Source organism: Coleofasciculus sp. D1-CHI-01 (assembly GCF_040218875.1).
Lineage (GTDB): Bacteria > Cyanobacteriota > Cyanobacteriia > Cyanobacteriales > Coleofasciculaceae > Coleofasciculus.
Map to the genome: position 1 here is coordinate 1 of NZ_JAVJQP010000155.1, position 57,671 is coordinate 57,671.

Below are 57,671 nucleotides of genomic sequence, written 5' to 3' on the forward strand. Positions count from 1 at the left end.
TATCTCACCGATAACGGAACAACAAAACCCGCCCTATCTCACCGATAACGGAACAACAAAACCCACCCTATCTCACCGATAACGGAACAACAAAACCCGCCCTATCTCACCGATAACGGAACAACAAAACCCGCCCTATCTCACCGATAATGGAACAACAAAACCCGCCCTCCTCACCGATAATGGAACAACAAAACCCGCCCTATCTCACCGATAATGGAACAACAAAACCCACCCTATCTCACCGATAATGGAACAACAAAACCCACCCTTACTAACGTTAAAACCATGCCCAACTAGCGAAGTGAAAGGTCAAACCTCTATCAATTGATCGGGGCGGGTTTAGTTACATCTGGGTCAAAAAGAGATGATAGTAGTGAAACCCGCCCCTACACACTCAAAACGTTTCCAATCACCCAATTAAAACCATGCAAACTTATTACTACCTAGTCGCCAGTCAACGCTTCTTACTTGAAGAAGAACCCTTTGAAGAAGTTCTCAGAGAACGAACCAAAGACTACCAAGATAAGGGAAAAGAGATTGACTTTTGGCTGGTCAAACAACCCGCATTTTTAGAAGCTCCAGAAATGACGCAAGTTAAACAGGAATGTCCTCAACCTGCTGCCGCTATTATTTCAACCAACCCCAACTTTATCACTTGGTTAAAGCTACGCTTAGAATTCGTCAAAACTGGAGAATTTCAAGCACCATCAGATACAATTCCTGACCCAATTGCGTCATTAGCCTCTGTGTCTTAAACCAGGCTCCCAGTCAAATCCCAACCCTAAAAACAATAAGCTGGGGCAGCTAACCAAGAAATAAGTACCCCTAAGATTGAACCCACAATCACTTGAAAGGGGGTATGCCCCAGCAATTCCTTTAGACGATCCTCATTAAACTGTTTACCTTCTTGAAATAACTCATCAATAATTTGATTAAGGATACGAGCTTGCTTACCTGCGGCTTGTCGAACCCCTGCGGCATCGTACATAACAATAACAGCAAAAATCGTCGCGATCGCAAAATCAGGAGACGCCCATCCCATCGTTTGTCCCACACCCGCAGCCAGGGCAGTAACCAGCGCTGAATGAGCGCTAGGCATCCCGCCCGTTGTCACTAAGGTACGGAGATTAAATTTTCGATCTTTTGTTAACTCGACCAGTAGCTTAAGGAGTTGAGCCACTAAACAAGCAATTAGCGCAACCAGTAATACCTGGTTGTTTAGGATGTTGTCAAAATCCTGCATCGTGTTATCGTGTTTCAGTTCAAATTGGTTGTTGATCAACGAATGTTTGAGCAGTCAAATAAGACCAATGACCAATGACCAATGACCAATGACCAATGACCAATGACTAATACGTCCGTGCGGTAATGAAATCAGCCAGAGCAATTAAAGGTTGAGAGCGCTCACCAAACGGTTCTAGTTGACCTTTGGCATCTTCAATCAGCTCTTGAGCTTTAGCTTTAGAAGCCTCTAGTCCCCAGAGGCTAGGATAGGTGGCTTTCTGGGCTTGCAGGTCTTTCCCCGCTGTTTTGCCTAATTCCTCCTGAGTTGCGGTGATGTCCAGAATATCATCAATAATTTGGAACGCTAAACCAATATTTTGTGCATAGCGAGACAGACGTTCTATCTCTGCATCGGTTGCACCCGCTAAAATTCCACCACAAACGACGCAGGTTTCCAGTAACGCTCCGGTTTTATGGGTGTGAATGTAATTGAGAGTTTCCGCTTGAATATCCGATTTTCCCTCGCATTCCAAATCAACCACTTGACCCCCAACCAATCCAGCCGCGCTCAGAGTCCGACCTAAACGAGCAATCACCCGCAACACCCGCTCGGCTGGAACTCCCTGGGTTTGGGTGGCAACATATTCAAAGGAATAAGCCAGCAAACCATCGCCCGCTAGAATCGCCATATCCTCACCATAAACCTTATGATTGGTGAGTTTACCCCGACGGTAGTCGTCATTATCCATGGCGGGCAGATCATCATGAATTAACGACATCGTGTGGAGCATTTCCAACGCGCAGGCGGTTGGCATTGCCATCTCAATCGTGCCACCCATCAGTTCACAGGTTGCCAGACAAAGAATCGGACGCAACCGTTTCCCCCCAGCTAAGAGAGAATAGCGCATTGCCTCATAAATCTTTTCCGGATAACCTAGGGGCAAAGAACGATCTAAAGCCGCCTCCACTTGAACTTGCCGCTCTTTTAGATAGGTCGATAAATCAAAGGCTAGGGATTCCCCATTGGGGGCAGGTCGCCCATCTGTTGCTACCATGCCATCATTCCTTAAATCGTCTGTTCACTGTCTTAACAATTCTACGAGCCTAGGGGCGTTATGAGTTAACCCTGCTATAGCTCAAAACAGTATTTTGCAATAACATTGTCACCGTCATCGGTCCAACACCACCAGGAACCGGGGTGATAAATTGAGTCATGTCCCGAACGGCGTCAAAATCCACATCACCCACGAGACGGGATTTTCCTTGAGTATCGGTGACGCGATTTATACCCACATCAATCACAATGGCATTCGGTTTAACCTGATCCGCCGTAATTAGATTAGGACGTCCGGCAGCAGTAATCAAGATATCCGCCTGACGAGTCAGTTCAGCCAAATTTTGGGTACGCAAATGGGCAATCGTAACGGTAGCATCAGCTTCGAGTAACATTATCGCCATTGGCTTGCCGACCAAAATACTGCGTCCGACGACTAGCGCATGTTTTCCTTTCACATCAATCTGGTACTCTCGCAACAGGCGCATTACTCCCGCTGGCGTGCAGCTTTGCAGTCCCGTTTCACCTCGCAGCAGACGCCCTAAATTTAGCGGATGCAGTCCATCGACATCTTTATCAGGATCAATTTGATGCAGTAAATAGACGCCATTGAGATGTTCGGGTAAAGGAAGTTGCAGGAGGATACCATCAACGTTTGGGTCTTGATTAAGGCGATGAATGGTTTGCTCAACCTCAGCTTGAGAGACATCAGCCGGAAAATGTTGCCCAAAGGAGGCAATCCCAACTTTGGCACAGGCACGTTCTTTATTCCGCACGTAGGCGGCGCTAGCTGGGTTATCGCCCACCATTAGCACCGCTAATCCAGGTGGGCGTCCATAAGTGGATTTGAGCCGTTCTACTTCCGCTTTGAGCTGATCTTGAATGCGTTGAGCCAGAGCTTTGCCATCCAGTAACTGAGGGTAAACAGATTTCATTAATATTTCGCGGCTGGATACCTCGGCCATACCAATAAGCATGGACGAAGACGAAAGCCACGCCTCCTAAGTAAGTGAACTGATTCAAAAGTGGTGGGTAGAAAGAGGTGCAGTTTCTACCCAATTGCCCAATGGTTTTTGGGCGTCTTCCCCGCACGGAGTAACGTTAGCTTCGCCAAAGTTATGTCTCGGTACTTTCTCCACCACACTGGCTTTTCCCTATGACCTGTTTAATGGTGGGGTTCTAGAGCAGGGAACTAGCTACGCATTCCCTGGTAGGAACTTTAACACTTGGACATAACGTAGTTCTCTGAGAACCTAGGCTGGTCAACATAAACTTTTTCAAGCTTCGTCTATAGCTAGGTCTATAGCTAGACTATAGGCGGGGTAGTTGACGGGCAGGTTAAAGATTAACAGACATCAAAGGACTTTGATTATTGTACGGGCAGTGGTGTCACTCACCCGCTATTCAATTCTCAAGCATCTAAGCTATAACCGGGATGTACACTATTTAGCGTGGGGAACAGTCATGGCAATGTCTGCTCAAAACGACCATCGCTCACGCCTTTGCTCGTCAATTCCAACCCGCCAAAGGTCAACTATGTTTTATCTACTGCCAATGTGCGCTTTGCTGTTTGGGGGAGGACTGGTAAGTTGTAGCAATGTTCCTTTGCTAGGTAGTCCGAATGGTATGGGTAGCGCTAACACTGTAGATGTTACGGCGATTCGTGAACTCCCATCTGATCAGAATGCCCAGGAAGTGGTTTACCTTCAAGGTCAAGTCATCACCCAAGCCCCCTTTTTGAACTCAGGGGCTTATCAACTTGAGGATACCACGGGCAAAATTTGGGTCGTGAGCAATCAAGAACTTCCCAATGTGGGTGATCAGGTGGTAATTGGGGGACAGCTACAATTCCAAAGTATTCCCATCGGTGGGCAAGAAATGGGTGAAGTTTACCTTCAGGAAACTGAACAGCTTGAACGGAAAGCTGAATAATTTTATGAAGAGTCAATCCATCGAAGTCGCGATCGCGATTCTCTACCGTTCGGGACTGTTCCTGATGCAGCTTAGGAACGATATCCCTGGTATTCTTTATCCAGGGTGCTGGGGGTTCTTTGGCGGTCATCTTGAACCCGGAGAAACGCCAGAGGTGGGGATGCGGCGAGAATTACTCGAAGAGATTTCCTATTCTCCCCCCCAATTGGCAACGTTTGATTGCTATAATGATGCCCAGGTTATTCGTCATATATTCCACGCCCCTTTAACGGTGGAATTGAATCAATTGGTATTACAAGAAGGTTGGGATCTGGGTTTATTGACACCTGAAGACATTAAGGCGGGTCAGGCTTATTCAGAAGTAGCGGGTCAGGTGCGTCCCCTAGGGCAACCTCATCAGACTATTTTATTAGATTTCTTGGCGAGGAAACCTTACTTATGACCCTGACGCGACTGCGATTGTCTCATCTTTTACGGTTTAGCCGATATGCCAGTCTTTCGATGAAACTGATGGCGGTGGGGGTAATTATCACCTTGGTGTTCATCCTCATCGCTATTTTTGCCCCTGTTTTTCAAACATGGGGATGGCTGCAAGATCCCACCGCATCCCTGATTAACCCGATTCATGAACCTCCCGGTGGTGAACACTGGTTCGGTACGACACGCCAAGGGTATGATGTTTTCTCCCGCACCTTATTTGGTACTCAAGCGGCGTTAAAGGTGGTGATTCTAGCAACCAGCTTGAGTTTAATTATTGGTGTTCCCTTGGGGTTAGTTAGTGGATATCTCGGCGGCAAATTAGATCGGGTGTTGTTGTTTTTGATGGATACGATCTATACCTTGCCCGGATTGCTGCTATCGATTACCTTAGCTTTTGTGGTGGGGCGAGGTGTCTTCAATGCCGCGATCGCACTGAGTATTTCTTACGTTCCCCAATATTATCGCGTTGTCCGTAACCATACCGCCAGCGTCAAAACTGAACTATTTATCGAAGCCGCGCAAGCGATGGGGGCAACTCCTGGGCGGGTTCTTTCCCGTTATTTGTTTCTCAATGTGATTCAAAGTGTCCCGGTTTTATTTACTCTCAATGCCGCCGACGCTATTTTAATTTTAGGTGGATTGGGATTCTTGGGACTAGGACTACCCGAAGAAACGCCAGAATGGGGACATGATTTGCGTCAAGCCCTGGATGCGTTGCCTACAGGGATTTGGTGGACAGCGTTATTTCCTGGTTTAGCGATGACATCTATGGTGGTTGGCTTATCGCTATTGGGAGAAGGGTTAACGGAGATTATCAATCCCCGTGGGCGATAGGGGAGATGAGTAGAGCAGGGGGAGCTGGGGAAGCTGGGGGAGCTGGGGGAGCTGGGGGAGCTGGGGAAGCTGGGGGAGATATTAGCTGTTCAGTTATTTCTGCCTTCTTGCACTAGAAGACAGAGGACATCTTATCTTTTCCCGTTCCATGTCTACTGTTTACTGGAGCAGGGAATTAAAAAGTGCTAATGAAGCCCGTTTTGCTGTGAGTAAAATAGACCCGACAATGAGCAGTTTTATCGCGAGTGGCGCTAAAATCAGATTCACCACCAGACAAAGTAACGCGATGATAGTTGCCCCTACTTGCACTAATTCCTCTGCGACATGGGTATGAATGTAAACCGCGACAAGAGCGATCGCCAGAATCAGCAGGGACGGTATAATCATCGAACAGTGCCTCAATACAGCTTGTGATGGTTATTTTGATTATCGACTACATTCCCCAGTCAAGACTTCCGTAAAACTTCTTAATATAACTACGCCGATTGGCTGAGTGGCTAGATTAGTGGTTAATTACCCCCAGTTAACAGTCATTTAGAGACGTGCCATGGAACGTCTGTACTGTAGGGGCGGGTTTAGCCACTAAATTCAGATATCCACCAATAAATGAACAACAAAACCCGCCCTTCTGTGGATAATGCAACTGGGTCAGTCTTTCAACCCGTTTTAACGGGTTTAAGCTTTTAGCCAGAACTTTAGTTCTAGGCTCAAATCTTCGTCAACTTATAATTCATCGCCTCTTGCTTGACTCGTTGATACTCGGATTCAATTTGGGCAACGAGTTCACATAAGCCTGTTGTAACTTGAGACTTGCTTAAATTTTCCAAGTCTTGACAAAGTTGGGAGAACTTAATCGCCCCTAATGCGGCACTCGATGATTTTAATGTATGAGCCGTGTGTTGCAAAGCGGCTAAATTATTCTCTTGCAGGGCAATTTTAAGCGTTTCCAACATGGCGGGGGTATCTTCTAAATAAATATCAATTAATTGACGCAGCATTTCAGTCGCACTCTCGCCCATCATGTCGTGAAAGGTTTGTAAGACTTGGGGGTCAAGGGCTGACTCGACTTGGGGTGTGGGTTCTGGGGGTTCCTCTGTCGGTTGACTTTGAGACAGAGCCCGAACTAATTCATTGACGCGGATCGGTTTGCTGATATAGTCATCCATTCCTACCTCCAAACATTTTTCGCGATCGCCTTGCATGGCGTTGGCTGTCATGGCGATAATTCGCGGGCGGTTTGCGGGTAACCATTGCTGGCAAATATGGCGGGTGGCGTCTAAACCATCCATTTCTGGCATTTGCACATCCATGAATATGACATCATAAGGCTGACGGCGCAGGGCTTCGATCACTTCTAATCCATTCCCAGCAACATCGGCGCGATATCCCATGCGCTGCAATAACTGCAAAGCTAATTGTTGATTCACTTTATTGTCTTCCGCCACTAAAATTCGCAGGGGTATCCGTTGCGCCAAAGTGGGATCAAGGGAGGGTGAACCCGCAGGCGATCGCTTAATTTTTGTCGGTTGTCCACTGAGGATTTGCGTTAACAGGTTGTAGAGTTGCGACTGCTTAATCGGTTTACTTAAAAAGGCAGCAAAATTCGCTTCGACGACTCCAGAAGCAATCTCGGGTTTACCCATGGACGATAAGATTAATAAGGGAAACTCTTTATCCTTAAACTGGTGACGGATTTGTTCCCCCAAGGTAATCCCATCCATTCCTGGCATTTGCATATCTAGAATGGCAATATCATACTGTTCACCTTGAGACAGCCATGCTAACGCCTCTTGACCGGATTCCGTAGCTTGTGACAGCATCCCCCAAGACTGGGCTTGTCGGATTAAAATTTGGCAGTTTGTCGTATTATCATCGACAATTAATAGCCGTTTTCCTGCTAGGTGAGTGTCACAGATGGGTTGTTCTACCACGGCTGAATCGGGGATGGATTCAGACAAAATTGTGAAGTAAAAGGTTGAACCACCAAAACTCTTATCAGTGGCTATCCATCCAGCAGGCGGATTTCCGGCGACTGATCCGCCACTTTCTACCCACATTTGACCTCCCATCATTTCGCACAGGCGTTTACAAATGGCTAATCCTAATCCTGTTCCCCCATATTGACGAGAGGTGGATGAATCCACCTGGCTAAAGGATTTAAACAGGCGATTAATTCGATCAGTGGGAATGCCAATTCCTGTGTCTTTGACCGCAAATTGTAACTGATAGCGAGTGCCAAACCCGCCCGGATGTAGAGACGTTGCATGCAACGTCTCTACATCCTCATCCGGCAAAATATGGGCGGTTACGGAAACCAAAACCTCTCCGGTTGGCGTAAATTTAACCGCATTACTAATTAAATTCACTAAAATTTGACGCAACCGCGTCACATCTCCGGCAATCCAGTTGGGGGTTTGGGAGTCAATTAAATAGGCTAATTCTAGATTTTTCTCGGCGGCTTTGGTGGTAAGCAGATCCAGGGCTTCTTCAATGCAGGTGCGGAGTTCAAAGGGTTGTTCCTCTAACTCCATTTTCCCGGATTCAATTTTCGAGAAATCTAGAATATCGTTAATAATCGTCAGCAGGGCATCTCCACTATTGCGAATGGTTTCGGCAAAGTAGCGCTGATCTGAGGTCAAGTCAGTATCCAGAAGTAACCCCGTCATGCCAATCACGGCATTCATTGGTGTGCGAATTTCATGACTCATGGTTGCCAAGAATTCACTTTTGGCTTGGGTGGCGGCTTCGGCGGTTTGTCGGGCTTTTTCCAATGCCACATTTTGTTCGGTTAACTGTTGACGTTGGCGAGTTTCCTGTTCCCACAAATGCGCCTGGGCGATCGCAATCCCCACTTGATCGGCAACCGCTTCGAGTAACTCAATTTCATGACTTGACCAATGGCGATAGGAATCACACTGATGCAAGCCAATAATTCCATTCGGTTCCCCTTGATAGGAGGTGCGAATTGCCAGCATCGATTTTAATCCAATCTGACAACAAATTTGGGTACAGCCTAACAACAATGGATCGGCATAGACATCTGGTGAGGAGATTGCCTTGTCTTGTTTTAGTAGCTGTTGAACATGGGAATTTCTCTGAATGGGAACTTCTAACTGGAGAATGGATTCATATCCTGTTTCTAAAAATTCTGCCACAAAAGGAATGGCTGGTGTCGGTTCCGTCAGGTAAGTATGAATCACACAGCGATTGACGCCAAAAGCTTGACCGATTTGGGTAGCGGTGGTTTGAAAGATTTCTTTGGTGTTTAAACTGCGGCGAATTTCTTGGGTAATTTGCTTCAGCAGAACCGTTCGCATTAATTGTTGCTGAAGCGCGATCTCGGCTTGCTTGCGATCGGTAATATCAATGGATACGCCTAAGACGGCGGGAACATCGGAATCAGCGACAAAGAAGGGAATTTTGGTTGTTTGTAGAATTCGAGTTTCGCCTTTAGCATTTGTAATCGTTTCTTCGGGAATATAAAGAGTTTCTCCACTGGTAATAACGTGCAAGTCTGCTTCTCGATATTGATGGGCATCGTCTACTGATGGGGCAACCTCTGTTTCAGGTTGATCCAGTAAGGCTTCAACGGTAGTTCCGTAAGTATCAGCGACGGATTGATTGACTAAAATAAACTGACCTTTTTTATTTTTAGCAAAGATGAAATGGGGAACTAAATCAATCACCTGGCGAAGCTTTTGTTCGCTAGCTTTGAGTTGAATATCTGCCCATTTGTAGTGAGTAATATCCCGGAGTGTACCAGAGGTTCCGGTGATTGTATTATCGGAGGCAACGGTTAATTGGGCATGAACTTCAATCCAGCGATATCCGCCATCTTTGGTCAGATATCTGACTTCATGCTGGCAATAGTCTTTTTTTCGTTCCAGTAAGGGTTGAAATAAATCTACGTTGCGTTGGCGATCATCGGGATGAATATACTCTAGGAAATTTGTGCCAATGCTTTCCCCTAAGGTAAAGCCAGTAATCTCTGTCCACGCGGGATTTAAGAATGTCCATACCCCCGTTGCATCGGTTTGGAAAATGACTTCTTTAACGCTTTCAATCACTGAACGATAATTCTCTTCACTCTCCCGCAGTCGTTCTTCGACTTGTTTGCGATCAGTAATATCAATACAAGAACCGGTATAGCCAGCAAAGTAATCATTGGATGTAAATCGAGGCACTCCTGTATCTAAAATCCAGCGATAGTTGCCATCATGTCGGCGTAAACGGTATTCCCTGCGAAACCGTTTTTGGGCTTTAAAGGCGTTGGAATAGGTTTCTATACAATAGTGATAATCATCAGGATGAACCCCGTCTGTCCAGCCATCTCCTATTTCTTGGTCTAAGGTGCGTCCAGTAAATTCTAACCAGGTTTGATTGAAAAAGTAACAATTACTATCAGTTCCGGCTAACCAGATTAAGACGGGGGCGGTGTCGGCTAAGAGGCGAAAGCGTTCTTCACTTTCTCGCAGTCGTTCTTCGGCGAGTTTACTTTCGGTAATGTCTTCAATTGAGCCTTCATAATAGAGAATGGTTCCTGATATGTCGGTGACGGCACGGGCATTTTTGCGAATCCAAATCTTCCGTCCATCTTGGCAATAAACCTGGGTTTCAAATTTAGAGACAGCTTTATTTTGTTGAATTAATTGGGTTAAACGTCGATGATCATCCGGATTAACATAAAATTGTTGTTCAATATTTTTTAGAGACTGTAAAAAATGGCTTGGTGAAGCATAGCCGAGTATCTGGGCAAAGGCAGGATTAACACTGATATAGATGCCATCTGGTGTACGTTGAAATATGCCCTCAACCGCATTTTCAAAGATACTACGATAATTGGCTTGACTGACACTTAATTGTTCATTAGCTGTCTGGAGTGCAGCGGTTCGTTCTTCAACCAGTTCTTCTAAATGGTTACGATAGTCTGCTAATTCTTCTTCGGTGCGTTGGCGTTCTTGAATTTCCGCGATCGCCCGATCTTTCATCGTGCGATAGTTATGAACTTGTTGGGTGAGTTCAGTAACATCTTGAATCGATAATAAAGCATAATACTCGCCATCTTTTTCACTAGGAACGGCGGTAACGGTGGTATGCTGAATCCGTAATCCTCCATCGGCTAAAGGTGCAGGAATCAGGTGGATATGAAGTTGGGAGGAAAAGACGGTGGGTGGTCCTCCAGTAAAAACTTGTTGGAGGCGGGTGGTATATTTGGGATGATTCAGGTGGGGAAAATGATCGGTAATTTTTTCACCTAAGATTTGGTGTTTGGAGAGATGCGTCCAGTTTTCCAAGCAGCGATTCCAATATAAAACCACTAAATCTGATCGCAGGACACAGTTACCCATAGGGACTTGATCCAGAACATTAAATTGATGCGCCGCTGTTTCGATTTCAGTCGCGATCGCAGTTTTATTTCCAGGGTAATTTACGTGAGATGATAACACCATGTTTATTAGAAAATGCAATAGAGTAGGCAATTAATTAACCAATTGTAGGGGCGGGTTTAGGGACTAAATTAACCTGTTTGCCGATAACTGAACAGCAAAACCCGCCCTTCCCCACCGATAACTTTCCCCACCGATAACTCTGTAGGGGCGGGTTTAGGGACTCAATTCGGCTATTTACCGATAACTGAATAGCAAAACCCGCCCTTCCTAATTCATTATTTTATAAATAAATTATTCAATCTACACCGATAAAGGCAATGTAACCGTAAACATAGTTCCTTCTCCCACTTGACTGTTTACCGTAATCTCACCCCCTTGTAAATCAACCGCCCGTTTAACAATCGCCAACCCCAATCCCGTTCCCGAAATATTCCCCACATTTTGCGCCCGATGAAACGCCTCAAAGAGTTTTTCTTGATCCGCCAAGGGAATCCCAATCCCTTGGTCTTTAATTTGGAAAATAGCGGATGAATCCTGACAGACGAGGTTCAAGGTAACGATTCCACAATTGGGAGAATACTTAATCGCATTCGAGATTAAATTCGTCAGAATATGCCGCAACAGCTTCTCATCCATGCAGACATTAAGGTTTGGGCATTGATGGGTAAAGACCAGAGAATGATGCTGTCCTAAACTTAACTGTAACTCCTCAATCAAGCCGTGGCAAAATTCAACCAAATCCAGAGGAACAGGCTGCAACTGAAGTTTTCCGGCTTCGGCTTTGCCAATCAGAGTGACATCTTCTAAAACTTGGACTAAATGTTTAACCGTTCCTTGAATACGATGGATATGGGTGAGTTTTTTATCCGGTGTCCATTTATGACCATAATGTTCCAGTAATTCCGCCGAACTTAAAATAGTAGTTAGGGGGGTGCGAAACTCATGAGAGGTCATGGTAACAAAACGAGATTTTAGTTCGCTGAGTTCTTTTTCTTTCGCTAAAGCTTTGCGAACCTCTTCTTCCGCTTGCTTGCGATCGGTAATATCAATTCCCACCGAAACCGCTGCATGTCCTTGTTGGTATTTTTGGGCAACAATTAAGTAACTCCGGGTGGTATCCTTGACGTAAGCTTCAATCACTTGGCTAGCGGCTGGTTCGGGACTAGCAATAAATTGACGCATAAAGTCAGCAAAGCTGGGACTCGCTTTCATAAAGCCGACATCTTGACCAATAAAATGATCGACAGTCAAGTGAAACGTATCAGCTAGATGGCGATTAACCCCTAGATATCGCAAATCCGAATTCACCCAAGATACAAAGCCAGGAACCGCATCAAAAACTGCTTGTAATTGTTCTTCTTGAGATCGTAAAGCGGCTTCGGCGCGTTGTCGTTCTTGGACTTCTGCTAAAGCGCGATCGCGCATTTTGCGATAGTCTTGAACTTGTTGGCTGAGTTCAGTAACATCTTGAATGGATAAAAGGGCGTAGTAGTCTCCTTCTATTAAGCCGGGTATGGCGGTGACAGTGGTACGCTGAATTCGCTGTTGTCCATCGGGTAAATAGGCGGGAATAAAATGAGGATGAAGTTGGGCGGAAAAAATGGTCGGAGGTCCCCCGGAAAAGATGGACTCCAGCCGCTTTTCATAGCGGGGATGGTTTAAATCAGCGAAATAGTCACTGATTTTTCGACCTAAAATTTGACCTCTGGATAGGTGTGTCCAATCCTCCAAACCGCGATTCCAAAATAAGACCACGAAATCGGATCGGAGAATACAGACACCCAAAGGCATTTGGTCAAGAATGCAAAATTTTTCGGCAGCGATTTCTATCTCTTGCATGGACAGATTAAGGGGTCATTGGTCAAAACACTGATTTCACAGATTTATTGTCCAGATGCGGGTAGAGGATAAAAGCTTAGTTACACTGATTACACAGAAAGCCTCGTTCTCTATCATTGGTCATTGCTCAAAAAAATGAATCAGATTACACAGTGGTTAGCATGGCGATCGCGTCGAGTAACACATCGAAGGAACCGACTTCAAAGACGAGAATAATATCGCCGCGAATCTGAAGTTGTTCGATAAAAAATTGGGTTTGGGCTAACAGGATAGTATTATCCTGCTGATTGTCGCCGACGTTGATTAAGTTTTCGACAGTATCCTCGATGTAGCTGGGAATGGCATAATCGAGGCGTTGATTGAGGACGTTACTAATTGACCCAATCACGCTGTTAATTAAGATATTGCCAATCTCACTTAACGTACCAATGCGAACGGCGTCTAAATCCGGTGTTCCTAATTCTTCCCCCGTGAGAACAGCGGCGAGAATTGAAGCACTATCGGTGGGAAAAACTAACTCCGCTAAACCCGCAAAAGATCCAGAGAAGTCTTGGCGAACCGCTGCAACTTGTTCCCCACCAAGGCGAGTTTCCATTTCAGATTGAAAATCCAGGGGCGACCCAATTTTAATATAGGGGACTTGCAGGCGAATCGGGGCTTCCAGCATTTCATTCAGGACGCTAGCCGCCCGACCGACACCAATATTAACGATTTCTTGGATCGCATCAATTTGATCGGGAGTTAAGTTCATACAGTCTCCTGGGGACAAGCTAAGATTTCACCAATAACGCGACGTAATTCGGCTTCTTTGGGGGGTTTATTAATAAAGCCTGATCCGCCTAACTCACGACACCGCTGGCGCACGTTTTCTTGAATGTCTGCGGTGATCACAATAACTGGCGTATTAATTTGGCGATCGCGCAAGGCGGTGAGGAGTTGAAAGCCATCCATAACGGGCATGAGCATATCAGTTAAGATACAGTCAGGTTGATGTGCGATCGCCATGTCTAGTCCTTCTTGTCCATTAGTGGCTTCTAGGGTTTCATGTCCATCCGCAACAAGGGTTTTCCGGATCATCCGTCGGGTAAACGCGGCGTCATCAACGATTAGAATTAATGCCATAATTTTCCTCCATTTTTCAGTTAAACGGTTGGTTGAATGAAGTTAGCAAGTAGGTTGGGTTGAGGTACGAAACCCAACTCTCAACGAATCTGCACCGTTGATCAGGGCGGGTTTAGTAACATCAGGATGAAAAAACACGATAATAGTGAAACCCGCCCCTACTGATCAAAACTGTTTCATCCTTGTCTTTTATTGTCTAGCCCATGTCCGAGAATGTCATTCGGTGAAATCACGGATCTTTCTAATCCAGCCGTCTCAAGTTGGGTGGTATCACCGATAGCAGCGTTCCCTGCGCCAAGATAGACTCGGTTTAGTGGCGAAACTCAGTGAAATTGAATCCCACTGACTTCCGCCGTATTTTTCTTGAAATAATTCCTGTCAGCTTTAACCATTAACGTCCCATACATGCAAGCGATTACTTAACTATCATGGATGAAGATATCAAAGCCTTTTTGGTAGAAAGCTACGAGAATATTAGCCAGATTGAGACGGATCTGGTCACATTAGAAAAAAATCCGACTAATCAAGATTTACTCGAAGGAATTTATCGTTCCTTACATACAATTAAAGGAAACTGCGGCTTCATGGCGTTTCCCACTCTAGAAGCCCTTACCCACAGTGGTGAAAATTTACTCAGTTGTCTGCGAGATGGACAATTGCAGCTAAATGCAGAGATTACCAGTGGCTTACTGGAACTCCTAGACGCCATGCAGCAAATTTGCGCCCAGATAGAAGCGATCGGACAAGAAGGTGATGTTGACTATTCTGGCTTAATTCAGACCTTAAATCAACTGCAATCTAGAGATACCGGAGATGAGGGCGGGTTTTGTACAAACGTTACCATTAATAGCCAAAAGCAAATCCCTAAACCCGCCCCGACAAATCCTGAAGGGTCAAAACTTCCCTGCGATCGCGAGGAGTTGATGTCGGCGTTGACAACCCCAAATACAGTACAGTCAATCCGAGTCGATATCAATCTTTTGGATAAGTTGATGAATTTGGTGGGAGAATTGGTATTAGTTCGCAATCAGATTCAACAATTCTCCACGCTGCAAGATGAAACCGCCTTTGTTACCACCTCCCAGCAATTAAACCGACTGACAACAGAGTTACAAGAAGGGGTAATGAAAACCCGAATGCAGCCGATTAGTACAATTACGCGCAAGTTTCCCAGGGTAGTTCGGGATGTTGCGATCGCGACAGAAAAACAGGTGCAATTGGAGATAGAGGGAGAAGAGACGGAACTGGATAAAACGATTATTGAGGCGATTAAAGATCCCTTAACGCATCTACTCCGCAATTGTGTGGATCATGGGATTGAATCCCCAGATATACGTCAAACTCAGGGAAAACCCGCCACAGGGCGATTACGTCTGCAAGCATTCCATGAAAGTGGATATGTAACCATTGAAATTTCGGATGATGGGGCGGGAATTGATTCAGAACGCTTGAAACAAAAAGCGTTAAGTTTAGGCTTAATTACGCCGAATCAAGCCAATTGCTTAAGTGAGACTGACGCCCTAAATTTAATCTTCCTTCCCGGTTTTTCTACCGCCAACTGCGTGACGCGCTTATCTGGGCGGGGAGTGGGAATGGATGTAGTGAAAACGGATGTAGAAAAAGTTGGCGGTACAGTAGATGTGCATACTCAACTTGGTTTAGGAACAACATTTAAACTGAAAATTCCCTTAACCTTAGCAATTATTCCCGCCTTGATTGTCACCAGTGGAGGGGACTGCTATACCATTCCTCAAACCAATCTTTTAGAATTAGTCCGCTTGCAGGGAGAACAAGCGGATCACAGGATCGAATATGTCCACAAAGCCCCTGTGTATCGGTTGCGGGGGAAATTATTACCCCTGGTGTATTTAAATCGGGAACTTGAATTAGTGGAATGGGAACCCAAAACAGCCCATCCGCAATCGGAAATCATGCTGAACATTGTGGTTCTGCAAGTCGATAATTTCACCTTTGGCTTAGTCGTTGATGCGATTAATGACACTCAAGAAATTGTCGTAAAACCCTTAGGTAAACTACTCAAAGAAACCCCTTGTTTTGCCGGAGCCACAATTTTAGGTGATGGAAAAGTGGCATTAATTTTAGATGTATTTAGTCTAGCATCACGGGCGGGGGTACTTTCAGATGAACAAACAAACGCTTTAATTCAGCAGGAAATATCCTCTCAATCCACTATCGAAACAGTGCAAATATTACTGTTATTTGAAGCCTTAGATAACAGCCGCATGGCGATTCCCTTGTCGCGAGTAGTGCGTTTAGAAGAATTTCCCAGAACCGCGATCGAACAAGTGGGCGATCGCCAGGTGATTCAGTATCGTGACCAAATTCTTTACCTAGTTAATTTTGCCAATGTATCTTTTATTAGTAGTCAGCGCTTTAGCGCTGCTAACCCAAAAACAGCCGTATTAGACGCTGATCCGCTGCAAGTTGTCGTCGTTGCTTGTCAAAGTGGACGCCAAATTGGATTAGTGGTTCAACGCATGGTAGATATCGTCATGGAAGACCTTTGTATCACAGGTGAAGCCACTCGTCCAGGGGTACAGGCGATCGCGGTTATTCAGGGTCAAGTTACCGAACTTTTGGATATCGAAGCGATTTAATGTCATTCGTCATTCGTCATTCGTCATTATAAATAATTCCCTCATCATGGCTCAATTCCATCAATTTTGTACCTTTTTTCTCGACCACTTCTTCTTCGGGCTAGAAGTAGAAAACGTGCAAGAAGTTATTCGATATCAGTCAATTACCTGTGTCCCCTTAGCACCACCAGCCGTGCGGGGTTTAATTAACCTACGGAGTCAGATTGTTCCGGCTGTGGATTTACGTCAATTTCTGGAGTTAGATCAGAATGTCACTAAGATACCCGTTGAAACACAACTGGATAAAAATAGCGAACACCTCCCTCTCAATGTGGTTGTGCGAACGGCTGATGAGGTGATTAGTTTGCTTGTTGATGATGTGGGAGAAGTGTTAGAAATTTCCGATGCTTGCTTTGAGAAATCCCCAGAAACCTTAACAGGAAACGCACGGCAATTAATTCGTGGCGCGTATAAACTTGCCGATCAACTTCTGCTGATTCTCGATACCGACAAAGTTGTTGAACTCACCATTTTGAAGCCAACTCTTCGGAATTAAAGAATGTATACGTCAGCAAGTCAAGGGCTAAAGAATACAGAAACGTCAAACTCATTCCTTAAAGAATGACCAATGACAAAGAGTAAAAAACAATGAACTTCGATCATCTCAAAGGAATTCACAAATTAGGAGAAGCCATGAACATCGATAAACTCAGTAAACCCGGACGCTTAGTCTTTTTCCAAAATCAAGAGACTAACGGCAACAATGAACATGATCACAGTAAAACCATGGTATCTGAACCTAAAGCCACCCAGACTGTTTCCCCGCAAAATCATGAAATTGAGGGAATACTCTTATCCCCAGAAAATTTTTCCGAACTCCTCCAAGCCCTAAAAAGTGCCAGAGATGGTAACTTTAATGCCCGACTCACTGAGGAAAATGGCTGGGGTGAAATTGCTCAAGTATTTAATGAATGGATGGGTATCAATCAAACCGTTATCCATGAAATTGTCCGAGTTAGTCAACAGGTTGCTCAAGACGGTCAACTCACCGAACGAGTGGGATATCAACACAAAACAACTGTATTAAAGGATTGGGAAAATCACGCTGGACGCTGGTTATATGGGGCTGAACCTGTATCTCCACCCCCCTATTTAAAAGGAGGATGGGCAACAACAACCACCGCAATTAATACCATCATCCACACCCTTGCCCAACCTACCCTCGCCGCCCAGGATGCACTGAAGGCGATCGCGGCTGGTGATTTATCCTGTAAAATGCCTCTAGAGATTGACAATCAGCCGTTAAAGGGTGATCTCTTAACCCTGAGTACTACAATTAATACCCTGCGGGATAATATCGAGGCATATACCAATGAGAAAAACCGCGTCGCCCGTTTAATTAGTGTCGAAGGAAACCTGAGTAGTCGCGCTGTTGTGGAAACGGCTACCGGAATCTGGAAAGACTTAACCGAAAACATTAACCAGATGGCGGCGAATCTCAAGGAAGAAGTCGAAAATATTACCCAATTAACCTCAGCCATTGCTCAAGGTGATCTCTCCCAAAACGTTACCGCCAAAACTACAGGTGACTTCAAACAACTGACCGATAATGTCAATCGCATGGCAAGCAATTTAACCGAATCCGTCGGTAAAATTGCCTCAGTCGCCACGGCTGTTGCTCAAGCTTCAGAAGACATGAACCTGGTGAGTCAACAACTCAATGAAAACGCCGTACATACCTCTGGACAAGCCCAAACTGCGTCAGCTTATGCCGAAGAAGTCAACCGCAATGCTCAAGTGGTGGCGACAGGTGTAGAAGAAATGAGCGCCAGTATTAAAGAAATTGCCAAAAGTGCGGCGGATGCGGCGCGAGTCGCGACAACGGCGGTTAATATGACTGAAAGCACTAACCAAACGATTACCAAATTGGGTCAAAGTAGTGCAGAAATTGGTAATGTGATTAAGGTAATTACCTCCATTGCCCAACAAACTAACCTCCTCGCCCTTAATGCGACAATTGAAGCTGCCCGGGCGGGAGAAGCGGGGAAAGGATTTGCCGTTGTTGCCAATGAAGTGAAGGAACTCGCCAAACAAACTGCCAAAGCGACGGAAGACATTAGTCAAAAAATCGAAGCGATTCAAGGTGACACCAAAAGTTCCGTTGAAGCGATTAGTCAAATTACCACGATTATTAATCAAATCAACGACTTCCAAAACACAATCGCCAGTGCGGTAGAAGAACAAACTGCGACGACGAATGAAATGGCTCGTAATGTCGCCGAAGCCGCCCAAAGTACCTCACAAATTCCCCAAAATATCAACAATGTCGCTGACGCGGCTCAAAAAACCACCGCCCTCGCCAGCAACACGTTGAAATCGGCGGCGGAACTTGCCGAACTCGCGTCGGAATTAGAAGCCCTGGTGAATCAGTTCAAGTATTAATTAGTGAAGGGAATGTTTTGATTGTGTAGGGGCGGGTTTTACAACTATCGTTTCTTACCTCACCTAAATGTGACTAAACCCGCCCATCTATGTCAACTAAACCCCTCACCCCCAGCCCCTCTCCCACGCGGGGGAGAGGGGAGCCAACAGACGTGCCATGGCACGTCTCTACATCTCCCCTACCCTACAATGCGTAAAATTCGCCTGCTAGTCGTTGACGACTCGGTAATTATTCGTCAAAAACTCAGTGAAATCCTCTCTCAAGACCCTTTTTTAGACGTAGTTGGAATTGCCGCCAATGGTCAAATTGCCCTCTCTAAAATTCCTCACCTGCAACCCGACTTAATCATCCTAGATGTCGAAATGCCAAAAATGGATGGCTTACAAACATTAACGGCTATTCGCCAAAGTTATCCAAACTTGCCCGTGATTATGTTTAGTGCTTTCACCGAACGCGGTGCAGCAGCTACGTTAGAAGCCCTTTCTCTCGGCGCTCAGGATTATGTTACTAAACCAACAAAATTGGGAACAGGTGAGGCAGTTTCCGATTATTTAAAACGCGAATTAATTCCTAAAATTAAAGTCTTTTGTGCTGATATCTTAGGCGTATCCGACAATACACCGATCGCGCGATCGCGCCTTCCCAGCCAAACCGCCACCCTCAAACTCGCCAAAGCCCAAGTTGTTGCGATCGGTGTCTCTACTGGGGGACCCAATGCACTAGCCACGCTTTTATCCCGGTTTCCCGCCGATTTTCCCCTACCCATTGTCATCGTGCAACATATTCCTCCCCTATTTAGCAAACGTTTAGCCGAACGTTTAACCCATCAATGTCACATCTCTGTCGCCGAGGGCTATGAGGGGGCTGAACTGCGTCCAGGTCATGCTTGGATTACGCCGGGAGATTTCCATGGAATTGTCGTGCGTCGGGGGAAAACGGTACATCTGAGTTTACACCAAGCCCCGCCCGAACATTCCTGTCGTCCGGCGGTGGATGTGTTATTTCGATCCGTTGCTAAGACATTTCCAGGGAGTGCGATCGCGGTGGTGTTGACGGGTATGGGACAAGATGGTTTGCAAGGATGTCACCATATCCGAGACGCCGGGGGACATATTTTGGTGCAGGATGAAGCCAGCAGTGTGGTGTGGGGAATGCCTAAATCTGTCGCCCAAGCGGGTTTAGCTAATAATATTTTACCCCTAGACCAAATCGCCGATGAAATTATCCAACTGGTTTGTTGAAATTCCTGAAGAGACTCCCATAAATGAACATAGCATCACGAAACCTGTAGGGGCGACCCGCTTCTCCCATTTAACAATACTTGTCCACTCAATTGACTCGGGTCGCCCTCTTCGCCAACCTCAGTCAGGGCGGGTTTAGTCACATCTGTTGTGAGGTCAAAAACGTTAATAGTAAAACCCGCCCCTACACAAAAATCACAACTTAAAACAATGCCAATTCATCATCAAGATTTTAACTATTTACGTCAATTAGTACGCCATCATTCCGCCATGGTTCTGGATGCCGATAAAGCCTATTTAGCCGAGTTACGCTTAACCCCTCTGGCGACGCAAATGGGATTTAGTTCTTTGGGGGAAATGATTGCCAATCTGCAAACGCAACCCTTTAATCAGCGCCATGTCCAGGTAGTGGAGGGAATGCTGCTGACGGAGACATCCTTTTTCCGCGATCGCTATCCCTTTGATGCCCTTGCCAAGGTCATTTTGCCCGAACTGTTAGCCAAACGGCAAACGCAACGAACCTTGAATATTTGGTGTGCGGCTTGTTCGAGTGGTCAAGAACCCTATAGCATTGCCATGTTACTGCACGAAGAGTTTCCCGAACTGGCGAACTGGAAACTCCGATTAATTGCCACCGATCTCTCCAATGAGATCCTCAACCGTGCCAAAGCGGGACTCTACAGTCAGCTTGAAGTGACACGGGGACTTCCCCTTTCCTTGTTAAATAAATACTTTCAACATAGAGGAAACCAGTGGCAAATTTGTGATAAAATACGCCACCGAATTGAATTTCAGCAACTTAATTTAGTAACCCATTCATTTACCCAATTCCATAAACTGGATATTATTTTTTTGCGTAATGTTTTGATTTATTTTGATTTAGCCACCAAAAAAGCCGTATTAGAAAAAATTAGGTCAATTCTCGCGCCGGATGGTTATTTAATTTTAGGCGGTGGGGAAACAACTTTAAATTTAGATGACTCCTTTGAACGGGTGCAAGTCGATAAAGCGGTGTGTTATCGTCGGCGTCTATAAGTAGGTTGGTGGAACTAAACTCAACACGATTACAGCGCGATGGCGTGTAAGTGACGTACACAGACAGATCCCCGACTTCTCTAAGAAGTCGGGGATCTTGCGGAAGAAGATGACACAGCTTATTTGATAGATTAACCCCACGTCCCGAAACCGTAGGGGCGCAAAGCGTACACCCGATTCAATGGTCAAGTCTATGCCACAATTTTAGCTGTGTCAGTCCAGTAGTAACTTAAAGTTCAATACCCCAGCGAGACACATCAACTCCATACTCAAACTGAAGTTTAAGTAAATCCTCCCGCAACTCACGTAAAACAAAATCTCGTTGCTCTTGAGTCAGTCGGATGTTATCCCTTACCTGTTGACCTAAGGAACGGCGAATCGATTGTTGTACCTTGTTGGGCAACGTTTTAGTTAACGGGCTGATAAAATGCCATAAAGAACCATCGATAAACTTTCCTTTCGTCGGATTATAAATCTTAGAGTTTATCTGAAAGTTATAAGTCGGGTCTATCTCTAAAAATTGACAAATTTCCGTTAAAAGATTAGATAAATTACTTTTTAAATCTTCAAAATTGACTAAGCGTATGTTTGGCGCGGGAAATCTCTTATAGTATTCATCAATTTGTTTGGCATACCTAGACACTTCTAGTAAGTGAGGATGGATTCCTTTCTTAATAGGTTGTTGACTGGTGAACCATTTTGCAGATAATCCATGGGTATATTGAGACTCAATTCGCTCAATTGGATTTCTGAGCATGTATATAAATTTAAAATTGGCTTTTATCTGTGCAATTCGTTCAGCCGCGTTAGGAAATCTCGGTGTTTTTGTATAGTATTTTGTATAATGAGTAGACCCTTCTAAGGCAATCTTATGTTTATTTGGCTCATAGTCCCATAAGCTTTCATACCAAGCCAATCCCTTCGACCAATTTTCATCACTGGCAAAAAAATTAGGTTCTTTTTGATAGCACGGAGCAATTTCTGGATGTTTTGCCAAGTAGGTAAATAAGGTAGTCGTTCCACACTTCATCGCTCCAATAATTAGAGCATAGTTATCTATATTACCACTCATTTTGCCAACACCAAAAGCAATAGTCCTTTCGATTGTATCATCAGCATACAGTAGGGGCACGACATGTCGTGCCCCTACTGGTGGTGTGACTGCCTTGATCTAATCAATGGTGACACGGAAGCGGACAAACCCCACATTATCCGGGACGGTACTGGGTACATCTCCCACATTAACTAATACCGATCCATTCGGATTGTTGAGGTTAGGACAAGGAGGATTAACGGGTGTTAACTCACCAAAAAAGGTTCCTTGATCCGTATCCGCATTATCAGTTAGCGATGTTTCATTCAACTCAATCGTATTAGCCACGAAACTCGTTTGTTCAGGAATCGCGTCACAAATTTGCACATCGTTGACCACAGGTCCACCATCGGACAGGTAATAAATCGTGTACTCCACTTCATCGCCACTCTGGAGTGAGACTTCTGTGCCTAAGTTGAACACTCCCAGGAGTCCATTGGGAAGTGCAGACCAACCAGCCACGTTATCATCGGGGTCATTTTGGTCATCAATTACCCGATCCAAATTAACGTTATTGAGTGGAACATCGTTTCGGAACACCTCCGTTATCCGCTTGACTAAACGCAGATTCGGTTGTCCCAAGGAAACTACCGTAGGTTGGTTATCATTTCCGGGATTACCATCACCATTCGGGTCAGGATTTGTACCCGGAGTCGAGGCGTCACTCACGATTGTGCCATTGCGAGTTCCTCGGGCTACGGCGCTGTTTTCAAATGGACCAAAGTTACGACCTGGAGTAATGGTCACATTTAATGTAATCGTCGCCGTTTCATTGGCACCTAGGCTTTCTGTACCCGATAGCAGATTTTGGTCATTTTCGCCATCAAAACCCTGATTAACCTGACTCAAATCACCGGTGACACTCAGATTACTGATCTGAATCCTCTCAGTACCACTAAATGTACTCCGGTTATTGCCAAAGAGGTTCTCGGTGACTTGTACATTGGTCAAAGTTGTATTTCCCAGGTTCCTCACATCGATGGTGTAAGGAATCGTGAATGTGCCATTGCCATTGTCTTGTACCGTACCCACACTCTTTGCCACACCAATAGCCGTACCCGGAGGGTTTCCAGGAATCAGGGGGTTTGCTGGAGTCGTGGTAAAGCGAATGATTGTGGGGTCGTTTTCCTCAGGTTCATTGGCATTATTATCCCCATCCGGGTCAGGTTCAAGACTATCGGGGTCAGCCGGAACACCGTTATCGGAAAAGTCATCTACCGACGTTCCGCTGGGTGAGAAACCTACCGCTTGCACTTGATTTTCATAGTCAGCATTCAGGTTGGGTGGGGTAACATCAACAACTAACTGTAGGGTTGCACTTTCATCCACATTCAGCGTATTACCCGCCGCTAAAAGATTAATGATCGTACTACCGTTATAGTCGGGGTTTGCCGTTAAGGTTTGATTCGGGCTAGTCACATTGACGACGGTGAAATTACCAGCACCAAAGGTTTCGGTGAGATTTTCCAGGAGTCTGACATCCTCTAAAGAAACATTCCCTAAATTTTCGACCACTAAGTCATAGGTGACTTGGAAGCGATTGTTGCCGATGGGGGCGATAGATGTGGCATTTTTGGCAACACCAATGGCGGGAAGTTCACTAAAGTTGACGGGAGTGGGGTCATTTTCCTCCGGTTCATTGGCATTACCATCGCCATCGGGATCACTGGGGAAACCATTATCGGATAAATCATCCACTTCAGTCCCCCTTGGTGACGTCCCTGTGGCTTCCACTTGGTTGTTGTAGGTTCGGTTGGGGTTGGTGAGGTCAGGGGTGACGATAACGTTTAATTGCAGCGTAGCGCTTTCACTGATATCCAGGGTATTGCCAGCCGCCAATAGATTCACCGTGGAGTCACCTGGGTTGCCAATTCCAGTAAAGTTGGGGTTCGTGGTCAGGTCATCACTGGTGACACTGGCTTCAATGTCGCTATCGACACCAAATGTGTCTTCTAGGTCTTCTTCCAGGGTGACATTGCTCAAGGGTACATTTCCCAGGTTATCCACACCTAAATCATAAATGATGCGGAAGCGATTTCCTCCCAGGGATTGGATAGAACCAACACTCTTGGCGACACCAATGGCGGGGTTTTCGGGAATGGTATTGAAATTGACAGGAGTGGGGGTGTTTTCTTCGGGTTCATTGGCATTATTATCCCCATCCGGGTCAGGTTGAAGATCATTGGCATCATCGGTTGGCACATTATCATCAGATAAATCAGTGACTTGAGTGCCATTGGGTGAAGTCCCTGTAGCTTCCACTTGGTTGTTGTAGGTTTGGTTCAGGTCAGGTGGCGTGACTTCAATGACTAACCGTACTGTCGCGGTTTCTCCTGTATTTAAACTGTTACCTGCCCCTAACAAATTGAGAATATTATTCCCATCATAGTTTGGGTTGGTTGTCAAGGTCGGGCTGGTGACATTGTTGACGGTGAAATTGCCACGACCAAAGGTATCGTTGAGATTTTCCGTCAGTGTCACAGGGTCTAATGTTACATTTCCCAGGTTCTCGACGAGCAAGTTATAAGTAATGCGGAAGCGATTCTCGGCTAAGGGTGTAATTGTCCCCACACTCTTAGCGACACCAATTGCAGGTCTTTCAGTCGCACTAAAATTGACGGGAGTGGGGGTGTTTTCCTCGGGTTCATCGGCATCACCATCCCCATCTTTGTCCGTTAGGGGAACATTGGGATCAGTGGGAATTTCATTATCAGATAAGTCATTCACCGTTGTACCACCTGGAGATATACCCGTGGCTTCGACTTGGTTGTTGTAGTTCTGGGTTAGGTCGGGTGGGGTGACGACGGCTTCTAATTGAACCCGGGCGCTTTCACCCATATCGAGGCTATTGCCATTTCCTAGAAGATTTAGCATCGGGTCACCAGCATTGCCAATCCCAGTAAAGTTGGGATTAAGCGTCAGGTCATCATTGCTACTGACAGTGGTACTGACAACATTACCCACACCAAAGGTATCTTCTAAGTCTTCCAAGAGAGTGATATCGTCTAAAGGCACGTTACCCACGTTTTCGACCACTAAGTCATAGGTAACTTGGAAGCGGTTACCTCCAAGCGCCGTCACATCCGTGACCTCCTTGGCTACCCCAATAGCCGGATCGGGGTTCGCGACGAAGTCTACAGTCGATATATTGTTAGTCGGAATATCGGTATCTGGATTCTCAAGGATATCATCAATAATTTCCTGAACCCTGTCAGGAGGGAAATCGTCACGAGGGAAATCTGGATCAGTATTAATTTCAGGAGGACGGACTTCGGCAACGACTACGTTGGTAATTCTCCCTGTTGCATCAGCAGCAAGAGTCCCTGTAATGGTTAAGGTAATTTCCTCACCAACACCCAGATCAATATCTGTCCAGTCGCCTGAGTCTAGGTCGTAATTCCCTTCACTCTCTGTAACACTGGTGACCTCAATTTCTGCCGGGAGAACGTCACGGACGTTGATTCGGGTGAAAGCGCTCAGAAGCGGTATCGGCGAATCCGGGTTGCCTTGGTTAGTCGCCGTAATCGTGTATGTCACCGGATTCCCTGGGGTTGGGTTATTCGGATCAACTGTTTTCTCAATTGCTAAATCAATTGGGGCAAAGGGACAGGAGGCTCCATCGTTTTGAGCGACTGACCCTAAACCCGAGGCAACTTGAATAAACGTTACCTGATCGGTCTGGGGGTCTTCAAGTCTGTTGACCTCTCCAGCTCTGTAGATGGTACCTGTAGCATTTTCGTAGGCGAATAAGTTTCCTAGTGCGTCAAAGAAGATAGCACCTACAGCACGAAGATCTGTCGGAACAGCGTCAAAAAATGTAACATTTCCCGTATTCGGATCAATGCGAGCTAGCTGCCCCGCACTTGATTCATAACTATAAAAATTGCCATCTACGGGGTTAAAGGCAATGTCAAAAAAGCTGCGATTTCCTGTCGTAATATCGACGACATCGACAACATCGGGTGGACTTTGCGTTACATCAATCTTGAGTAACTTTCCTATACCACCTTGGTTTCTGGAGTAGACATAATAAAACCCCTCCTCGTCAAAATCGCCGGCAAAATACCGACTATCATCATTACCTGCCTGTGGTTGTGGATCTGGAAATTGAGCATCGTTTTCTATAGTTCCTAACTCCTCAGCTACTCCATCTTGACCAATTCTGAAGATTGTAAATGGAGGAGGAACATTAAGATCATTTTCAAGGTCATCAAATGGGAGGATGCCGTAAATAAAACCGTCGGCAAAACGAAACCCTGCCGCGTTATAAATTGTTCCCTCTTCAGTCCCACCTTCATCCTCTAAATTCAAGTTTTGTGTATTTAGAAAATTAAGTTGAGTCGGGTCTTCAGCGTTAGCTGCTTGGCTAATATAAAGAATACCATCGCAATTGAATGGGACGGGAGCTGCTTGTGACAATGCCGGAAATGAATTGCCCAATACAACGACCAAATAAGCAACCGCGATCGCGAGGATGTGAAATTTAATCCAGGACTTTCGCCCAGCCAGAGGATTCAGATAACTTTGGCGCGAGAAAACCTGATCTTTTTTGGGCTTCCCGGAAAAAACATGGAACAAAAACCGGATGAATCGTTTGGCAAGTCGGGAATACATAACACCTTCAACCCAATGAGGACATAAGAATGGGAACTAGAGTATCGTTAACGCCAGAAATGGGCTTCAATGGATAAGAGGGACACTCTCGGTTATCTTGATTCAATTTGCAAGTCAGTTTCTTGATCTTCAAAAATAATCTCCAACCCTCTCAAATCTTGGAAAATAATTTCCACGCGGCGATCGCGTGCGTAATCCACCACCCCGCTACCTGTTGTCCGGCGCTGGGTTTCGCCGAAGGATCGAATCGTCATTCGTCCTGGATCGATTCCTTGACGCAATAGATAATTCCGCACCGATAACGCCCGACGTCTGGCTAAGGCTTGGTTATAGGCGACACTGGCGCGGGGGTCAGTGTGTCCTTGCAGTTCAATGGTGAGGAATGGATACTCTTTGAGAACCGCCGCCACTTGATCCAGTACCGCTGCACTTTCTGGCGAGATATCAGAACGATCTAGGGCAAAATGGACATTCCGAGGAACGCGCAGTGTCAAGGGTTGTTGGGGCGGTGGCGTGAATTCGGCGGGAGGTGGTGGTGTCGTTTGGGTGAGACATTGGGGAATCACGGGGGGTAGGGGTTCTGGGTTCGGCGGAATTGTACCATCTGACGACTTCACTACCGCATTCAGAGCGGGTTCTGATGTGCCGTACTCCGGATCAGTCGCGATCGCACTAATTGTCTCCCCAGGCTGTAACCCAGTCAGCGTAACCCTAAATTCACCCTCCCCATCGGTTATCGTACTAGCAATCGGTTCATTTAGTGGACCATAGACACTATCGGCGCTTTCCCGCACCCGATAGAGTTCCACTGTTGAACCCGGTTCCGCTTGACCAAATACCTCTAGCTGATCCCCCAACTGAACCAACTCCTCGGAGACAAATTGCGGGGCATTTATCCCATTGTTTCCTGTAGTCTGGCGTTGGTACTTGGTGGTACGGGGGGGATTATGACCATCCCCAACTTGGAAATGAATTGGTTCCACATGCTGCTGGGCATTCAGGTCAATACTCAACCCCTCCAACCCCGCAAACCGATTCGTCTCAATCACATTGCGATCGCTATCTGGATACGCCGTCACCACCACACCAGGTCCCGGTTGATAAGCTATTTGATTCTCCCTAACTTGGTGATTATTTCCCATCAAATACACCGCCGCCCGTCGCAGGCGTCTGCCATTAAAAATAATCTGGTTTTCGCGAATTTGTACCGCCCCTTCCGGTTTAAATAAATACACGCCACTGCCATCATTGCCACAAATCAAATTTCCGGTAATTTCTGAATCATTAATCACCCCTTCCAAGCGAATCGCATCCGGCATTCCATCGATACCATTCCCGACAATAATATTTTCGCTCACTTGTAAATTATTCGCTTGCACCGATGTAATAATCGCACTGCCATCATGGTCAGTAATCCGATTGCGGTAAACTCTTGTGCCTAAACTATTAAACACATAAACCCCAAACGCTGACCGGGTTTCTGGCATTTCCCCATTCGGTGGAATTCCCAACCAATTGAACTCAAGATTCACATCTTGAGGCGGAACATTGTCCGGATAAAAGGGAAACCGATAATTAGGGGGTTCTTGCTGACTAATATCCGGGGGTGGTGAGGAATGGGCAATAAAAATATCCGCTGGAGGAGTGGCTAAAGTTGTCTCGTTTACGGCTTTAAAACCGTAAATACTCAAGCCTCGCACCGTGACGCCATCTGCCACAATCGTTAATCCCCGCAAAATAGACTGACCCGGTGTCGGAGTAATCGTCACAATCGGTTTAGGAATGGCAATTTCCGCCGTGGGTGAGGTTGTCGGATCATACCCCGGTTGGGTTGTCCCATCCACCACCAATCCTGCAGTTGCCAAAGGGGGCAATAATTCAGTTAGATAAATCGTGGTGTCTTGGGGGGGTAAATTAAACTCAATTCGCGACGATTGTCCAGGACTGGAACTCACCAACGTTCTTTCGGTATCACTTAATTGATTAACCGTCAAGTCACCATTGGTTAACTCAATTGCTTCCCGTAATGTGAGCAACTCATCAGGCGCAATACTATCCTGAGTGCTATTAACAATCACTCGTAAATTGGGTGATTGGGCTGTCGCTAACGTGGGCAATGTTAAGACACTGGTTAACGTTAAAGTTTGTAGTAAGCGCTTTAGCGTTTGTAGTAAGCGCTTTAGCGCTTCTGGCTGGGGTAGGTTTGTAGTAAGCGCTTTAGCGCTGATGGCACTAAAGTGCCGACTACGAACACGTTTTGTAGTAAGCGCTTTAGCGCTGATGGCACTAAAGTGCCGACTACGAACACGAACATATTTTTGATTGAACACCATTCCTCACTCCTCACTCGTGGGATTTGCCGCTGGTTCATTATTCGCCACGGGCTCTACTTGAGATTCCTCTTGCTGGGGTGGTGGGGCGACTTTTTGCCGTCCAAATCCACCAAAGAGTTCATTCACTTTAAAGGTGACATTCAGATAGGGACCTCCTTCGGAACGATACCCCGTAAAGTCTCGGTCATCGACACTACCGAAGCTATAGCCAACCCCAACTCGTAAATCAGGGGTGACATAGTACCCCGTTTCTAGCGCCCAACCCCATTCATCAAAATCGACCGAGGGTTGACCAATCCAGCGCCCTTCTACCGCTAAATCCATCCGGTATCCCAAGCGATAGGTGATGCGTGACTGTCCCAAATAAATGGTGCTACTATTGCTGAAATTGTCAGCTAAATCGGTGGTACTGCGACGCAGGGCAAATTTCCCATAAAATTCCCACCGCCAATTGGGTGCATAAATCCCTTCACCAGACAAGACATGATCATTGGAACCTGTACCACTCCCAAAGAGTAAGGTATCGGGAATTGTAGACGGATTTTTGCGATATTCGTATCGCATTAAGGCATTAAAACGGTCATCATAAGGATTGCGGTAGGCTAATCCCAACTTGACCGACAACGTATCATCTAAGTCTTCTAAAAGTTGACTGGCTGCACTCGCTTGTTGGTAACGGAACAAAGCGGTTAACGAAGGAGAAACCTTACCCAGCGCCGCCGCTGAAATGACGGTGTTATCGCCAGCCGAACTATCCCGATGTTCCAACCGCGCCGAGGCTTTAAAGTCAGGATTGGCGGTATACTCCACACCAACACTAAAGGAATCACGTTCGGTGAGTCCCAACGACGCCGCACTTTGACCAACAGCATAAGGTTGAGAAAAGCGATCGCCTGCGGCTGTAGACTCAAAGATATCATCGGCGATGCGTTCGTAACCCAAGTTAACCCGCAATCCCGGCGCTAGCAATATACCATGTTTCAGTCCCAATGCCGCTTGTCCAGTCATCCCATTCATCCCACCAATAACCGAATATCGGGAGGAAATAGATGTATTTTCCCCAAGCTGATATTGGGTAATCGTTTCCAGACTGGTAATGGAATTATCGTCTAAAAGTCCACCATCAAAAAACTGGTGTGCCAATCTCAGAGTTACTCCTGGTTCCACCGCCCAATCTAAACCCACGGTAGTCCGGGTGGGATAGAGGGGATCACTATCATCCAAGTTCAATTCGTTTTGCGCCCGGAAGGTGAAAACCTCGTTCAGAGGAACATTCAGGCGAGACACCAATTGACTGGTATTCGTATCAAAGGTATCACCCAGATTGTCTTCCCGTGAACGATTGACATATTCTAAACTCAGGTCAGATGTGCCAATTTGTTGGTTTACACCCGCACGAAATGTGGTCAGACTATTATCCACCCGACTACCGGGTAACGCTTCACTGGCTCGATTAAAGATATTATCGGGATTGAAGGGGTCAAAAAACTCCACTAAGCTGCGGTCTTCGGCTGCGGTACCAAAGTTATCTTCGTGATCAAAACTCACTCGCACATTAGTATTTTCACTCAATTGTGCCGCTACGTTTGCGCCATAGCGAGTTTGACCGGGAGTAAAACTGGTGGTGGCGTTATTCGCAAACCCTTCTTCCACGGAACGGTAATATGCCCGCCCTTGAATCGTATCTGAAAAAGCGTTCACGGCTTCCAACCGATAGGCATTTCCCGTCACCAATCCCCTGAAGGGAGACTCATTCGTGGAATGACCATATTCGCCAACAATCCGTCCTTGAGTCCCCAAGGAAACTAAGAAGTCCGCACCATAGAGTTCAAAGTTTTGTAACCCTTGGTTTTCCCGCAGATAGGAGGTTCCTATCCACTGTTCTTGTTGAAAATCTTGGGAGAAGTTATATTGCAACCGTCCCCCATAGAGATTGGTGTCCTCATCCGCTTCAAACTGATACGTCACCACAATTCGCCGCACTAAGGTATTACCAAAGGGGTCAAATTCCGTGGCTCGCATCGGACGCCGAAACAGAAGCGTTCCTCGGTCATAATCAATTTCGTAATCGGGACCGCGATAGAGGGCTTTGCGTTCGATAACGGTACCGGGGCGATTCAGTTCTTCGGTTTCAATGTAAACATTTTCACTTCCCGGAATCAGCAAGCGGCGAGAGACGAAGTAGTAGCCACTGGTGCCATCGGGAAGAATGGTATCCCGTTGAAATCCTTCCACATCGGGGCTAAATAGGGCAGTAACTTGCAGATTTCCCAGGTTATAATTCCCTTTAAATCCGTGTAATGCCCTCGCTGTAGCCGTAAATTCCTGGGAAGCACGGGTAAATTCGGTGGTATTATAATCCCCCCACATCCCATAGTCGGGTTCTGCGCCTGGAACCAGAGAGGAACGCTCGAAGCGTAGGTATACGCTGTCTTTGGAGGGAGTAATATAGTCCACCGTGGAACTATCCCCATATACGGGGTATTGGTTCTCACAGAACTGGGGTCCGCGAAATAGGCGGGTGATTCCATCACAGGTTTCATTCAACGGGCGATCGCTATTATATGCCCCCGTGAATAACCATTCCCCAATTCGACCTGTGGCAAAAATAGCACTGTCTAGGTCAGCTTCTAGACCATCATCAATCAAATCGGGATTGAGAAACTCCCGGCGACTTTCCCAAAAGTTAGTTCCCGCTTCCCCAATCCGTAAATTAATCACCCCAGAGACTAAGGAAGGGCGCAGGTGGGTGACGAATTCGATTTGGGTATAGGCTTGGATGGGTTCAGAAAATGTCGGAATCGCGGCGCTCCGCGTACTTTCCTCTAGGGTAATTTGTTCGATGTCGGGGACACCCAGTCGCTCAATCGCCGCCCGAATCCGCACTTTCTGGGCGTCTAACCCGGATTGCAGTCTAGCGCTAAATTGCCCTTTTTTCGCCAACACTTGAAAGCCGAGTTGATCATCATCGTAGTCAGCGCCGACAAATTCCCCGGCTGCTGCGGTGAGGGTGACAACTGCATCTTCTTCAATCAGTTCCCCGGTTTCTCTGGTGATACTCCCTTCAATCGTAATCGTTGAGCGAGCATCAGCGGGAACACGCGGATCACCGACGGGGGCGAGGCTAATTTGAACATCGGTTTGGTCGGCTATGGGGTCAACGGTAAGCTCTAGACTAACGGGTGTGCCGTTATCTGGAGTGAGGGTGATTACATTTTCACCTTTTTTGAGGGAGACGCCATACCATATTTGGGTAACAATGGCTTGCGTCTCATCCCGGTCAATCGTTGTCCGGGTTTGAGCAGAGAGAGGCTGTTGATTAATCGTCACCTGAACCTGACTATCGGTGTGATACTGAATCATCAAGTCCGTTGTGCGATCGCCAATTGTACCCGGTTCCGGAGTGAGAATGCGAATGTCACCAGGAGCCAATTGCAACCCATTATTAATTGTTTGTTGCGCCGTGCGGCTGAATTCATCTTGGAAGGCTTCAAGTTCCGACTCGGCGGTTTCCGCTTCCCCAGTTTCCTGGGATAGGTTATCAGTTAAATCCGCCCCGACAGATTGATCAAACTGGGCGGGTTGACTCAAGTTATCGGTTTCCTGGGACAGGTTATCCGTCAAATCCGCCCCGACAGGTTGGTTCTGCTGTACCTCATTTCCCTCATCCCGAATCACCTTGGGTAAAGGTGCTAAAGGCGACTCCATCCGCGCAGGTTCAATATCGCCAAAGTCTTCACTACTCTGGGATTGGGCAATACTTTCGGACAGGGTATTGGCAAAGTTGTCCGATTCAGACGGTACAAGATTAGAAGGAGAAGGCTCTATCGTTTGTATTTCACTCAACTGGGATTCTTCCTGAACCCCATCACTAGGAATGGCTAACTCGTGCTGGAGATCAGGTAAGTTCGAGGTGCTGAAAACATCGGTATCACTGCCTGGTTGGTGAGCCTGTCGAACCACTGTCTTCCCCAGTTGCCAGCCCTCGGTTTCTGCTTCCGGCGACACTTCATCGGCTTTCGCCACCGGAATGATGCCTATTATCCCAACCAGAATCACCAGCAACCCTAGAGAAATCGAAGACAACCATCCTTTACCCGGAACACTGTAATCATCGATACTTCTGAGTAACGAAAAGTAAAGCGTGAATCTCAGTTGTTTGGCTTGACTCGAGTTCTCCCAACGGTTCTGATACTGAGTGTTCTTCATCACTGCTCCTCCCCATAAGCCGGTGTCACCGCAAAGTTCATCCGCGCCATTCCCCCAGGTGAAAGTCGCACCAAGCGAGATTGACTATTCCCTTCGATGAAATAGAGATTGGGAGCGAGGCTGTATCCGGGCAAACTGCTCAAATCCAGCGTTCCACTGCGATTTCCGGCGATAACGTTGGCTAATGAAAACAAACCATCGGTATCCGTGGTAATCCGGTTACCATCATCCATGTAAATCACCGCATTCGGGACTCCCGGTTCTCCCGGTTGCTGTTCGCCATCAAAGTTTTTGTCCACGAACACTCGCCCCACGATGGTGCCGCAATCGGATAAAATTCCCGGTCGAATCCGCATCAAAAAGCTGGCGATATTACTGCGCCGTTCCTGGGCAACATTTCGACCATCGCCCCGAACCGCATCGGGTGTGATCACCGCCGCATAGATAATATTCAGGGTTTGATTGGGTTCTAAGCGGGGAAACGTAAACGCGACATTGCGCCCATCCCGCTCTGCTGGCGGTAACGGTACTGGCGTTGTGTTGGTGCCAGTTGTAATCGAACCTTGCAACGACTCCGGCAAAAATCGCACACCCAAAGGCGATCGATCCGTAACCACAATGTCACTTGCAGGGGCTTCACCGCTGTTTCTCAGGGCGAGGCGATACACCACCGTATCTCCCGGTTCAGCCGCAGCGCGATCGGCTGTTTTAATTAGCTCTAGAGCCGCCTGACCCGCCACTAGAGACGTTTCGTTCGAGTTAACAATACCTGAATTTGGCAAATTATCACCGGACGCCGACGCTTGATTTTTAATCTCTTGGGCGGTAGCCGATGAAGTTCCAGTGAAGAATAATGCAGCAATAAGCGTAGTTAGCAGCCGATCATAGACCCCTAACGTTGCCGTTAAAGATTTCATCAGAAGGTAGCACCCCAAAAGGGAATTGAATTGTTCAACAGTAAGGAAACCCGTTTGTCAGTTGATGGACAAACGTTTTTATTGACCGTGAGTTTAATTGACTGTTTTTGGGATAGTTCCACAAAATGAGGACGCTGTAGTTTAGCGTGAAATGTGTTTATCCCTGTTCATGTCACTCCCCTTTAATTCGTTGAATTTGTGAGTTTCAGTATATTTTCTGATGTGAACATATTAACGCTAGCGTTAATATCAATAGTCAGTTGGATCATCAAGGAAGGTATTGATTTTGATGCAACCTCTAAAAGCTAAAGAGTGCCTAGCAGGTTAACCCGGCTCCAATGAATTGATAGACAAGAGCCGTCAATGTAGACTCTCAAAATTCATCATATTAACCTATAATCGATCCCCTGACAAGAGGTCATGTAGATGCCCTGATACTCACGATTATAAACCATTACTCTACTAACAGAGTAAAGCTAGGAATGAGTTTTAAACCACCTCACAAGCCTGTGATAGCTTGAAGTCTGGCATTTTTTTGTGACCGGGGTAAACTGCCCGAATAAGCTATCCTATCCTATGACATCTGACCTGGCAAGTCATTTTGTTGAAAAATTTACTTTACAAAGTTTTGATAAACGTTTGAGCGGTCACTGAACCAGGAACAAGAAACAGGATCAAGTCAAGCACCATTGTAGAGACGTTGCATGCAACGTCTCTACTTTCTAACCCTGTGTAATAACAGTAGCCATGAGAAATTGCTGTCATTCTCTATCTTCGGGTGTATAGCAGGAAATCCGAAACTGCTGTAGAGGTCGGTTTTGTTGAGTGATTATCAGTGACAACGCTTGCATTAATGCCTCAAACTCCCCATACCATAAAACGTTTAATTTTTGTAGGGACATACCATAATACGTCTCTGTTGACCATTAACGGTGATTCCTGGTTCAACGCTTTCGGTTTATCAAGACTTAGTGGCAACAACACGCTGGGCGCTCACCTCATTAGGACAAGGACGCCCCGACTCGACATCACTAATGTTAGATAATGTTGTCTGAGCAATATTTTGCAAAGCATCTTCAGTAAAAAAGGCTTGATGACCTGTAATCAAAACATTAGGAAATGTTAAGAGTCGTTGAAAAACATCATCTTCAATCACTTCTGTAGACAAATCTTCAAAGAACAAATTAGATTCTTGTTCGTAAACATCTAAACCTAGATAGCCAATTTTGCGAGACTTGAGCGCATCAATAACGGCTCGCGTATCAATAAGTGCGCCGCGACTGGTGTTAATCAGCATCACGCCTGATTTCATTTGCGCCAATGATTGGGCATTGATCAGGTGACGGGTTTGGGGTGTTAAAGGACAATGGAGAGAGATAATATCGGAAGTCCCGAAGAGTTCTTGGAGATCAACATACTTGACCCCCAAGGCTTCACAATCAGGATTCGGATACAAATCATACGCCAGTAATTGACAACCAAATCCATGCAGAATCTGGGCAACCAGGAAACCAATTTTACCCGTACCGACAATCCCTACCCTTCGCCCATGTAAATCAAATCCCATGAATCCATCCAGGGAAAAATTTCCTTCTCTCACCCGGTTATAAGCGCGATGAATTTTACGGTTAAGGGTTAAAATGAGTCCTACGGTATGTTCAGCGACAGCATAAGGTGAATAGGCGGGAACTCGCACCACAGTTATGCCAAACTCAGCCGCTGCATTTAAATCAATATGGTTGAACCCCGCAGAACGTGTAGCAATCAGCTTCGTCCCCTGTGCAGCCAGCACCCGCAAGGTTGTTTTATCAAGCTGATCATTGATAAACACGCACACCGCCGGAAACCCGACTGCTAAGGCTGTGGTTTCCTGAGTCAGGCGGGGTTCAAAAAAAACGAGGTCATGTTTATAATTCGCGTTGGCAGTTTCGAGAAAATTTCGGTCGTAGGATTTGGTATTGAAAACAGCGACTTTCATGGTTGTTTATTGTTTGATAGAAAGTAAAAACAAACAGCAACTAACTGACTGCAAATCTATATTGTATTATATGATATCTATATTATGATTAAAAAATATTACACAGACAGATCCCCGACTTCTCCAAGAAGTCGGGGATCTTGCTTAGAGTAAATTATTGGTGACAGGGGGGGGAGAGCTTACAGGTGTAGGTTATTTTATTACCCTTGTGAGCTACTTAGGTTGATAAATTTGGCGCAGTTCCTCAATTGTGTTTACGGCTGGTAGCGCTGCTAGAATTGCTCGTAACTGTTCCACATCCTGAATTTTCGAGATTTCGGCTAAAATGTCTAACGGTTCGCTGCCAAACTTCAAGCTTAAACATATTTCTATACCTTCTAATAGTCCTTGTCGTATTCCCTGAGTATTATTCCATAACTGACGCAGGTCATCTAGAGTATTTAGGGTTTTTAGTCCTGTAATAATTGCTCTTAATTTTTCCACATTCTGAATGGGCAAAATTTCCGGTAATAGGTTTAACCCTTCCCTGCCAAATTTCAAGCCTAAGCCCAATTCAATTCCTGCCAACAGCCCTTCTCTGACTCCCTCTTGACGACCCTCTTGACGACCCTCTTGACGACCTTCTTGATGACCTTCTTGACGACCTTTTTGAATTCCAATCCTTTCAACACTGGTAATATAAGGCATTCTTCTTTCCTCCTCGTACTGACCTAATTCTGTCCAAAACTCATTTTCTAACTCTTGCGGTAAGCTCATTACCCAGTCTATAAAATGGAATAAGTTGATTATATCTTCTCGCTCATAGCCCCGTTCGTACAATCCCCGAATTAGAGCCAGTTTTAATGATTTACGCTGAATTCTATTATTTCTGGTTTCTTGGGCTTGTAAATGAGCCATGACGACGGTAGCAAAGGGATTGCGGGAAGTCTCAAGGATTGACCCCCTCTGGGAATAGTCTAGCAACTTCACCACGGGAAAGTTAAACTGAATCTCACTTGACCATAGCTGATAACCATACTGATTAGGTCTCCAGGTAGATCGTTCATCTCCCAAGATTGCTAAACTGGCAACGTTTCGCTTATAACGGTCAAAAATGCGGTAATGGTAAACGAACATCCGTTCAGCAAAGTTCGTTTCTTCCTGGCTTTGAACTTCGATGTGGATTAAAACCCACGCTTCTTCACCTGTAAGTAAGTAAACCTTTGCTAGCTTATCCGCTAAACGCCGCCCAACTTCAGCATCGCGCACCACTTGTTGCAGTTCTTTATCTAAAAATTCGTAGCCTCGACTCCAATCAATTTCCGGCTGCGCTTCAGGTAAAAAGAAGGCGATGAAGTCTTCAAAGTAGTTTTCTATGGCATCTTTCCAGGGGCTATCGTAATCGGTTGGAGTTGGCGTCATAAGTAATTAGGTGGACACAATTAAAGTTAGCGGTGGAGATTAGGGAACAGGGAACAGGGAACAGGGAACAGTAAGGGTTTGAGGTTTACTTACAGCAGTTTTCAAGTTATAGCAGTCGCCAGGGTCATTAGGACATTAATATCAATGCCATGTATTGTGTTGATCCATGCCTAGTTAATGGTGGGGTTAGGGCGGGTTTTGTTGTTCAGTTAATGGGAACAAAGTGAATGAAGTCCCTAAACCCGCCCCTACATAAGACGAATCACGAATGACGAATGACGAATGACAAATCACGAATGACAAATGACAAATGACAAATGACGAATGACGAATGACAAATGACAAATGACGAATGACAAATGACGAATGACCAATGACCAATGACTACTTATTTTCCTATTCCCTAAAGCAACGAATTAATTCTGCAACAGACCAAGCTTGGGCGATCGCGCCTTGGGGGAGATGGGGTTCGTCTCCATCGAAAATCTCGGAAATAGACCCAATACAGGCTTGATGCTGAAGGTGATCTAGCAAAGGTTTCCAGTCAAAGGGAAGCGGTTCTGTGGGGTAGAAACGTTTCCACGCCCGACAAAAGGGTCCAATTAGCCAACTCCATACCGTTCCTTGGTGATAAGCACTATCCCGATGCCAGCGATCGCCATTATAATAACCAATGTACTCAGGATCAGCCGGATCAAGGCTTCGCAAACCGTAGGGAGTTAACAAGCGATCGCGTGCGACTTGCAAAGCCTGTCGCGCTTGATTCTCTGCAAAACCACAATGATACAGAGACAGCGCCACTACCGCATTGGGGCGAATTTGAGCATTGCGGTGATCATCGGGTTCTATGGTGTCATAAAAGTATTTTTTATCGGGATTCCAAAACCGCTGTAATGACGTTTTTACCTGTTGTGCTTGCTGGATATAATGTTGAGCATGGTGCAACAAACGCACCCGATCCTTAACCGCCCCCGTTGCCATTTTTTCCGTCCATTTACCAATCCAACACAATGCTGAATACCAAAGCGCATTAATTTCAATTACTTTTCCCAGACGAGGTGTAATCGGTTGACCATCCAGCACTACATCCATCCAGGTAATCGCCACATCCGGCGCGTCCCAGGTTAGCAATCCATCTACAGCATCAACTTGAATATTGTAACGAGTACCTGCCGTATAAGCTTTGTAGATTTTTCGGACGGTTGGATATTGCTCAATCAAAAAATCCCAATCTTGGGTGATTTCCAAATACAGTCCCAGGGTTTCCAGCCACCACAAAGACGCATCAATACTGTTATAAATCGGATCACTCTCTGCATCGGGAAAGGTATTGGGAATTAAACCATCGCGACAATAATTACCAAAGGTTTTGAGGAGTCCCCTGGCTAAAGTAAAATGTCCTGTGGTTAATGCCAATCCGGGCAAAGCAATCAGTGTATCCCGCCCCCAATCATTAAACCAAGGATAACCCGCCATCACCGTTGGGCTATTAATGGAAGCACACCAAGCAATAAATTGATCACCCGCTTTGAGTAACTGACGCCAAGTCGTCTCCCACTCAGCTCCCCCTAGAAGGGCGGGTTTAGTTAAGTTATCGGTTTGGCGCCATAAGTTGTCTGTCAAACCCGCCCCTACACCCCCTGCTGCTATAGCCACTAACTGATTTTGTCGCTCTTTTTCCCCTTGCACCGCCGCCTCAAACAGTTGAGCATTTAACTGGAGCGCTGCTGTATCTTGAGGACATCCCACTCGCGCTTCTAACGTAACTGTTGCGCCCGGTTCCAGAGAAATAGTAAGATAGCCAGGACTATAGAGATCTTCGCGATCGCCTAACCCGCGCTGGTTTTCTTCAGGATAGTAATAATTCCAATACCACAATGCATCCGGTTGATACTCCCCTACACTCCAACCCAACTGCCAAGGCGTACCCACTTGATCCGGGCGCATGGCTTGCAGATAAAGACATTGATGTCCAACTATTTGAGAGAATTCTAAATTTTCTTCATCGAATTGCTGGTGATGAAAGTTGCGATCGGCAATCAAAGGACGTAACCTTAATGTTGCCACTTCACTGCCTTGATAGCGATACTGAATCAGAATCCGGTGGCAAAACTGGCGCGTTTCCCGAAACCCTTCCTCATCCTCAACTAACCCGTAAGGCATAACCAGTTGACGTGTCAATTGCCACTGCTGGTATCCCCAAACCCACTGAGGCACAGGATCAGTGTCAAAAGAGCGCAAAAATTGATAGCCTACCGGATCAATCGTCTTACCCCCATTCCAGAAATTGGTCGAAAGCGCCCAAATCTTGCCCCCGATCTCCAGACTGGTATCCAAATGAGAGAATAATAACGTCCGTTGTCGGGGCGGATCGAGTGCAGCAATCAACCAGCCGTGATAGGTGCGAGTACGAGCATCACATACCGTACCACTAGCAAAACTGCCTAATCCATTCGTGAGCAGCCATTCCCGTCGATCTAAATAATGCACCACAACGTTTTTCTCCCAACAGAACACCCAACCCATTGTCACAAAACCTTTGGTATTGCTTTTACCCGGTTTCTCAAGCTCAAAAACCCAACACTGTTACTGGAAGTAGTCTAGTTTAGCGAATAATCGTTTGACGTCAATCTATCCCAGAAAAAATTAAGGTTTCACGCCAATTTAACGTAAACAGCGATAGAACTGAGCCAATAGGCAATCCCCTCATCTTTGCTAGTTGGGTTACGGCTCCTGCTGTCAATGAGCGATCGCGAAATGGTACTGGCTGATTCGGGTGTTTTGGGAGTATGCTCGATATCTGTATGATCAAGAAATTCAATGTGCCAGCCCCATGTCTTAGTCGTTACCTCTTGTACTGGACAAAAGCGATTTAAATCTGAAAATCAGTTGACATTAGAGGATTTTAAGGATAATGCCCGACTCCCGCAACGAGAGGCGGAGTTAGCCGAATTCGCTTGTCCTGCGAATCAGATGTACACAGGGCAACAGCACCTCAGAGCAATGGAGGGGGTAGGGTTACTGCGCCAGTCTCTGGGGCGGGAAGCAGTAGATGTGGTGATTCTTTCTGCGGGTTATGGATTAATCCCTGAAGACAGAACTATCGTGCCATACCAAGTCACCTTCAATCGGATGAAAGGCGATAAGGTGGATGAGTGGGCTGCTGTTTTGGGAATACACCAAGCCTTTGAACGTGCGATCGCGGATTACGACTTGGTATTTTTATTACTAGGGAAGAACTATTTGCGATCGCTCTCTCTTCCGGTTGAAATCTCGTCTACCCATACTCTTGTATTTTTAGCATCAAAAACCAGTGCCAAATACATCCGCGAGTTGGCAGCCAAGACGCTTGTTTTTACTCTGTCTAACGTAGAAGCCAAACGGTATCGCTATGGATTGGTCGGTTTAAAAGGATTTCTCTTCAAGCGGTTTGCCCAGTGGGTATCCCAGGAGACCCAGCTCTTACAAAAAGTTTACCAGGAGCCAGAAGTCTTTAGGCAGGTTATGGAACGGGAACCCGTTCAACTAGAACTGCCTCTAGAATTGCCCAAAATACGTTATTCCGTTAAGTCAGTTAACACCCGAAAAAAAAGGCTGTCTGAAAAAACTGACTTTTTTCCTATTCCTGACCTTCCCCAGGCTCCGAATTGGCATTTAGGGATGCAATATTTTATCCCAGAATGGGATGATCGAGTTGATCCAGGATATAATTTCCAAACCGATACTTTCACGGCTTATCGAGATGCGTATTTAGATGATATATACTCTCACCAGATTTACAACTTACCAAACTATGATGGAGTATTAGTATCCAAGGTTGTCGTGGATAAAAGCAAGAAAAAAAAAGAATTTATACAAAGAAATGGAATTCACGATTTTGTCCGCTTTTCGGGCAAAATAATGGGAGACTGTGGCGCATTTGGCTATATTAAAGAGTCGGAACCTCCTTACACGACTGACGAAATACTGGACTACTATGAGCAACTGGGTTTCAATTATGGAGTCAGCATTGACCACCTGATTGTGGGACCATTTGCTCAATCGGGAGTGAAAGAAAAGCGCTATAATTTGACCCTCAAGAATGCTGAGGAGTTTATCCAGAAGCATAGAGCTGGAAACTATCATTTTACGCCTATTGGTGTAGCTCAAGGGTGGAATCCAGACTCATACTCTAAAGCTGTTAAAGACATCATTGGCATGGGATATGATTACGTTGCATTAGGAGGACTTGCCAGAACACCCAGCCACAAAATTATCGAAATTCTTGAAGCCATTTCCCCGTACTTAACTCCGAATACACGGATGCATTTGTTTGGCGTTGGACGAATTAATGCGACTCCAGCTTTCCGTCATTTAGGTGTGACTAGCTTTGATTCAGCCAGTGCTTTGCGGAGTGCTTGGCTAGATTCAGCCGCCAATTACCATACTATCTCTGGCAAACAATATGCGGCTGTCCGTATTCCCCCAGTAGAACGATCAGGCTTGCGAGTTAAGCGTGTGCTAGAAGCTGGGATATCTGATCGAGAAACTCTGAAGCGGCTTGAGGAAAACTCACTCAAAGCCATGCGGGAATTTGATTCAGGAAAGCTGACTTTAGAGGAAACTCTAGACATACTGTTAGCTTATGACGAGTTGTTAGAATTGCCCCGTGACGGTCAGGTAAACCCTGAAGCTAAAGCTAGACGCTTGAGCAAACATGAAAAGATGTACAGGGAACTTTTAACAGATAAGCCTTGGAAATCATGCGATTGTCAAATCTGCCAAGACCTGGGCATTGACGTTGTAATTTTTAGAGGCAACGATCGCAATCGTAGACGAGGATTTCATAATACATTTGTTTTCTATAAAAGGTTTAAGAGGTTATTCAAAGACTGAACTTAAATTTATCCTTTTTTAAGTAAAATTGTTATAATATTAGCAGCAAAACAATTATTACTTGAACAAAAGTTAAAAGTGAACAGACAATTTTTACCTGTTTTCTCTCTAGACTGGGCAGGTCTATTGAAGAAATTAGAAAATGTAGAAGGAGACTTTGGCATACTCGCTCCTGTCTCCTGTTACAATAAACTCCTGATGAGGATTCGTGAACTGAACAAACCCTTTTTCATTGACAGCAGTGTTTTTGAAAAGCAGGGTAATCCCTGGTACTGTCAACTTCATTGTGAGTTTATCCATAATCGATGGGTGCGTGAATTACGCTTAGCAGATGAGCTACAGTTGCGCCAGACAATAAAAAACTATTTAGCTCGCTGCGACAATTTCAGTCCTGATTACGTTTTTGCTCCTGATGTTATTGGAGAGCCACTACTGTCTTTGTATCTCGCCAGACTCAGTTGGGAAGAATACTGGCGTCAGCCAAGAACTTATGCTTTGATTGGGGTTGTTCAGGTCGGAGCGGTACTCTACAATTGGCGTCAACAGCCAGTACCTCAGTTGGACTCTTTTCTACCCCATTACGATTCACCCAGAAGTTTTCTTGCTTCTCTGACCAGTGCTTACCGAAATATTGGTTATCAATACATTGCTCTGGGAGGTTTACTGAAAGCTAATACTACCATGCCAACTGGTCTAAAGTTTGGTTTATCCCCTCAGGAATTGGATGAATTACTAGCCTGGAGCCGACCCGAATTTGTTTTGGGAGGTTTGGCATTAACTCGCCTGGAAGTCTTGAGGAAGCATAATGTTTGGGCTGATTCTACCAATTGGCTTTGGTGGGATGCTCGTTATGACCAGCAACGATTTGGGAATCGGAATGCTTTACAGGAAAGTTTAGGGTAAGCTTTTACCTAAAATTTCATATCTCTGTTGGTTCCAAGGAAATTACCTGATCGGGTGACAAAAGTCCTCCAACTTTCACGACTTTCAGTTCGCCAGTTTCTTCAGGGTTTTGCTCTCTAACTTTAGCGATCGCCTCTTGTACTCTCTTAGCTTGAGCAATATAGATTTTCTCATCACCCTTCAGCACCCAGATGGGTTCAGAGAAGGTGTATCGAGGGTGAAGCACAGCCTGGTGAATGACTTGATGGGTGAACTGGACGATTTGCTCGATATCGGCATCATTCACAAATTCGCCCAACTCGGATTGAAAAGACTGTCTAAGTTCTGCTGTTGGAATGTGTTCGGTAACTTGCTCTGTTTGTGGGGGTGAGGGTTTGGGAGACTCGGATTGACTGTGTACCTGCACCACTACCGATTCGATAAAGCGGCTTACCTGAGTCATGATCGAGTCAAAGTCCCGCTCCATTAACACATTACCTAGATGTTCTCTCAGCAGGGTTCTCAACTTTTCATCGGAGATATTGATACCACAGGTTCTTAAATAGACGGGAAGCCGTTCTCCCCAATCCCGACCACAACCAACTTCCCCATTAGAGGCATCTTCAGCCTCGACCAGTTCCATGAGGCGTTGGTAACGAGTCTCACTATCGGTCATCCTTTGAGATTGTGTGGTTTGTTGCTTTTTTGGCGAAGCCGATGCTTCGGGATTAGAAGTGGGGAACGATTGAGTCATGACTCGACACCTGTTTTATCATAAGACTTGCTGTTCGACACAAGTAAACCAATCCGCCTATTTTTACTCAAAATCAACTGTCTACTCATATAACACCGCTCACAGGTGCAATACCGACAAACTCACGCAATACCTTATGGCACGCATTTACTGTTGTCTTCGTATTAGAAATAATCGGTTCTCCAGTTGCACCAATTTGGATTACTCCTCGCTCACGCCATAAGTCGTTAGAACGCTGCCAATCTATCTCCCGTAGTCTAGTCAACCATTTAACAAACTCTTCCTCTGGCACACCTTCTAAGTAGAAGTCACGAGCTAACATTCCCAAAGCCTGAAACATAATGGCTGTTACGGAAAATGACTCCTGTCTTTGCAAACAGCGCTCCTCTTTGCTTGTAAGTCTCCAGGGATCGTTAGGCAGAACGCTTGCGACTGCTGCCCAAAATGTTGCCAGCCAATCAATTTTAGGCTCCAAATCCTGCTTAGACTTCAGATTTGGAAAAGTATTTCGGGTAGCTATTACTAAGGTAGAAAGGGTCATTAACTTAGGATTGTGTTTACCCAAGCCATTCTCAACCATCTCCACATTGTTGCGGAACTGGGGAACTCGCTTGATTAACGCTTTGGCAATTAAAACGGTAGGCGATCGCTTGTCAAAATAGTGAGCGAGTGAAACGCTTGGTCTTTGGACTAAAAGGTTTTGGTCGCGGAAGGCTTGACGTTCTTCCTCCAATGACAGCCCAGCATATAAGAGGACTCCTACTTCGAGTTGGGAAAGGATAGGTAGATATTGGGGTTGTTCTGTCTGGATATCTTTTAGCGCCTGACGGATACCAAAACATCTATGCTGACCGTCTGTTAGGCGCAGAGTAACCGAGTGATAAGGGAGAAAAATACTGCCGTCTCTGTAGGTTGGCGGTGGCTGAACGTTGACGCAAATCGGCGGGAAAAACGTCGTACCATCCTGGTAAGTCTCCAGAATATAGCGTGCGATCGCTTTAACTCGTGTAACGTTAGGTTTGCGCTGGGCGAAGTCTGGTAAATCTGGCTGATGGGGAACGTAAAGATGACCGTCGTCAAGTAGTCGAGCGATATCGCCAAAAAACAGACTAGCAACATAGCTTTGATGTTCATCCTGCAAACCCCGATGAATAGGCACAGCCCGGAGTACAAGTTCCATTATTGATTCCTTTGAGAGGGGAGCAAATCTTTTCCTTTGCCTTGTACTCATGTATACATGGTGGCTACCTTTCTGTCAAGGGGAATAGAATGCGTGAGACCCCTTCAGGCAATCAAACCTTGTCTTCAACTGTTCGTGTACCGGGAGAACTCTACGAAGCGCTGCGCCAGATCAGGCTTTCATTGGAAAGCCAATATCAGAGTGCTGCACCTACTGTGCAGGATATGGTCAGCATCGCCCTGAAAAGATTTATCAATGATTGGGAGAACCCTGACAAGCAAACTCAGCTCCTAGATGAATTGCTAGAGCATCGTAAGCTTGCCCGTTCAAATATGGGTAAGAGACAAATTGACGGCAGCTAGACGGTGGTGACGGTATGACATTGGCTAACTTTGAATCGCCTCAGCAATCTACTTACCCTAGAAAATGATAAGTCCCAACACTAAAAACACCGACCAACTCATTTTGCGTCATCTAGAGGATATTGAGCAGGAGCGGATTAACTTTGGTCTCTACGAAACCTATGTCACAAAGGCTGACATAATACAGCGTGCCCAAGAAAAGTGTGAAAACTTGGACGAGGCTGAATTAGAAGAAGGGTTAGCCAGTTTAGAAGAGCAAAGGTGGGTGCTGAAGCTGGATGAGAACCACTATCGCTCACGAATTAGCGAGATTGTCCGACTCCTCAAGAATGTTAAGCAACGGTTTCGCCCCAATGATGCCCAAAGTGCACCTTATCTAATCCAATCCATCCGTGTTGAGTTTGCCGATCGCCGCAGGTTGGCGCGTAAGACTAAGTTTAAAGAAATTATCAAACAGTTATTTAAAAACAGTAAAAATCTTAGACTCAAGCATCTAGATAACGCTCGCAAAGCTGTTCAAAATGGTTTTTGTAAAGCCCTAAACAAAGAACTAGACGAAGTAAAACTAACCAGCGTGCAAGAACGGGCGTTGCAGCAAATCACTCAGAAATATTTCCAGCGTAAGGGACAGGGATATGTAATTACTGGCAACACGGGTAGTGGGAAAACTGAAGCTGCGTTACTTCCTCTGTTACTTGGAGCATTGCAGGAGAAAATGAACGATATTGTGGGATGTAAAATCATCCTAGTTTATCCTCGGCAGACTTTAGCCAAAAATCAGTTAGAGCGACTCAGCCAGTATGTAGCTTCCATTAACCAGCAAGTTTATGGAATGGCAAGGAGTGGAGTGTCAAACAAAGATTTGACTGTAGGAATTGCCTTTGGTGACACTCCCTTAAATGACGAGGAACTGCGTAATGGATATGAGAAAGACGGAAAACTCCAACGTGGACGTTGGGAAAAGCAGGATGAGAAATACAAACTCCCCTATTTCACAGACAAAAATGGAGAGCCGATTTATACACTCAATCTAGCCAAGGGTGAATGTACCCTAAAACCTGCTGACAACAGTTGGGAGTTAGAGAGCTTTAAGGCGACGCGCATCGCTATTCAAAACGAACCACCAGACGTGCTGATTATTACCACTGAAATGTTACATCGGTGGTTGATAGATCCTGCATTCAATGATTTCTTCGGCTTATCGACTCGCCCAGGTTTTCCACCAAATTTCTGCGCTCCACGAGCTGTTGTCTTCGACGAAATTCACCTCTATGACACTATACACGGCGCTCAGATTGGCTTGCTGATTCGCCGTTTACGCCATCGACTACAACAGGCAATGCGTTCGTCTGATGGAGAATCTTGGCAGTACCCACTAATGTTGGGGATGAGTGCAACGATTGGTAATCCTCAAAAGTTTTGGCAGGAACTTAGCGGGGTTCCGTATGTAGATGAGATTTCACCAGATGAAGAGAAGGACATGGAAGATGCTCAGGGACGAGAGTATTTCCTGTTCATTCGCCCAGAAACATACTCGCGTGGCAAACCTGTAGGAGATGCCTCGACAGCAATCCAGACGATCATGGCGATCGCCCACAATATGCGTCGGCGAGACAGTGATGGGGAAGAACCCCCCAAGTTTAAAAGCCTCGTGTTTCAAGACTCTATCAGTAAAGTCAAAAAGTTAGCACTTGAGTTTCACGATGCCGAAACAAACCAGAATCTAGCACGCTACAGACTTCAGCGACCTAACTCTAGCCAAGACGTACTAACCTCTCCAGAGTTTCTGGATGGTGAATATTGGTACTTTGATGCTGAAGATATTGAGCAATACTCCACACAACGCCAACCCGGAACAAGAGCGCGATCGCTCACTTCAATGCCTTTTCCAGTGTACAGCGGTAGTGGTAAAGGAGATATCGAAATTCTGCTGCAAGACATCATCTTTGCGACTACTTCATTAGAAGTCGGCTACGACGACGCCAGCATCCAATTTGTCATGCAGCACCACGCCCCTCGTAACCCAGCCAGCTTCGTGCAAAAGAAGGGCAGAGCTGGTCGTTCCCTCCAAGACCGTCCTATCACTGCGGTCACCCTTTCACAAAACTCTTACAAGGATGCCTTCTATTATCAGAACCCGCAACTCCTCTACAATCCTTCCGACTACCGCCCCCCTCTCAATGTCGATAACTACTTTGTGCAGCAATTTCAAACCATAGCTCTAATCTTTGATGAGTTGGCGCGTCTCAGACAACGACGAGACCTACTCCAAGGAAACTTCAGTAGTGTTGAAGATCATTTGGACGAAATACAGCAGGAGTTAGATAAGTCCGAGATTGAGCAGAAACTTCAGCATGCCTACCAGTATGTAACAGGCGAATCGTTTCAAAAAGTTCACCCGAATTGGAAAGAGATATGGGATTGGTTTAAAAGGCGGATGCTTGAAGATGATATCCGTTATAACTTTGGAAAAAACAACAATCTTCTCCAGATTTGTCCAGACTTACCAGACAACCTATTTAGCTCTATCAATCTGCCTACAGTTCGGGTTATGTTTTCGGGAGGCGGGGAGCCAGAAAACTGGTCTGGGGCAAACGAGGATATTTCTCTTGCTTTTTTAGAATTGGCTCCTGGCAAGATTACGCGCCGTTATAAACCTCGCTACCATCTTTACTGGCGACCTTTAGTTGCTTTTGTACAACCAAGGGAAAACTTTAAAGGAAAACCAATGTCCAATGCAGTAGCTATGGAGCGGTATAAGTACGAAAAACGTCCGGAAAATCCTGGACCATTCAATTGTGAGCTTCTCAATCAGCTTGATAAAGTGTGGGGGAGTAATTGGCAAGATTACTTACCCTTGAATGTAGAGCAGGTTTACAGTAAAGCTATACCGCAGCGTTTCTACCGCGTTCGGTATTTGGAACTGTGGGACTTTGGTACAGACTCACTAAATGATCCAAAGCATCCGAATACTGAATGGTGGGGCGCGTTTAAGCCTGACGGTAGCGTGGACTTGAGGTATGGAAGCAAAAGAGAACAGCTCGATCAGCGTTATCCAGACCAAGTTCGTTCAGTTTCTCCAGATTCTAATAGCTACCCCTTGTCTTTCAGCGTGGTCAAAGTAAATACGGCAGATCAAGAGGAAGTAGAGCCTCGACACAGACTAGAATTGCCACCTCTATTCAAAGGCTTGGTCAATAATCTGGATTTCTACTACGGCGAAGTCGAGGAAAATCGCTCAATGCTCAATGTGTGGGAAGTTCAATACGGAGCTGAAGCTCGTATTCGGTTGCTACCTGATGAGCAGTTGCTACGTCAAGGCAGGACAGACCCGCACGCTGGGATGGGTCAAAACACAGTTAAATACATCAGCGAACACGATGGGAAGCCCACCTTGTACGGCTATGACTTGAGGACTGAGGGAGTACGGGTTCCCTACTCATACGAACAGCTACGCACGGTAGCTGAGTCTTTGTTCGAGGAGATATGGCATGATCCTAAACGCAAGACTCACTTACAAGACCAGTACCTTCGATTCTTGCTCAAGTCGAGTTCTTGGCAACCAGAGGGAGTAGAAAATCCCTTAACTACTTTTGACCTGCGTAAAGTAGCAGACATCATTGCCACCATGCGTGCGGAGTCACGAGCAATGGGAATGGAAGACTGGCGAACTTTCTTAGATCATCTGACTAATCCCAATGGGTTGAATGAGCTGGTGGACATAGTAGTTGACAACTACTGGCGTGACCATCGAATTTTTCCTGAAGACTTCAGAGAGCGATTGGTTTCAACTCTGACCTATTCTAATAGCGTTACTGAATCTCAGAGTGATCGTGCCATTCAAGGTACGTTGTTTGATATAACCGCATTTCAAGCTGAAACAACTACATCTAAAGAACCAGCAACACCCTCAAATACTCGACAACTTTTGGAGAAGCAGGTTTTCGCTAAACTCACCAAGAAATCGGAAATATTGGACTACTTGATGGACAACATAGTGCATTCGCTGAAACAGGCAACAAGGAATCTGTTTCTGACAGAAGGTAGCACTCGTGATGAGGAGATAGGTAGTCATAGTATACTACAACTAACCTACGGGAAAAAGCCTTGGGATACTTCATTTTACGTTTACGAACGCAACCAAGATGGTAATGGAGCGACAAGGCTGGCATCAGAGGTACTAAAAGAGAATCAAACCCATTTGCTTAAGCGTTGGTGGGAAGTAACTTTATCGTGTCCCGTAGGTGATGAAGAAGACTTTTTGAAGAGAGTTTTACGAGACAATCAGCAGCTACTTTTGGACTTCCAAGAAACATTTTTCCAATCCAAACCACAAGACAGACAAAACCCCAGAGATTTTCTTTATGACCTTGTTAAGCAACAGGTAAAGGACAAAAACGATCCTTTACTCCAGCGTTTAGCTGGATTGCTCACGAGTGAACTGAGCATTGCAGGGCAGCCCCCCTTGCCCCGCATTGGCTTACAAATTGAGTTGCTGCATTTGGAAGATGCCTTGGCTGAGAGATTTAAACGACCTCCAACTCCAAGGGAACTGGCAGGTTACGCAGCCACGCAAGTTCAACAGGAACCAAGAAACTATCCTTATCTAGCTCAGTTGATGCAGAGGTATGAAGAGCATACCCAAAACTTAGGTTTAGAGGATGAAGATTCCGAGGACACAGCAAATGCATTAGACCGATTCCTGGCTCAAGTTGAGAATATGAGTCTGAGTACTTGTGTGGATGCCTGTCCAGCTTGTTTGGCAGCTAGCTGTGATCATGGACATATTGATGTAATGCGCCATACCATTTCTCGGCGTTACTTGAAAATGGCTCGCCATCTTTTGACCCAAGAACTGACTCATGAATACGGTCAGGAGTCTGTTGAAAACTTGGTGGCGATCGCTCAGCAGAACGGGGGTTATGTAATCCTCAAACATCAAGGTGAACCCGATGACGCTTATAGGCTTCAGCTCAAAAATCAGGGATTTGAAAGAATTAAGCGGGACTTCGACCATGAAACTTTTATTGGGCAACAGGTGTTCTATTACCAAGGAAATACATGAAAGTTTATGGTAACTATCCAGAACCCACCCTTTCTAGGGGTTTAGCCAAGTTGCTCGTGGATTCGCTGGATGCCAAGGGTGAGGTCTGGCTGATTAGCCCCTGGCTTAAAGATGTTCGTTTAGCGATCGCTCAACTCGGAGACTTTGCCAGTTTGCTGGGTGGGCAGAGGGAGGAAATTGAATTGAGCCAATTGCTCACCCGTATAGCTGAGCAACACAGGCTCCGCGTAATTACTAAGCCTCCAGGCGAACTAATCCCTTTTAGGGCACTTAAGCGTCTAGCATACAAGATTGACTTACGAAAACGCTTGCTGGAGGAAAGAGAGGAACAAGAAGATTTACAAGGTTACGATATTCTCGAAGAGGTCATAGAGGAGTTCAATACAGAGATTGAGCAGCTAGCTAGTGCAGCTACCGTACACGCGGAAACTATTCGTATTGGTCGAATGCTAAAGGCAAAGGGCGCTGAACTATACTACTTGGATAAACTCCACGCTAAGTTGCTCTGTACTCCCCTGGGAGCATTGATTGGAAGTGCTAACTTCACCAATGGTGGGCTAAGTTATAACGACGAACTGATGCTAGAAATAACTGACCAGACTGAGCTTGCGAAATTACGCACTGTGGCTCAGCAGATGGTAAATCGAGCAATATTAGCACAGAAGTATAACCTTAATAATACCTTGGAGCGAGAAGAATACCCATTAAAGGACTATTTAGCTTTGACCGATAGTCAAGAGCTTCAAAATTTCCCACATTTACAACATTTTTTGAAACAAGTTAATACTGAATTAGCTGCAAAAGATTAGATCAAGGTTTAGTCACAGGGAGTTTTATTCCGGCTGAACAAGTGCGTTCCACTACCTTAAACGATATTCTCTTTGATACAGAGACAACTAACTGATGTTCGCCCAAAGAGGCGATCGCATAACTAGGATGAGACCTGTTCACGGAAGTCGATGCTGGAACAGCGCATGGGATTAACCAAACCCTTACGTAAGTCCTAGTCGTTATGACTATGGATTATGATATAGTCGTAACAGTTCGTAAATAATCTGTGTTTATTGACTAAGACTGATAATATACAGCGAACGCATACACCAAAACACTCAAGGAGGATAATTTCATGGAAGGATGTCTGCGAGTTGGTCAACCTGCTCCTGACTTCAGCGCGACGGTGGTCATCGATCAAGAATTTAAGACGATTAAACTGTCCGACTACCGGGGTCAATATGTAGTCATATTCTTCTATCCACTAGACTTCACCTTTGTCTGTCCCACAGAGATTACAGCATTTAGCGATCGCTTTAGTGAATTTAAAGAAGTTGGGACTCAAGTTCTCGGCATCTCCGTAGACAGTGAATTCTCTCACCTAGCTTGGATTCAAACGGATCGCAAGAATGGTGGTGTGGGTGATCTCAATTATCCTCTAGTTTCTGACATCAAGAAAGAAATCAGTACCGCTTATAACGTTCTTGACCCCGATGCAGGTGTAGCCCTCCGAGGATTGTTTATTATCGACAAAGATGGTATTATTCAGCATTCAACGATCAATAACCTCTCTTTTGGTCGGAATGTAGATGAAGTGTTGCGGACTCTCAAAGCGATTCAATACGTTCAAGCGCATCCAGACGAAGTTTGCCCTCAAGGTTGGCAACCCGGTGATAAAACCATGGTTCCTGATCCCGTTAAGTCCAAAGTTTATTTCTCCGCCGTTTAAGGTTTACTAACAAATAGCTGGAAGGGGCGCACCGATGTGCATTGGTATCAATTTAAGCTCTTGCCAGAACGCAATACTTTGACACAACCCCCCCCTAACCCTCCCCTTATCAAGGGGAGGGAACATTTCCCCCTACCCCCCTCGTTCTCCCCTTTTAGATCCCCCTTCAAAAGGGGGAAGCCTTATGATGCTTCGCTTTTGTTGCACGGGAGGAGGGGAGCAAGAAAGATGTTATATTCCAGACATAGCCAGCTACATTGTTTAATTAATAATTCCGGTTCCCCTTCTCCCTTGAAGGGAGAAGGGGTTAGGGGATGAGGGTGAAATGCTTGCCAGTATTGGTTTTCACCTTAAGTTGACACGGATGACCGACGTGCGCCCTTTGCCGTTATAACTGTTGTTGTAAAGGCTAGGACAGATTAAAAAACTATTTGCCATCTGCCTTTTACTATAAAATAAGTTGTTGGATCAGATTCAGCCAATGCTAACATCAACTGACTTTAGCGGTTTATTCAACGAGCGTTTTCTGCGTAATTTTTTTCCCATCCCGGCTACCAATCCGTTGAGATTAGGACAACTGACTCCGGATTTTGAACTACCGGATATCACGAATAATCGTCAGGTGAGATTATCCAGTTATCGAGAACAGCAACCGGTTCTGCTGGCGTTTACCCGCATTTTTACCGAAAAGCAATATTGCCCCCTTTGCTATCCCCATATTCAGGCGATGAATGAGCAATATGAGCAATTTACTCAGAAGGGGGTAGAGGTGTTAATGATCACAAGTACCGATCCTCTGCAAAGCAAAACTGTGGTCAATGATTTAGGGTTAAAAATGCCCCTGTTGAGTGATTCAAGTTGTCGCACCTTTCAAGCCTATCAAGTTGGTCAGGCACTGGGAGCGCCTTTACCTGCTCAGTTTTTGATCGATAAACAAGGCAAACTCCGCTTTAAACATTTGTTTTCATTCTTATCGCCAAATGCTGAGATGGAGAAGCTACTCTTAAACGTGGAGTAGTTGATCTTATGTCAGGGAACAGGGAATAGGGAACAGGGAACAGTTAACAGTTAACAGGGAACGTTTTGAGTGAACTCCTCTATCTTCCCCTGCTTCCCCCGCTTCCCCTGCTTCCCCCGCTTCCCCAGCTTCCCCAGCTTCCCCATCTCCCCCAGCTTCCCTTGCTCCCCCATCTCCCCCATCTTCCCCATCTCCCCCATCTCCCCCATCTCCCCCATCTCCCCCATCTTCCCCAGCTTCCCCAGCTTCCCCATCTCCCCCAGCTTCCCTATCTCCCCCATCTCCCCCATCTCCCCCATCTCCCCCATCTTCCCTTCTATCCTTTCCCCAGATGTTGACGCACTGGAATTTGGAGAACAAACTCGGTTCCCTGTCCTAAATTACTGTGGCAGAAAAGCTGACCTCCATGTTTTTCAACAACGATTTGATAGCTAATTGATAATCCTAAACCTGTCCCCGTCCCCACCGGTTTAGTGGTAAAGAAGGGATGGAAGAGTTGTTGCTGAACGTCCTGTGTCATTCCGGAACCATTATCGATAATTCGGATCGCTACCTCTTGGTTATCTACAATTTCAGTTTGCACTCGAATTGTGCTAGGGTTAGCTTTAAGTTCGTCTAATGACCGCTTTTTGTTTTGCTCATCAATGGCATCAATGGCATTGACTAACAAATTCATAAACACTTGATTGATTTGTCCAGCATAACATTCAACCTGCGGCAGTTCACCATACTCTTTAATCACCTGAATACCCGGATTCTCGCCTCGTGCTTTGAGTCGGTTTCGCAGAATCATCAGGGTGCTATTAATCCCCTCATGAATATCTACGGCTTTCATTTCCGCTTCGGCGATACGAGAAAAATTCCGCAGGGAGTAGACAATTTCACAGATCCGTTCTGCTCCGACTTTCATCGAATCCAGCAGTTTAGGCAAGTCTTCTATCAAAAATTCCAGATCGATCGCGTCCATTTCAGACTGGATTTCGGGTGTGTTCTGGGGATATTGCTGTTGATAGAGTTCGATTAACCCTAAAAGATCAGTAGCATAGTCACTGGCATGGACTAAATTACCATAAATAAAGTTAACTGGATTATTGATTTCATGGGCAACTCCGGCGACTAACTGCCCTAAACTGGACATTTTTTCACTTTGCACCAACTGGGCTTGGGTTTTCTGGAGTTTGGCAACAGTTTGCTCAAGCTGTTGGGCGTGGGTTAAGGCTTTGGCTTCCGCCTTGCGACTTTGCTTGTAGAGTTCCGCTTGTTGGAGTGCGATCGCTAATTGATCGGCGATGGTACAAATCAACTCGACCTCGGCGTCTTGCCAATTGTAGGCTCGATTATCCATCATCAGCCCTAGAGCGCCCCAAACCGAGTTACCACAGTGCAGGGGAACCAACAACCACGCCCCCGGAAACTGTTGCGCGACGCCTGTATTGGTGGCGTCTGCCAAACACCGGGTATCTTGAATCCGCACCACTTCTAAGCGTTTGATTCGTTCAGCCAGGGGATTATTAGCATCAGGAATTTCTACACCCAAGGCTTTGGGCAAACAGTCACCCCGACAGGACTCGGCTACATTCACCCAGAGTTGGCGTTCGGGCTTATGTTGGATAATTTGAGCGCGATCCACTTGCAAAAGGCTCTCAATTTCCTGGGTGGCGGTAGAAAAAATCGTTTGTAAGTCGAGCGAACAACGAATCCCATGAGTTAGATGATTGATCGCTTGTTCTCGTTTGAGGTGATACTGAGCCTGATGGTACAGTTGACTTTGACCGATCGCGATCGCGACTTGGTCGGCAATGGCGACGATTAATTCCACCTCTGAGTCTTGCCAGAAGTAGGGATGATTGGTTTTGCCTAAAGTTAAACTCCCTAATATCTGAGAATTAAAGTGCAAGGGAACCCATAACCAAGCTCCTGGAAAGTCTTGCGCTAAACCTTGGTTAAATGTACTCGTATCCTCGATGCGAATAATTTCTAATTGCTTGAGTCGTTCAGCCCAAGGATGATTTTGATCCGGAATTTCTTGTCCCAGTGTACTCCTATCCTCTAGAGAGCGGCGATAGTCTGCCACCGATAACCAAGACTGGCGTTCCGGCAAATATTGGACAATTTCCGCCCGATCCACGGGTAAGAGTTCGCCAATCTCTTGGACGGCTGTCTCAAAAACCGTGGTTACGTCCAACGAACGGCGGATGGCTTGAGTCACTTGATTGAGGACTCGCTCTCGCCAGAACAGAGATGTTGCCTGTTCGTAGAGTTGGCTTTGTTGAATGGCAATAGCCACCTGAGAGGCTAACCCGTCGAGTAAGTCAATCTCAAATGACTGCCAGTTCCGGGGTTGGCTACAGTGATGGGCAATCAGTAGTCCCCACAAGCGGGTTGGGCTTTGGCTGGGTGTTTCGACATCAGCTTGGGACTGTGGGGTAGGTAGGGGTTTGTTACTGTGGACAATTGGCACAACTAGGTTAGCCCGTACCTGGAACTTGGCGAGTAAGTCAATATAACATTGGCTCAGATTACCGGCATAGATATCATCTAGGGTTCTGACTCGACCTTGTTGGTAGAGCGAGAGGTAGGTTTTCTCAAAACAGGCGTCGTATATATGGTTGCCTAAAATCGAACACCAGCGCGAGTCTACGGATTCAACCACCACCTCACCACTCCAGTCGGGATTGAAGCGCAAAATAATCACCCGATCGGTTTGCAGAACCTGTCGCACTTGCGCCACGGTGCGTTCGAGAATGTCCTCTAAATTCAGCGATTGACGGATGTGTTGAGTAATCGCCCCGACTAACTGCTCTCGCTGAACTTGTTGTCGCAGGGTTGCTTCGGCTTGTTGGCGTTGGTGGATTTCGGTTTGGGCTTGCTGATAGAGTTCCGATTGTTGAATGGCAATGGCGGTATGGGTGGAGAGCGTTTGCAGCAACTCGATTTCCCCAGGTTGCCATTTTCGGGGGGTTTGGCACTGTTGAGCTACCAGCAATCCCCATAAGCGCTCCTCATGGACGATGGGGATAACTAGGTTGGCTCTCACTTGGAATTGAGCTAATAATTCAATATGACAGTCAGTTAACCCAGCGTTATAAATATCTTCGACGCATTGGACACGCCCTTTTTGGTAAAGGTGGATATAGTCTTCGGCAAAGTAGCGATCGTTGATCACGGTTCCGGAAATCGGCTTCGAGTTCACGTCAACGGATTCGACTTCCACGACACCACTCCCATCTCCATAGAGGCGAAAGACTAGCACGCGATCGCACATCAAAATTTGCCGCACTTCGGCGACGGTGGTGTTCAGAATCTCGTCTAAGTCTAAGGAATAGTGAATCCGTTGCGCGATCGCCCCAATTAACCGTTCCCGCAGATATTGCTGTTGCACGGCTGTTTCGGTTTGCTTGCGATCGGTAATATCGATGCAAGAGCCGATATACCCTAAAAACTGACCACTAGGAGTAAATCGAGGCGTTCCTGTATCTAAAATCCAGCGATATTCTTGATCGGCTCGTCGCAAGCGATATTCCATACAAAAAGCTTGACGAGCATTAAACGCCTGCTGATACGTCTCTAAACAAGATGATAAGTCGTCAGAATGCACCCCCTCAGCCCAACCATTACCCAGTTCTTGTTCCAGAGTGCGTCCAGTAAACCGCAACCAGCCCTGATTAAAAAACGTACATAACCCATCTGTACCGGACATCCATAACAGCACAGGGGCATTATCTGCCATCGTGCGGAATCGGTCTTCACTCTCTTGCAGAATGTCTTGGGTGTAGTTAGTCTTACTTAGTTGGTTCGTTGTTGGATCGGCTAGGCTAGGTGCTAACCGATCAGCATCGGGTTGCCATTTGTCTGCAACGAACTGGCGATTCGTGCTATCACGCAAGCGATAAAGTATTGTTCCTCCCTGGATCGAAACTGGCTTAACATTAACCAATACAGTACGGGGTTTGCCTGTCTTATCGGTAATTTCTACTTCAACATTACGAACATTTCCCGCGACAGCTAAAGCTTGCCAATTCCAGGGTAAGTTGCCCAGCAGGTGAGTAATATTACCCAGAGCGCGGACTTCCGAC

36 protein-coding genes and 1 pseudogene (1 of these 37 running past the window's edge) are annotated in these 57,671 nt (G+C 45.9%); 16 read left to right on the forward strand and 21 right to left on the reverse strand.

Going from position 1 to position 57,671, the window contains the following annotated elements; translation table 11 throughout:
* Positions 1 to 428 precede the first annotated feature (428 nt).
* Entirely contained in the window at positions 429 to 758 is a 330-nt protein-coding gene (locus RIB93_RS27245; RefSeq protein ID WP_446377567.1) for an MgPME-cyclase complex family protein, read from the forward strand.
* 26 nt (positions 759 to 784) lie between these two features.
* On the opposite strand, the gene RIB93_RS27250 is transcribed toward RIB93_RS27245, so the two are convergent.
* The 3 genes from RIB93_RS27250 to folD form a co-directional block, all read right to left on the reverse strand.
* On the reverse strand, positions 785 to 1,246 hold the full coding sequence (locus RIB93_RS27250; RefSeq protein ID WP_446377569.1) for a divergent PAP2 family protein: 462 nt from the start codon (positions 1,244 to 1,246) through the stop codon (positions 785 to 787).
* 106 nt (positions 1,247 to 1,352) lie between these two features.
* Entirely contained in the window at positions 1,353 to 2,282 is a 930-nt protein-coding gene (gene crtE, locus RIB93_RS27255; RefSeq protein ID WP_446377571.1) for a geranylgeranyl diphosphate synthase CrtE, read from the reverse strand.
* A 58-nt stretch (positions 2,283 to 2,340) separates the two neighbouring features.
* Complete coding sequence (gene folD, locus RIB93_RS27260) at positions 2,341 to 3,216, reverse strand: bifunctional methylenetetrahydrofolate dehydrogenase/methenyltetrahydrofolate cyclohydrolase FolD (RefSeq protein WP_446377573.1); 876 nt, start codon at positions 3,214 to 3,216, stop codon at positions 2,341 to 2,343.
* A 601-nt stretch (positions 3,217 to 3,817) separates the two neighbouring features.
* Between folD and RIB93_RS27265 the strand changes: the two genes are divergently transcribed.
* Genes RIB93_RS27265 through RIB93_RS27275 form a run of 3 tightly spaced genes read left to right on the forward strand, consistent with a single transcriptional unit; the run spans position 3,818 to position 5,527 of the window.
* Positions 3,818 to 4,213, forward strand: a complete 396-nt coding sequence (locus RIB93_RS27265; protein WP_446377575.1) for a hypothetical protein — start codon at positions 3,818 to 3,820, stop codon at positions 4,211 to 4,213.
* Between the two features lie 4 nt (positions 4,214 to 4,217).
* Positions 4,218 to 4,655, forward strand: a complete 438-nt coding sequence (locus RIB93_RS27270; protein ID WP_446377577.1) for an NUDIX hydrolase — start codon at positions 4,218 to 4,220, stop codon at positions 4,653 to 4,655.
* Positions 4,652 to 5,527, forward strand: a complete 876-nt coding sequence (locus tag RIB93_RS27275) for an ABC transporter permease (RefSeq protein ID WP_446377579.1) — start codon at positions 4,652 to 4,654, stop codon at positions 5,525 to 5,527. The genes RIB93_RS27270 and RIB93_RS27275 overlap by 4 nt, the downstream gene beginning before the upstream one ends.
* Before the next feature lie 159 nt (positions 5,528 to 5,686).
* Here the strand turns inward: RIB93_RS27275 and RIB93_RS27280 are convergent, their stop codons facing one another.
* The 5 genes from RIB93_RS27280 to RIB93_RS27300 form a co-directional block, all read right to left on the reverse strand.
* Positions 5,687 to 5,914 carry a riboflavin synthase subunit alpha gene (locus tag RIB93_RS27280; RefSeq protein WP_446377581.1) on the reverse strand — a complete coding sequence of 76 codons (228 nt, stop codon included), beginning with the start codon at positions 5,912 to 5,914 and terminating at the stop codon, positions 5,687 to 5,689.
* 320 nt (positions 5,915 to 6,234) lie between these two features.
* A complete protein-coding gene (locus tag RIB93_RS27285; protein WP_446377583.1) occupies positions 6,235 to 10,977 on the reverse strand; it encodes a PAS domain S-box protein in 4,743 nt (1,580 codons plus the stop codon).
* 240 nt (positions 10,978 to 11,217) lie between these two features.
* Positions 11,218 to 12,756 (reverse strand): PAS domain-containing sensor histidine kinase, encoded by a 1,539-nt coding sequence (locus RIB93_RS27290; RefSeq protein WP_446377585.1) that lies wholly within the window; start codon positions 12,754 to 12,756, stop codon positions 11,218 to 11,220.
* Between the two features lie 145 nt (positions 12,757 to 12,901).
* Positions 12,902 to 13,507, reverse strand: a complete 606-nt coding sequence (locus RIB93_RS27295) for a chemotaxis protein CheC (RefSeq protein WP_446377587.1) — start codon at positions 13,505 to 13,507, stop codon at positions 12,902 to 12,904.
* Positions 13,504 to 13,878: a response regulator gene (locus tag RIB93_RS27300; protein ID WP_446377589.1), complete on the reverse strand. Its 375-nt coding sequence runs from the start codon at positions 13,876 to 13,878 to the stop codon at positions 13,504 to 13,506. Before RIB93_RS27300 ends, RIB93_RS27295 begins: the two co-directional genes overlap by 4 nt.
* A 428-nt stretch (positions 13,879 to 14,306) precedes the next feature.
* Here RIB93_RS27300 and RIB93_RS27305 point away from each other — a divergent pair, with 428 nt between their 5' ends.
* From RIB93_RS27305 to RIB93_RS27325, 5 genes are all read left to right on the forward strand, one after another.
* Positions 14,307 to 16,496 (forward strand): chemotaxis protein CheA, encoded by a 2,190-nt coding sequence (locus tag RIB93_RS27305; RefSeq protein ID WP_446377591.1) that lies wholly within the window; start codon positions 14,307 to 14,309, stop codon positions 16,494 to 16,496.
* Positions 16,497 to 16,542: 46 nt separating this feature from the next.
* On the forward strand, positions 16,543 to 17,031 hold the full coding sequence (locus tag RIB93_RS27310; protein WP_446377593.1) for a chemotaxis protein CheW: 489 nt from the start codon (positions 16,543 to 16,545) through the stop codon (positions 17,029 to 17,031).
* A gap of 92 nt (positions 17,032 to 17,123) precedes the next feature.
* Positions 17,124 to 18,917 carry a methyl-accepting chemotaxis protein gene (locus tag RIB93_RS27315; protein ID WP_446377595.1) on the forward strand — a complete coding sequence of 598 codons (1,794 nt, stop codon included), beginning with the start codon at positions 17,124 to 17,126 and terminating at the stop codon, positions 18,915 to 18,917.
* A gap of 189 nt (positions 18,918 to 19,106) precedes the next feature.
* A complete protein-coding gene (locus RIB93_RS27320; RefSeq protein ID WP_446377597.1) occupies positions 19,107 to 20,159 on the forward strand; it encodes a protein-glutamate methylesterase/protein-glutamine glutaminase in 1,053 nt (350 codons plus the stop codon).
* A 210-nt stretch (positions 20,160 to 20,369) separates the two neighbouring features.
* On the forward strand, positions 20,370 to 21,194 hold the full coding sequence (locus RIB93_RS27325) for a CheR family methyltransferase (protein WP_446377599.1): 825 nt from the start codon (positions 20,370 to 20,372) through the stop codon (positions 21,192 to 21,194).
* Between the two features lie 229 nt (positions 21,195 to 21,423).
* Here the strand turns inward: RIB93_RS27325 and RIB93_RS27330 are convergent, their stop codons facing one another.
* From RIB93_RS27330 to RIB93_RS27370, 9 genes and pseudogenes are all read right to left on the reverse strand, one after another.
* On the reverse strand, positions 21,424 to 22,326 hold the full coding sequence (locus RIB93_RS27330; RefSeq protein WP_446377601.1) for a sulfotransferase family protein: 903 nt from the start codon (positions 22,324 to 22,326) through the stop codon (positions 21,424 to 21,426).
* Positions 22,327 to 22,365: 39 nt separating this feature from the next.
* Positions 22,366 to 26,901 carry a DUF6923 family protein gene (locus RIB93_RS27335; protein WP_446377603.1) on the reverse strand — a complete coding sequence of 1,512 codons (4,536 nt, stop codon included), beginning with the start codon at positions 26,899 to 26,901 and terminating at the stop codon, positions 22,366 to 22,368.
* A 92-nt stretch (positions 26,902 to 26,993) separates the two neighbouring features.
* A complete protein-coding gene (locus RIB93_RS27340; protein ID WP_446377605.1) occupies positions 26,994 to 29,234 on the reverse strand; it encodes an OmpA family protein in 2,241 nt (746 codons plus the stop codon).
* A gap of 3 nt (positions 29,235 to 29,237) precedes the next feature.
* Positions 29,238 to 33,443 (reverse strand): hypothetical protein, encoded by a 4,206-nt coding sequence (locus RIB93_RS27345; protein WP_446377607.1) that lies wholly within the window; start codon positions 33,441 to 33,443, stop codon positions 29,238 to 29,240.
* Positions 33,443 to 34,360, reverse strand: coding sequence for a hypothetical protein (locus RIB93_RS27350; protein ID WP_446377609.1), 918 nt, complete (start codon positions 34,358 to 34,360; stop codon positions 33,443 to 33,445). The genes RIB93_RS27345 and RIB93_RS27350 overlap by 1 nt, the downstream gene beginning before the upstream one ends.
* Before the next feature lie 761 nt (positions 34,361 to 35,121).
* Positions 35,122 to 35,262 carry a hypothetical protein gene (locus RIB93_RS27355; RefSeq protein ID WP_446377611.1) on the reverse strand — a complete coding sequence of 47 codons (141 nt, stop codon included), beginning with the start codon at positions 35,260 to 35,262 and terminating at the stop codon, positions 35,122 to 35,124.
* Between the two features lie 59 nt (positions 35,263 to 35,321).
* Positions 35,322 to 36,338: a 2-hydroxyacid dehydrogenase gene (locus tag RIB93_RS27360; protein WP_446377613.1), complete on the reverse strand. Its 1,017-nt coding sequence runs from the start codon at positions 36,336 to 36,338 to the stop codon at positions 35,322 to 35,324.
* A 552-nt stretch (positions 36,339 to 36,890) separates the two neighbouring features.
* A pseudogene (locus RIB93_RS27365) lies at positions 36,891 to 37,739 on the reverse strand (Rpn family recombination-promoting nuclease/putative transposase); the annotation flags it as partial.
* A 396-nt stretch (positions 37,740 to 38,135) separates the two neighbouring features.
* Positions 38,136 to 40,229: an amylo-alpha-1,6-glucosidase gene (locus tag RIB93_RS27370; RefSeq protein WP_446377639.1), complete on the reverse strand. Its 2,094-nt coding sequence runs from the start codon at positions 40,227 to 40,229 to the stop codon at positions 38,136 to 38,138.
* 330 nt (positions 40,230 to 40,559) lie between these two features.
* Here RIB93_RS27370 and dpdA point away from each other — a divergent pair, with 330 nt between their 5' ends.
* Positions 40,560 to 42,614, forward strand: a complete 2,055-nt coding sequence (dpdA, locus tag RIB93_RS27375; RefSeq protein WP_446377615.1) for a tRNA-guanine transglycosylase DpdA — start codon at positions 40,560 to 40,562, stop codon at positions 42,612 to 42,614.
* 78 nt (positions 42,615 to 42,692) lie between these two features.
* The gene (locus RIB93_RS27380) at positions 42,693 to 43,517 is read left to right on the forward strand and encodes a hypothetical protein (RefSeq protein WP_446377617.1); all 825 of its coding nucleotides are present in this window, start codon (positions 42,693 to 42,695) and stop codon (positions 43,515 to 43,517) included.
* A 16-nt stretch (positions 43,518 to 43,533) separates the two neighbouring features.
* Here the strand turns inward: RIB93_RS27380 and RIB93_RS27385 are convergent, their stop codons facing one another.
* Entirely contained in the window at positions 43,534 to 44,250 is a 717-nt protein-coding gene (locus RIB93_RS27385) for a hypothetical protein (protein ID WP_446377619.1), read from the reverse strand.
* An 85-nt stretch (positions 44,251 to 44,335) separates the two neighbouring features.
* Positions 44,336 to 45,430: a DNA sulfur modification protein DndB gene (locus tag RIB93_RS27390; protein ID WP_446377621.1), complete on the reverse strand. Its 1,095-nt coding sequence runs from the start codon at positions 45,428 to 45,430 to the stop codon at positions 44,336 to 44,338.
* Positions 45,431 to 45,519: 89 nt separating this feature from the next.
* Here RIB93_RS27390 and RIB93_RS27395 point away from each other — a divergent pair, with 89 nt between their 5' ends.
* From RIB93_RS27395 to RIB93_RS27415, 5 genes are all read left to right on the forward strand, one after another.
* Positions 45,520 to 45,792 carry a hypothetical protein gene (locus tag RIB93_RS27395; RefSeq protein WP_446377623.1) on the forward strand — a complete coding sequence of 91 codons (273 nt, stop codon included), beginning with the start codon at positions 45,520 to 45,522 and terminating at the stop codon, positions 45,790 to 45,792.
* A gap of 64 nt (positions 45,793 to 45,856) precedes the next feature.
* Complete coding sequence (locus tag RIB93_RS27400; RefSeq protein WP_446377625.1) at positions 45,857 to 50,857, forward strand: DEAD/DEAH box helicase; 5,001 nt, start codon at positions 45,857 to 45,859, stop codon at positions 50,855 to 50,857.
* Positions 50,854 to 51,666, forward strand: a complete 813-nt coding sequence (locus RIB93_RS27405; RefSeq protein ID WP_446377627.1) for a phospholipase D-like domain-containing protein — start codon at positions 50,854 to 50,856, stop codon at positions 51,664 to 51,666. The genes RIB93_RS27400 and RIB93_RS27405 overlap by 4 nt, the downstream gene beginning before the upstream one ends.
* A gap of 317 nt (positions 51,667 to 51,983) precedes the next feature.
* Positions 51,984 to 52,577 carry a peroxiredoxin gene (locus tag RIB93_RS27410; protein WP_446377629.1) on the forward strand — a complete coding sequence of 198 codons (594 nt, stop codon included), beginning with the start codon at positions 51,984 to 51,986 and terminating at the stop codon, positions 52,575 to 52,577.
* A gap of 481 nt (positions 52,578 to 53,058) precedes the next feature.
* Positions 53,059 to 53,595 carry a peroxiredoxin family protein gene (locus tag RIB93_RS27415; protein ID WP_446377631.1) on the forward strand — a complete coding sequence of 179 codons (537 nt, stop codon included), beginning with the start codon at positions 53,059 to 53,061 and terminating at the stop codon, positions 53,593 to 53,595.
* Between the two features lie 6 nt (positions 53,596 to 53,601).
* Here RIB93_RS27415 and RIB93_RS27420 read toward each other — a convergent pair whose 3' ends face one another.
* Both RIB93_RS27420 and RIB93_RS27425 read right to left on the reverse strand, forming a co-directional pair.
* Positions 53,602 to 53,955 carry a hypothetical protein gene (locus tag RIB93_RS27420; protein ID WP_446377633.1) on the reverse strand — a complete coding sequence of 118 codons (354 nt, stop codon included), beginning with the start codon at positions 53,953 to 53,955 and terminating at the stop codon, positions 53,602 to 53,604.
* On the reverse strand, positions 53,912 to 57,671 hold the 3' portion of the coding sequence (locus tag RIB93_RS27425) for a GAF domain-containing protein (protein WP_446377635.1). 536 nt of this gene lie beyond the right edge of the window; only the last 3,760 of its 4,296 coding nucleotides appear in the window; the start codon falls outside the window, past its right edge — the gene reads right to left on this strand; the stop codon is at positions 53,912 to 53,914. The genes RIB93_RS27420 and RIB93_RS27425 overlap by 44 nt, the downstream gene beginning before the upstream one ends.

Coding starts and splice junctions, on each gene's coding strand:
- RIB93_RS27245 (WP_446377567.1), top strand. CDS start 429: ATGCAAACTTATTACTACCTAGTCGCCAGTCAACGCTTCTTACTTGAA.
- RIB93_RS27250 (WP_446377569.1), bottom strand. CDS start 1,246: ATGCAGGATTTTGACAACATCCTAAACAACCAGGTATTACTGGTTGCG.
- crtE (WP_446377571.1), bottom strand. CDS start 2,282: ATGGTAGCAACAGATGGGCGACCTGCCCCCAATGGGGAATCCCTAGCC.
- folD (WP_446377573.1), bottom strand. CDS start 3,216: ATGAAATCTGTTTACCCTCAGTTACTGGATGGCAAAGCTCTGGCTCAA.
- RIB93_RS27265 (WP_446377575.1), top strand. CDS start 3,818: ATGTTTTATCTACTGCCAATGTGCGCTTTGCTGTTTGGGGGAGGACTG.
- RIB93_RS27270 (WP_446377577.1), top strand. CDS start 4,218: ATGAAGAGTCAATCCATCGAAGTCGCGATCGCGATTCTCTACCGTTCG.
- RIB93_RS27275 (WP_446377579.1), top strand. CDS start 4,652: ATGACCCTGACGCGACTGCGATTGTCTCATCTTTTACGGTTTAGCCGA.
- RIB93_RS27280 (WP_446377581.1), bottom strand. CDS start 5,914: ATGATTATACCGTCCCTGCTGATTCTGGCGATCGCTCTTGTCGCGGTT.
- RIB93_RS27285 (WP_446377583.1), bottom strand. CDS start 10,977: ATGGTGTTATCATCTCACGTAAATTACCCTGGAAATAAAACTGCGATC.
- RIB93_RS27290 (WP_446377585.1), bottom strand. CDS start 12,756: ATGCAAGAGATAGAAATCGCTGCCGAAAAATTTTGCATTCTTGACCAA.
- RIB93_RS27295 (WP_446377587.1), bottom strand. CDS start 13,507: ATGAACTTAACTCCCGATCAAATTGATGCGATCCAAGAAATCGTTAAT.
- RIB93_RS27300 (WP_446377589.1), bottom strand. CDS start 13,878: ATGGCATTAATTCTAATCGTTGATGACGCCGCGTTTACCCGACGGATG.
- RIB93_RS27305 (WP_446377591.1), top strand. CDS start 14,307: ATGGATGAAGATATCAAAGCCTTTTTGGTAGAAAGCTACGAGAATATT.
- RIB93_RS27310 (WP_446377593.1), top strand. CDS start 16,543: ATGGCTCAATTCCATCAATTTTGTACCTTTTTTCTCGACCACTTCTTC.
- RIB93_RS27315 (WP_446377595.1), top strand. CDS start 17,124: ATGAACTTCGATCATCTCAAAGGAATTCACAAATTAGGAGAAGCCATG.
- RIB93_RS27320 (WP_446377597.1), top strand. CDS start 19,107: ATGCGTAAAATTCGCCTGCTAGTCGTTGACGACTCGGTAATTATTCGT.
- RIB93_RS27325 (WP_446377599.1), top strand. CDS start 20,370: ATGCCAATTCATCATCAAGATTTTAACTATTTACGTCAATTAGTACGC.
- RIB93_RS27335 (WP_446377603.1), bottom strand. CDS start 26,901: ATGTATTCCCGACTTGCCAAACGATTCATCCGGTTTTTGTTCCATGTT.
- RIB93_RS27340 (WP_446377605.1), bottom strand. CDS start 29,234: ATGGTGTTCAATCAAAAATATGTTCGTGTTCGTAGTCGGCACTTTAGT.
- RIB93_RS27345 (WP_446377607.1), bottom strand. CDS start 33,443: ATGAAGAACACTCAGTATCAGAACCGTTGGGAGAACTCGAGTCAAGCC.
- RIB93_RS27350 (WP_446377609.1), bottom strand. CDS start 34,360: ATGAAATCTTTAACGGCAACGTTAGGGGTCTATGATCGGCTGCTAACT.
- RIB93_RS27355 (WP_446377611.1), bottom strand. CDS start 35,262: ATGTCCCTACAAAAATTAAACGTTTTATGGTATGGGGAGTTTGAGGCA.
- RIB93_RS27360 (WP_446377613.1), bottom strand. CDS start 36,338: ATGAAAGTCGCTGTTTTCAATACCAAATCCTACGACCGAAATTTTCTC.
- dpdA (WP_446377615.1), top strand. CDS start 40,560: ATGTGCCAGCCCCATGTCTTAGTCGTTACCTCTTGTACTGGACAAAAG.
- RIB93_RS27385 (WP_446377619.1), bottom strand. CDS start 44,250: ATGACTCAATCGTTCCCCACTTCTAATCCCGAAGCATCGGCTTCGCCA.
- RIB93_RS27390 (WP_446377621.1), bottom strand. CDS start 45,430: ATGGAACTTGTACTCCGGGCTGTGCCTATTCATCGGGGTTTGCAGGAT.
- RIB93_RS27395 (WP_446377623.1), top strand. CDS start 45,520: ATGCGTGAGACCCCTTCAGGCAATCAAACCTTGTCTTCAACTGTTCGT.
- RIB93_RS27400 (WP_446377625.1), top strand. CDS start 45,857: ATGATAAGTCCCAACACTAAAAACACCGACCAACTCATTTTGCGTCAT.
- RIB93_RS27405 (WP_446377627.1), top strand. CDS start 50,854: ATGAAAGTTTATGGTAACTATCCAGAACCCACCCTTTCTAGGGGTTTA.
- RIB93_RS27410 (WP_446377629.1), top strand. CDS start 51,984: ATGGAAGGATGTCTGCGAGTTGGTCAACCTGCTCCTGACTTCAGCGCG.
- RIB93_RS27415 (WP_446377631.1), top strand. CDS start 53,059: ATGCTAACATCAACTGACTTTAGCGGTTTATTCAACGAGCGTTTTCTG.